The following is a 56,144-nucleotide window of genomic DNA, read 5'->3' as shown; positions in this document are numbered from 1 at the left end:
GCTTGTTGGTGCAGACCGCCATGCGCCAGCCTGCTGCGTGCAGGGCCGCCAGCGCCGCGACCGTGCCGGGAAAGGGGCGGGTGTGATCGGTTGAATGGGGGGTGTAATGGGCCATGTAGCGGGCCGTGGCCTCGGCACGGTCTATGCTTGTGGCGGCGGGACCGGCATGGTCGAGCAGGCGGCTGACGAGCATGGCCACGCCATCGCCAATCATCGGGCGCACGGCCTCGGGTGTTATGCCCGGCAGGTTGTATTGCGCCAAAAGCCAGTCGGCGCAGGCCGCAAGATCAGGCAGGCTGTCGATCAGCGTGCCATCCATATCAAAAACTGCCAGACGGGAAGGGGAGAATGTCATCATGAACGCCTTTGACTGTCTGGCGTTGAGGAAGCCCCACTGCGCACGGCCCTGCAAGTCATAAGAGATTGCCTGGGGCCAAATCATTGATAAAAAGGAAAAGTTTTTGGTAAGGCTTTTTTCAAGAAGCTTTTGGGCAACGTCGCCTTTTTAAAAAAAGGCGACACCTGAAAACTTTTATGACTTCAGGACGGCACGGGTCTGTTTTTTCAAAAAAACGCATCAAGGGCATGATCTCATAAAATGAGAGGTGCCTGATTTTTGTGTTTTTTATCAGCATGTTATTTTTGGGCAGCACTATCGTAGCACTCGGACATTCGAAGTGATGCGTCCCCGCGCCGATAAGGGTTTGACAGGGTAGTCAGGTGCGGAGTACCCGCACACTGCCATGAAGACCGACACAGAGACCGCCCTGTCCGCCTCCGCCGCACCCCTATCGACCGCCGTCATTCTGGCGGCAGGTCGCGGCACGCGCATGAAATCGGAGCGGCCCAAGGTCATGCATCCGCTCGCAGGCCAGCCCATGCTGCGCTACCTGATTGATAATGCAGCCGAAGTGTTTGACCGGATTATTGTCGTAGCCGGGCCAGGCATGGACGACGTGGCCGCCCTCGCTGCCCCGCACACAGTCGTGGTGCAGCACGACCGCCTGGGCACGGGCCATGCCGCCCGCCAGGCCGAGGCCGCGTTCGGCACGGGCGATGTGGCAGTGCTCTATGGTGATAATCCCCTGATTACGCCGGGCACCATGCGTGCCCTGCTGGCCCAGCGCCGCAGCGATGATACCGGCCTTGCCCTGCTGGCCATGGAACCGGCTGATCCCGCGCGTTACGGTCGCGTGCTCACGCGTGACGGACTGGTGCAGCGCATTGTGGAATGGGCGGATGCAACACCCGCCGAACGCGCCATCGGGCTGTGCAATGCGGGCGTGCTATGCGCTGATGCCGCCGATTTCCGCCGCTGGCTGGGCGAGATTGATAACGATAACGCGCAGGGCGAATACTATCTGGGCGATGTGGTGGCGCGCGCCGTGGCCGAAGGGCGCAGGGTGCGCGCGGTCGTGGCCCCCGAGGATGAACTGCGCGGCATCAATTCCCGTGCCGAACTCGCCCAGGCCGAAGCCTGCGTGCAGGCCCGCCTGCGCCTTGCCGCCATGGCGGGTGGCACGACCCTCGTGGCGCCCGATACCGTGTTCCTGTGCGCCGATACGGTGTTCGAGCCTGACACGGTGGTGCACCCGCATGTGGTGTTCGGGCCGGGGGTGCATGTCAGGCGCGGCACGGAAATCCATGCGTTTTCGCACATCGAGGGTGCAACGGTCGGGCCTGATGCCCAGATCGGCCCCTATGCCCGCCTGCGTCCGGGCACGGATGTGGGAACGGGCGCGCGCGTGGGCAATTTTGTTGAACTCAAGGCCACCACGCTTGGCGCGGGCGCCAAGGCCAACCACCTGACCTATCTGGGCAATACCACCGTGGGGGCGAAAGCCAATATCGGCGCGGGCACCATTACGTGCAATTATGATGGCGTGTTCAAGCACCATACGGAAATCGGGGCCGAGAGCTTCATCGGGTCGGATTCGGTGCTTGTCGCCCCCGTGCGGTTGGGCAAAGGGGTGATTACGGCGGCGGGCAGCGTGATTACGCATGACGTGCCCGATGATGCCCTGGCCATTGGCCGGGCGCGCCAGGCGGACAAGGCAGGCTATGCCCGCGTGTTCCGCCAGCGACTGAAGAACAGGAAGGAACAGGGCTGATGTGTGGCATTGTAGGCGTTGTTGGCAGCAATCAGGCCACGCCGGTCATTCTTGATGCCCTGCGGCGGCTGGAATATCGCGGTTACGATTCCGCCGGTATCGCAACACTGGAGCACGGCCATGTCGAGCGCCGCCGGGCGGCGGGCAAACTCGACCATCTGGCCAGCCTGCTGGCGCGCCTGCCGCTGCCTGGCGTAACCGGCATTGGCCACACGCGCTGGGCCACCCATGGCGCGCCCACCGAGAACAATGCCCACCCGCATGGCACGGAGCGCGTATCGGTGGTGCATAACGGCATTATCGAAAACTTCGAGGAACTGCGCCGCGAGCTTGAGGCCGCAGGTCAGGTCTTCTCGACCGATACCGATAGCGAGACCATTGCCCAGCTGGTCGACTACCACCTCCAGCGCGGCCTTTCCCCGCGTGAGGCCGCGCATGAATGCCTCAAGCGGCTGGAGGGGGCCTATGCGCTGGCCATGATCTTCGCAGGTCATGACGGCATGGTCATCGGCGCGCGGCATGGCGCGCCGCTGGTGGTGGGCTTTGGCGATAACGAGATGTTCCTCGGCTCCGACAGCCTGGCCCTGGCCCCGCTGACCCGCCGCATCGCCTATCTTGATGATGGCGACTGGGCGGTCATCACGGCCGCCGGTGCGGCATTCTTTGACATGGCGGGCAACCCGGTCGAGCGCCCGGTGCGGCTGACGGCGCTGATCGCGGCCTCGGTGGGCAAGGATGGCTACCGCCATTACATGGAGAAGGAACTGCACGAGCACCCGGTGGTGATCGGCCAGACGCTCCAGCGTCTGATCGACCCCGCCACCCGCCGCGTGGTCATGCCCGACCTGCCGTTCGACCTTGCCGCCATCCCGCGTGCCGTCATCACTGCCTGCGGCTCGGCCTTCTATGCGGGCATGATCGGGCGCTACTGGATCGAGCAGTACGCCCGCCTGCCGGTTGATATCGACGTGGCGAGCGAGATGCGCTACCGCAACCCGCCGCTGGCCCATGGCGGGCTGGGGCTGCTCATCTCGCAGTCCGGCGAGACGGCGGATACGCTGGCCGCCCTGCGTGGCATGCGGGCGGCGGGGCAGCATATCGTCTCGGTGCTCAATGTGGAGCAGAGCACCATGGCGCGCGAAAGCGATGCCGTGCTGGGCACCGTGGCGGGGCCTGAAATCTCGGTGGCCAGCACCAAGGCATTCACGGCGCAGCTTTCCGTGCTGGCGTGCCTGACCATCGCCTTTGGCCGCGCGCGCGGCACGATTGATGCCGACCAGGAAGAGCGCATGGTGACCAACCTGCTCGACCTGCCAAGCAAGGCGACCGAGGTGTTCGAGCGCCACGACGAGATCCGCCGCATGGCCGCGATCGTGGCCGAAGCGCGTGACGTGCTGTATCTGGGGCGCGGGGCGATGTTCCCCGTAGCGCTCGAAGGGGCGCTCAAGCTCAAGGAAATCACCTATATCCACGCCGAGGCCTATGCTGCGGGCGAGATGAAGCACGGCCCCATATCGCTGATCGACAGCACCGTGCCGGTCGTGGCTACCGTGCCGTCGGGGCCGTTGTTTGAAAAAACGCTGTCCAACCTGCAGGAAGCCAAGGCCCGTGGCGGCCGCCTGCTGGTATTTACCGACATGGCGGGCGCGCCGCGCCTGCGCGAGATCGCGGAATGCGTAGTGGCGATCCCGACGGTGGATGAATTCGTGGCCCCCATCCTGCAGACCATTCCGGTGCAGATCCTAGCCTATGAGGTAGCCCTGATCAAAGGCACCGATGTGGACCAGCCACGTAATCTGGCCAAATCCGTTACTGTTGAATAGACACGCGCAGGCACGCTGGCACACTCGCCGCCAGCAGGACTGAACAGGCACAGGGGCACGGCAGGCACATGACAGCACCAACGGCATTCCCCCACGGGTCGGGTCCGCGCGTTCTGGTGCGTGGTGCCGGGGTTTCGGGGCTGACGGCGGCAGTAACCCTGGCCGAGCGGGGGGCGCGGGTGGTGGTGCATGAATGTGGGCCGCGCGTGGGCTGGGGCGCATCATGGAAGGCAGGCGGCATGCTGGCGCCGTGGTGCGAGGCCGAATCCGCAACGCCGGAGGTCACTGCCCAGTCCCTTGCCTCGCTCGACTGGTGGGATGCGCACGTGCCCGGCGTGGACCGCAATGGCACGCTGGTGCTCGCACCTGCGCGTGACGTGCGCGAGATCATGCGCTTTGGTCGGCGCACCTCGCATTACGAGACCATTGGCGAGGCCGAGATCGCGCAGCTTGAGCCGGACCTGGCCGATCGCTTCTCGCGCGCGCTGTTCTTCACGGGGGAGGGCCACGTCAACCCGCGTGATGCACTGGCCGCCCTTGCCGCCCGCGTGGTCGAACTGGGTGGTGAGATCCGTTTCAACGTGCCGGTTGATGAACACCCCGCGGGCTTTGACTGGGTGGTGGACTGCACCGGCATTGCCGCCCGCGACCAGTTGAGCGACATGCGCGGCGTGCGCGGCGAGATGCTGCTGCTGCGCTGTCCCGATGTCACGCTGCGCCGCCCGGTGCGCATGCTGCATCCGCGCATACCCATTTACATTGTGCCGCGTGCGAACCATGTGTACATGGTCGGCGCCACCATGATCGAGAGCGAGAATGCAGGCCCCATGACGCTGCGCTCGATGGTGGAAATGCTGGGTGCGGTCTATGCCCTGCACCCCGCCTTTGGCGAGGCCGAGATCCTTGAAACCGGCACCGGCCTGCGCCCCTCCTATCCTGACAACATGCCTGCGGTGCATCATGAGGGGCGGCTCATCCATATCAACGGCATGTATCGCCACGGCTTCCTGCTCTCGCCCGTGCGGGCGGCGGAGGCGGCCGATATCGTGTTCGGCGCGGCGTGAGCAGCCCTTATTAGGAGCGTTCCATGCAGATACAGGTAAACGGCGAACGCCATGACGTGCAGGCCACAACCCTGAGCGCCCTGCTTGACGAGATGGGCTATGACGCCACCACCCGCATCGCCACGGCGGTGGATGGCTGCTTTGTCGCGGCCCGCCAGCGCCCGGCCCATGCGCTGCACGAGGGCGCGCAGGTGGAAATTCTGGCCCCCATGCAGGGAGGATAACCGCAATGACCCTTTTCTATGGCACCGAACTGTCATCGCGCCTGATGCTGGGCACGGCGCAGTATCCCTCGCCTGAGATCCTGGCCGATGCCGTGCGCCGGGCCGGGGCGGGGGTGGTGACCGTCTCGCTGCGGCGCGAGGCGGCAGGCGCGCGCGCGGGCCAGGCGTTCTGGGAACTGATTCGCGGGCTTGACGTGCCCGTGCTGCCCAACACGGCAGGCTGCCACACCGTGCGCGAGGCCGTGACCACGGCGCAGATGGCGCGCGAGGTGTTCGGCACCGACTGGATCAAGCTTGAAGTGATTGGCGAATCCGACACCCTCCAGCCCGACATGTTCGCCCTTGTCGAGGCCGCGCGCATCCTGACCGAGGACGGCTTCAGGGTCTTTCCCTACATGACCGAGGACCTGGTGGGCGCCGAGCGCCTGCTGCGCGCGGGCTGCGAGGTGCTGATGCCCTGGGGCGCGCCGATCGGCTCGGGCAAGGGGCTGAACAACCTGTTTGGCCTGCGCGCACTGCGCGCGCACTTCCCCGATGTGCCGATGGTGGTCGATGCGGGCATAGGCGTGCCCTCGCATGCCGCACAGGCCATGGAACTGGGCTATGACGCGGTGCTGATCAACACGGCGGTGGCCAAGGCGGGCGATCCGGCTGAAATGGCGCGCGCCTTCGCCATGGCGGTCGAGGCCGGGCGCATGGCCTATATTGCCGACCCGATGGAAGAACGCGACATGGCCGTGCCCTCCACCCCCGTTATCGGGCAGGCCGTCCTATGAGCCACGCACCGCTCCCCTCGCGCATCTATCCGGTTGTTGATGAAGCCCGCTGGGTTGGCGAGTTGGGGCAGGCGGGCGCCAGGCTGATCCAGCTGCGCCTCAAGGACCTGGCGCCAGATGCCCTGCTGCGCGAGATTCGTGCAGGCATCGCGCAGGCGCGGCAGCATGGCGTGTGCCTCGTGCTCAATGATTACTGGCGCATCGCGATCGGGGAGGGGGTGGATTACATCCATCTGGGGCAGGAAGACCTTGATACGGCGGACCTGCCCGCCATCCGTGCCGCCGGGATCAGGCTTGGCGTCAGCACCCATAGCGAGGCGGAACTCGAGCGCGCGCTTTCCGTCAGCCCCGATTACGTGGCCCTTGGCCCGGTCTGGCCCACCAGGCTGAAAAAAATGCCGTGGGGGCCGCAGGGCACTGACAAGCTGACCATGTGGAAGCAGCGCATCGGCGACCTGCCGCTGGTGGCGATTGGCGGCATCACGCTCGAGCGCGCGCCTTCGTGCATTGCGGCAGGGGCGGACTGTGTCTCGGCGGTATCGGATTTCATCCGCATGCCCGACCCGGCAGGGCAGGTAAAGGCCTGGCTTGCCGCGACCCGCGCGGAACGGCCGCTGTGAAAAAGTGGAACATAATGTGATCGGCGCTGTGTTGTTCATGCAACGCTTCTGTGGCATTATTGATACTGACGTTTCTGGTCCTTGAAGGAACATCTTTTACGGCCAGATAGTGGGTTTATAACGCCGGATTCTGTAGCGCCGATACGCAACGGACATAATCTGTTCATGGTCGGTCACTAGGGTTGGCCTATATATATTGATGTGGCCGGAAGGCGGGGATTTTGAATGGAGATAGCGGGTCTGGCAGCAATCTTGATGGCGATTGCCGTGCTGCTTGTCGTGGTCAGCGCGGTCCAGCCGCTTGCCCGCCGCCTCGAACTGTCCGAAACCGTTCTGCTGGCCATCGTGGGCATCGTGATCGGTGGTGCGGCCGATCTGGTGCTGCGCAACAGCCATCTGGAAATATTCAATGGCGCTGCGGAAACGCTGCTGGACTTCCCGCTTAACAGCGAAGCGTTCCTGCTCATCTTCCTGCCCATACTGGTGTTTCAGGGCGCGCTGGGCATTGACGTGCGCAGGCTCGCGCATGAAACCGCCACCGTGCTGCTGCTGGCCGTGGTCGCGGTTGCGGTTTCCACCGCCGCCATCGGTTTCGCGCTCTATCCGCTGGCGGGCATGCCGCTTGCTGTGTGCCTGCTGCTTGGCTCCATTGTGGCCACGACCGACCCGTCGGCGGTGGCGGGCATCTTCAAGGAAATCGGGGCCGCAAGCCGCCTGACCCGCCTGGTGGAGGGCGAGGCGCTGCTCAATGACGCAGCGGCCATTTCCATCTTCACCATCCTGCTCGGCTCGATTACCTCGCACCACAAGATCATGCTGGGCGGGGCGGTGCTGGAGTTTCTGGTCTCGTTCATTGGTGCGCTCATCATTGGCGTGCTGTTCGGGCGGCTGGTGCTCATGATGATCCCGGCCCTTGGCGCGGCACCGGCGGCCGAGGTGACGCTGACGGTGGCGCTGCCCTACCTGTCCTATATCGTGTGCGATGAATTCCTTGGTTTTTCCGGCGTGGTGGCCACGGCTGCCTCGGGGCTGACCATTTCCATCTATGGTCCGTCCACCTTTCGGCCCCAGACCTGGCGCTTCCTCAACGAGTTGTGGCAGCAGCTTGTGTTCTGGGCGGGGTCGCTGGTGTTCGTGCTGGCGTCGATGCTCGTGCCGCGCCTGCTGGTGGGCATGACGAAGTGGGACTGCGTGCTGATCCTTGTGGCTGCCGGTGCCGGACTGCTCGCGCGCGGGGCGGTGGTGTTCGGCATGCTGCCGGTGCTAGCTGCTACCAAGCTCTCGCCGCCGGTGCCCACGCCGTTCAAGGTCACGATGGTCTGGGGCGGGCTGCGCGGGGCCATTACGCTGGCACTGGCGCTGGCCGTGACGGAAAACGAGCATGTCTCGAGCAGCATCGCGCATTTCATCGGCATCATCGCCACGGGGTTCGTGCTGATCACGCTGTTCGTCAACGGGCTGTCGCTGCGCTACCTCGTGCTGTTCCTCAAGCTTGACCAGTTGCCACTGATCGATCAGGCGCTGCGCCACCAGATCCTGGCCATTGGCCTTGGCGAAGTACGTGACCAGACGCGCGACGTGGCGGGCGAACTCGGCTTTTCCCCCAACGTGACCAGCACGGTGGTCGATGTGCTCGACCGGCGCGTCCATTCGGAGGAACAGGCCAATACGTTTGACACGGCCCTTGGCGACCGCCAGCGCGTGACGCTTGCCCTGATCGTGATCGCCAATCGCGAACGCTCCATCCTGCTCGACCTGTTCCGCATCCAGGGCCTGTCGCGCCGGGTAATGGAAACGCTGCTGCGCTCGGCCGAGGCCATGGTCGATGGCGCGCGCCTTGAAGGCCGGTTTGGCTATGTGCGTGCCCTGCGGCGCAGGCTGCGGCCTTCGCTGCGTTTTCGCATAGCGCAGTTCATCCATCATCGCTTCAATTTCGACACTCCCCTCATGTACTGCATGATGGAGCGTTTCGAGATGCTGATGATCGGCTATTTCGTCTCGCTGTCGCTCACGCGCTTCATGCGCCAGCGCATGGAGCCCACGCTTGGCGTGCGCATCAGCGAGATCGTGGGCGAGGTGCTTGGCCGGCAGTGCAAGCTGCTTGATGAAGCGCTCCAGACCCTGCGGCTGCATTATCACGGCTATTCCGAGGCGCTGGAAAACCGGATGCTGCGCCAGATCGCGCTCAGGCTGGAAGAAGAAAAATACGACACCCTGATGTCGGAATCGCTGCTGAGCGAGGAACTGCACCGCGAACTGCACCGCGATGTGGAACACCGCCGCGAGCAGCTTGATTTCCGGCTGAAATTCAACATCCGCGCGGGTATTGAAAGCCGTATCCACAATTTCCCCCTCTTTGAGGGGGTGGCCGATGGCGTGTTGCATGACATCGCGATGAAGATGTCGATCCATTTTTCCACGCCTGGTGAGCGGCTGTACCGCAAGGGGCAGAAGGTGCGCACGGTCTATTTCATCAGCGCGGGCCTGGCCGAGACCCATTACCCCAAGCATGACGTGCGCTTTGGGGCAGGCGCCGTGCTTGGTGGCGAGGAAGCCCTGAAGGAGGGCCGCGTGGCGGCAACCAGCCGGTCATTGCAGTTCGGGCATTTCATGACCATGAGCGCGCGCGACTTCCGCAAGCTGGTCGAGGATTATCCCCGTATCGGTGAAAATCTTGAGCGCCTGATACAGGCCCGCGCCAAGGGCGAACTGCCCGATGCCCAGCTTCTGCCTGGCGATGATGCGGAGATGGCAGGCCGCACACCTTCCTATGATGCGATCGACCTCGCCACGGCCCCGGTGACACAGGCCATACCGGTGCGGGGCAGCGACGCAGGCAACGCCTGAAGCCATAGAAAACGGACGAAAGTTTTTGGTGAAGCTTTTCAAAAAGCTTCTGAGAACGCCGCCTTTTTGAAAAAGGCGGCGCCCGAAAACTTTCGTCATTTTTTATCGGTGAGGTGTTTTCAAACAGTTTCTCAGAACGGGCGGAGCAGGCGGTCGAGATATTCGAGTTCCTCTGGCGGGCGCGTGCGGTCGGCATCGCGGCGGCGCAGTTCCTGCTCGATCTCGCGCGCGCGTTCCCGGCTGGCATTGTCGGGCAGGTGGGTGTCGTTATCCATCCCGGCATGGGTGCCGCCGCTCTTGCGGCCAAGCGGGTCACGATCGCCCTTGTCACCGGCCTGCTGCTGTTCGTCATCCTCATCATCGGGGTCGCCGGACTGGTTGCCGCCACTGCCGTGGGCGCCCTTGCCCTTGCCATCATCAGACAGCATGGGCAGCAGCACGCTTATGGTGCCCCTGCTGCTCTGGCTGCGCATGGACTGGCGCATCTGCTGGTTGCCCTGCTGCAGGTCGGCCAGCACTTTTTTCTCCGCTGCCGCGGCCTCAGGGTCCTTGCCTGCGCCAAGGGCCGCGCGCACCGCCTTCATGTCGGTCTGGGCCTTGTCGAGGGCGGGCATGTCCTTGCCCATTGCCTGCCTGAATTCGCGCTGGAGTTCATGCAGGGCGCGGGCGAGGGCGTGCTGCACGGCACGATCGGCATGCTGCTGGGCGGTACGGGCCTCGGGCGTCAGGCTTGGTGGAGGGGGCGGGCCTGCCTGCGGCGCGGCCGGGGTGCCGCCCTGGGGCGTTATGCCAAGCTGGCGCAAAAGATCGGCGGTGGACATGGATGAGAGGTCGCCTTCATCCTCATCCATGTCGGTCTGGCGGCTGGCGGCCTCGCGTTCATGCTGGCGCTGGTCCTGATCAAGGCGCGACTGGGCGTGGTCGAGCAGCTGCGCCTGGCGGGTGACCAGGTCGCGCAGGTCACGGCGCAGTTCACGCGCCTGCTGGCGGGCCTGCATCTGCTGGGCCAGTTGCATCATGTCCTGCGGGGTGGCGTTGCGGATGCCGTCGGCCATGTCCTCCATCTGCTGGAGTTTCTGCATGGCGTCGGCATTGCGGCCCGATGCGGCATCATCCTGCAACTGCTGCATCATCTGGCCCAGATTCTGCTCGCCCTGCAGGGTCATTTCCGGCAGGGCGGGAATGGCGGAATGCTCGCGCATGGCCTGCTGGCCCAGCGCCTGCATCTTGCGCGCGATCGCATCCTTGAGCGCCTGCATGCGGTGCTGGAGTTCGGCCTGCTGCTCGGCATCCTGCCCTTTAGGCCCCATCTCGCGCATGTGCTCAAGCTGCTGGCGCACGGCATCCTGCGCGGCCTTTACGCCAAAATCTGCCTGTTCATCATCAATATCGCGGCGGTTGTGCTCCACATCGAGGGCCAGAAACCACAGCCGCGCGGTGGCCTGGGCAATGGCGGGCTCATCGCTGGCATCCTCGTTGCCCAGCAGGGCGGCGGTGCTGGTCAGGGCCAGCAGCAGGCCGACATGGTGGGTCAGCACGGTATCGGCCTGCCCCAGCCCCACGAGTTCGCGCGCGGCCTGCGCCCGGTTCTCGCGGTGCAGGGCAAGGCGCTTGCGAATGTCCAGAATGGCCTTGGCCACAGGGTTATGGAACGCGCGCGCGCCGATGCGCAGCTTTACGGGGGCGGAGGTGGCGGTGGTGCCGCTGTGGCTGGTGGCCACAAGGCGGCCGGTCACGTCCTCGCCCGCCCATGGGTTGTCTGACAGGTCGGGCGTAGCCACGCCATCAGCCGCGCGGGGCTGGCCGTTGAGCGGCAGGGGCACGCGCACGATGTCGTTCGGGCTGTCGGGCATGACCAGTTCGGCGTGCAGGCTGGCAATGCCGTAGGGCTGGGCTGCGTGGTAGGGCAGGCGGGTGCGCCATTCCCCCTCGCTGCTGCCGGGGTTGGGGCCCCAGGCCACATCCGGTGGCGGGTTGGGGGTAACATGCAGGCTCCATTGCGCCAGCGTGCGCCCCCGGCCCCGCAGCCGCAGCGTGCCGCTGGCCAGAAGGGGGGCGGTGGCACTCCAGCTATCCTTGCCCAGTGCGTGAAAGCCGTGGGGGCCAATGGCGGGCGCAGACTGGCTGGCCTGCATGCGCAGGGTGGGCGCGCCGTCCAGCCCGTTCAGCGTAACACTCAGCACGGCCCCTGCGGGAATGGTGGCAGTGGCATGCGTGGCATCAAGAAAGACCGGGGCGCCGGGCGCGTAGTCGGGCAGGGTGATCCAGGCATTGACCTGCGGGACAGGGGTGTCGGCATCATCCATGCCAGGCAGGAAAGCAGCCGTGATGCGGCTGGCGGCATGGGGGCCGGTCCAGACAAGGCCGCCAGCCAGCAGCACGGCCAGTATGGGGGTGGCGCGCACCCACCTTGAGGCGGGCAGGCCCAGATGCGGCCAGCCGCCGCGCAGGTGCTCAAGCGCCGCCATCGTGCGGTGCAGGTGCAGCTGCCACAGTTCATGCACGGCGGGGGTGCCGGTATTGGCGGGCCGGTCGTGCAGGGTGCGCAGCGGCTGTCCCGTCAGGCCGGAGGCCTGTTCCACGCGGCGGTCGGTCTCGGTTGGGGTGGGAGGGCTTACGGCCTGCCACAGCCGCCAGGTGCGCCATGATACGGCACCGGCCAGCCCGAGCAGCGCCAGCGCATGCACGCTGTCAGGCAGGCGCTGGGGGATGCGCGCCAGCCCCAGCAGGGCCACCCCCATGGCCGTGCTGGCGGCAGGCAGCATGAGCGGCCACAGGCGTTCCGCCCACAGGGCACGGCGGGCCTGCCCGCGCGCGCGCGCAAGGCGTTGCGGCAGGCCGCCGCCTGTCCGGGTAATGTCCTGCCCGGCGGTCATAGGCCTCCGCCAGCGGGGGTAAGGGCTTTGTCCACCCACTGGGGAACATGGTCGGCGGCCCAGAGTTCCTCAACGGGCTGGCGCGGGCGGATCACGGCCCAGCGATTGCCATCGACCATCACCTGTGCCGCCAGCGGGCGGTCGTTATAGGTGGAACTCATCACCATGCCATAGGCCCCGCAATCCAGCAGGGCCACGCGCGCGCCTGCCTCCATGTGGGGCAGGGTGCGGTCGTGGCCGAAGGTGTCACCACTTTCGCACACGGGGCCGACCACATGCACGGTCTCGGCCGGGGCGGTTGCATCCCTGGCCGAAAGCGGCAGGATACCGTGCCAGGCATCATACAGGCTGGGGCGCATGAGGTCGTTCATCGCCGCATCGAGCACCAGGAAGGGCGGCATGCCGTCATAGCCGCGCTTGCGCAGGATGACGGTGCTCAGCAGCACGCCCGCAGGCCCGGCCAGCCAGCGCCCCGGCTCGATGGCAAGGCGCGTGCCCAGCCCGCCAAGTTCGGCCTCGATGGCTGCGGCCAGCGCCTCGGGCGCGCCTTCGGTTTCATCGCGGTAGGAAATGCCAAGGCCGCCGCCGCAATCCAGCGCATCGACCACCAGCCCGCGCGCGCGGATGGCATGCACGAGTGCGGCCAGCCGGGCATAGGCGGTGCGGTAAGGCTGCATGCGCACGATCTGGCTGCCGATATGCATGGCCAGTCCCACCGGGCGGATGCCGGGCAGTTCGGCAGCGCGGGCATAGAGGTCAACCGCGCGGTCATAGGGAATGCCGAATTTGTTGTTGGCAAGCCCGGTGGTGATCTTGGCGTGGGTGCCGGCATCGACATCGGGGTTGATGCGCAGGGCAACCGCCGCCTCAAGCCCTTCGGCCTGCGCCGTGGCGGAGAGGAGTTCGAGTTCCTCGGCACTTTCCACGTTGATCTGCAAAATGCCCGCGCGCAGCGCCAGGCGCATCTCGTCAGCGGTCTTGCCCACGCCCGAGAACACGATTTTGCCCGCCGGGATGCCCGCCGCCATGGCGCGGCGCAGTTCGCCCCCGCTCACCACGTCCGCTCCCGCGCCTTCGGCCGCCAGCACGCGCAGCACGGCCAGATGGTCGTTGGCCTTGACCGCGAAATGGATGGAAACCGGGCGGTCCGTCGCGCCAAAGGCACTGGCCAGCCTGCGGTAGCGCGCGCGCAGCGTGCCCGCACTCATCACCCATGTGGGCGTGCCCAGCGCATCGGCTATGGCGTTGAGCGGCACGTCCTCGAGCACGAGCCCGTCCATGGCGTGCATTGACAGCGCGGGACGGACGGCCAGAAGGTCGGCGACGGAAGGGTCCTGTCCGGGACAGGGGAGGGGAGTATCAGCCATGATGCCTGCACGATACCGCCTTGCCGCATCCCTTCCAAGGTGGTTGACGCAGGAAAGAACAGGAAGGACAGGCCCATGATGGATCACGACCCCGCGGCAGGGGCGGCAATGGCCGTGCGGGCCCATGCCTATGCGCCCTATTCGCGCTTTCAGGTCGGGGCCGCGGTCGAGACCGCGGATGGCCAGGTGTTCGCAGGCTGCAATGTCGAGAACGCGGCCTACCCCGAGGGCACCTGCGCCGAGGCAGGCGCCATAGCCGCCATGGTGGCGGCAGGCGCGCGCGCGATCCGGCGCGTGGTGGTGTGCGGCGGCACGGGTGCGCCCTGCACGCCCTGCGGGGGATGCCGCCAGAAGATAAGGGAATTCGCCCCGCCCGAGGCCGAGATCACCATGATCTCGCCCCAGGGCACGGTGCTGGTGGTCCATACGCTGGCCGACCTGCTGCCCGACAGTTTCGGGCCAGACAGCCTGGCCTGACCGGCGCGGGTCCTAGCGGTCCTTGTCGGGGTAGTTGTTGTAGATCGCCTTGCTGGGGCTGTGCGGGTTGCCAATGCGCCCGCAGGCGCCCAGCGTGGCACTCAGGGCGGCCAGCATGGCCACCATGAGCATGAAGCGGGGCGCGCCCCGGCGCAGGTTGGTCAGGATGTTCATTTTCATGCTCCCAGTGTGTCAAGCCAGCGGGTGGCCTGTGCCCGTACGTTATCGGCCGCCGTGCCGCCGTGGCTGGTGCGCGAGGCGATGGAGGAATCGACGCTCAGCACCGAGAAGATGTCCTGCGTGATGCCCGCTTCCTCTTCCTGCATTTCCGCAAGGCTCAGTTCGGCCAGCCCCACGCCCTTGGCTTCCGCCTTGCCCACGAGGCGGCCCGTCACATGGTGCGCGGTGCGGAAGGGCACCTTGAGCACGCGCACCAGCCAGTCGGCCAGGTCGGTGGCGGTGGAGAAGCCGGACCCGGCATAGGCGCGCATCTGTGCCTCATTGACCGTGAGGTCGCGCACCATGCCATCCATGGCGGCAAGGCACAGGGTTGCGGCATCGGTGGCGGCGAAGACGGGTTCCTTGTCTTCCTGCATGTCCTTGGCATAGGCCAGCGGCAGGCCCTTCATGACTGTCAGCAGCCCCACCAGCGCGCCGGTAATGCGGCCGCCCTTGGCGCGCACTAGCTCGGCTGCGTCCGGGTTGCGCTTTTGCGGCATGATGGACGAGCCGGTGGTGAATGCATCCGACAGGCGGATGAACGAGAAGGGGGCCGAGCACCAGATCACGATTTCCTCCGCCAGGCGCGAGAGGTGCATCGCCATGATGGACAGGGCCGAGAGATATTCCAGCGCGAAATCGCGGTCCGACACGGCATCGAGCGAGTTGGCGGTGGGGCGGTCGAAGCCCAGCGCATGGGCCGTCATCTCCCGGTCGATGGGGAAGGACGTGCCCGCAAGTGCTGCCGAGCCGAGCGGGGATTCATTGAGCCTGCGCCGGGCGTCGTTCAGGCGGCCGCGATCGCGCGCCAGCATCTCGACATAGGCCATGAGGTGATGGCCGAAGGTCACGGGCTGGGCGGTCTGCAGGTGGGTGAAGCCGGGCATGGGCGTTGCCGCGTGCTCGCGCGCGCGGCGGGCAAGGGCGCGCATGAGGGCGGCGGCCTGCTGGTCCAGCCCGTCAATCGCATCGCGCACCCACAGGCGGAAATCGGTCGCCACCTGGTCATTGCGCGATCGCGCGGTGTGCAGGCGCTTGCCCGCCTCGCCAATGCGGTCGGACAGGCGGGCCTCGATATTCATGTGAATATCTTCAAGGGCGGTGCTGAACTCGAACGTGCCCGCCGCGATCTCGCGGCCGATCTGGTCCAGCCCCTCGGTAATGGCCCGGGCGTCCTCGTTCGAGATGATGCCGGTCTTCGCGAGCATGGTGGCATGGGCTTTCGATCCCGCGATGTCCTGCCGCCACAGCGCCTTGTCAAAGCCGATCGAGGCATTGATGTCCTGCATGATGGCCGCAGGCCCCCCGGCAAAGCGCCCGCCCCATTGTGCGTTCGCCTTGTGCGCGTCCTGATCCGTCAGCGTTTTTGCGTTCCCCGGCATCCTGTGTTCCAGCTACCCCAAGTGTGAAAAGGATTGTGGCGCGTCATCCATGGCATGATGCCATTGCGCGCAGCGCACCCTACCGGCGCGGCGCGGCAGATACAATCATGGCGCGCCGCAATCCTGCGCGAAGGCGGCGTGGCGCGGGGCGGGGTTGCGGCGTGCCGCCCCGACGGGGTCTTTCACTTGGCGGGCCGGGGCTGTAATGTCGGCACCCAACCCGCCCATGGCAGAGGACGTTACGCCACAATGCACCATGCAGCCCTTGCACAGGAGCCGCCGCGTCTGCTGACCCCGGCCGACCCGGCGCCGGTCATCCAGTTCGGCCCGTCGGCGCTTGATGGCGTGGCCACGGCAGGGGGGCTGCCCTTCGTGCTGGTCAGCGACCATGCGGGCCGCGCCATTCCCGCAGCATTGGGCGACATGGGGGTGAGTGCCCAGGACCGGGCGCGCCATATCGCCTGTGACCTGGGCATGGCTGAAACCGGCCGCCTTCTGGCCGGGCATCTGGGCTGCGTGCTGATCGAGCAGGCCTATTCCCGCCTCGTGATAGACTGCAACCGCGCGCCGGGGCACCCCACCTCCATCGTGCGCGAAAGCGACGGCACGCCGGTGCCCGCCAATGCGGGCCTCAGCGCCGATGCGGAAGGCTGGCGGGTGGAGGAAATCTTCCTGCCCTACCACCAGAAGATCGGCAGCGAGATTTCCACGCGGATCGAGGCTGGCCTGCCGGTGGTGCTGGTCTCGCTGCACAGCTTTACCGATTGCATGAACGGCCAGGCCCGCCCGTGGCATACCGGCGTGCTGCACAACCGCAACCCCGCCTTCGGCCTGCGCGTGCGTGACCTGCTGGCAGCGGAAGACGGGCTGGTGGTGGGCAGTAACGAACCCTATGCGCTGACGGATGCGAACGACTACACCGTGCCGGTGCATGCCGAAGGGCGCGGCCTGCCCTATCTGGAAATCGAGATCAGGCAGGACCTGATCGCCACCCCCGAGGGGCAGGCCAGGTGGGCCGCGCGGCTGGCGCGCATCCTGCCCCAGGCCTGGGAAGACTACCGCCACCGAGGCCACTGAGCAGGAACACGCCGTTCATGAACAACACGATGGAACGCAGCCCCCGCATTGACGGGCACACCCGGCTTGCAGGGGTGATCGGCTGGCCGGTGGCGCATTCACGCTCGCCGCTGATGCATAATTTCTGGCTGGCGCAGGGCAGCATCAATGGCGCCTACGTGCCGCTGCCCGTGCAGCCCGGCGCGTTCGACACGGCGGTGAGGGGCCTGCAGGCGGCGGGCTTCAGGGGGGTGAACGTCACCATCCCGCACAAGGAATCCGCCTATCGCATCGTGGACCGTCTTGACCGCTCGGCGCAGAGATCGGGCTCGGTCAATACGCTGGTCTTTGCCGCTGATGGCCAGATCGAGGGCTATTCCACCGATGGTGATGGCTTCGTGGCCAATGTCGAGGCGCATGGCGTGGCAGTGCGCGGCGGGCGCGCCCTTTTGCTTGGCGCGGGCGGGGCGGCGCGCGCCATCGCCGCAAGCCTGCTGGATCGTGGCGTGCAGGTGATCGTTGCCAACCGCACCCGCGCCCGTGCCGAGGCGCTGGCAGCCCTGCTTGAGGGAATCGAGGTGGTCGACTGGGCGCGCGCGGGTGCGGCGCTGGTGGGCTGCACGCTGCTGGTCAACACCACCTCGATCGGGATGGAAGGCGCGGATGATGCCGCTTTCCCGCTTGATCTGGCGCAGGCCGATGCCGGGCTTGTGGTGTGCGACATCGTTTACGTACCGCGCCAGACCGGGTTGCTGCAACTGGCCGCCCGCCACGGCCTGCGCACGGTCGACGGGTTGGGCATGCTGATCCATCAGGCCGGGCTGGGGTTTGAAAAATGGTTTGGCGCGAAGCCTGCCATCGGCCCGGAGGTCGAGGCCCTGCTCGATGCCGACCTGCGTGCGGCGCACGCGGGGGGCTGAACGCCATGCGGGTGCTCGGGCTTACGGGCGGGATCGGCATGGGCAAGTCCACCATGGCGGCCCTGCTGCGCCGCGCGGGCCTGCGCGTGTTCGATGCCGATGCCGAAGTGCGCGCGCTTCAGGCCCCGCATGGCCGCGCGCTGCCCGCCATTGAAAAGCTGGTGCCCGGCTGCGTGCGCCATGGCGTGCTGGAGCGGGCAGTGCTGCGGCGCGCGGCCCTGGGTGATCCCGCCATCATGCGCGGGCTTGAGGGCATTCTGCACCCCCTGGTGCGGGCGGCGCGCACGCGCTTCCTTGAACGGGCGCGGCGTGACGGGTGCCGGTGGGTGGTGCTTGATATTCCGCTCCTGTTCGAGACGGGGGCCGAGCGGCTCTGTAACAAGGTGGTGGTGGTCAGCGCGCCCGCCCCCGTCCAGCGCGCCCGCGTGCTGCGGCGTGGCACGATGACACCCGCGCAACTCGATGCCGTGCTGGCCCGCCAGATGCCCGATGCCGCCCGGCGGCGCAGGGCTGATATCGTGATTGAAACCGGGCTGTCGCGGCATGACACGCTGCGGCAGGTCAGGCGCCTGCTGCGCGCCATGCATGACGCCAGCCCCGCCGCATGGGCGGCCTATGGAAGAAAGCCCGTATGAAACGCTCCATCCTGTTCGATACGGAAACCACGGGTCTTGACCCGCTCAAGGGCGACCGCGTGATTGAAATCGCGGCGCTGGAACTGATGGGCGACCTGCCCACGGGCAATAATTTCCATGTGCTGATCGACCCCGAGCGCGATGTGCCCGAGGAGGCATCGCGCGTGCATGGCTTTACCTATGCCGACCTTGAGGGAAAGCCGAAATTTGCCGAGATTGCCCCCGGTTTCCTCGAGTTCGTGGGCAGCGACCCGCTGGTCGCCCATAATGCGCGGTTCGACTTCGGCTTCCTGAATGCGGAACTCGCCCGCGCCCGCCTGCCCGAACTCGACATGGGCCGCATGGTCGATACGCTGGACATGGCGCGCGAGCGTTTTCCCGGCATGCCCAACAGCCTTGATGCGCTGTGCCGCCGCTTTGGCATCGACCTCTCGGCCCGCACCACCCATAACGCCCTGCTCGACTGCAAGCTGCTGGCCGAGGTCTATCTGGAACTGACCGGTGGCCGCCAGCGCGGGCTGGGCCTGTCGGTGGCTGAAGGGGGTGGGGGCATCGCAACCTATACCTATGCGCGGCCGCCGGGCCATGTGAGCGTGCGCGTGCAGCCCGATACGGCGGAAATCGAGGCCCATCAGGCCTTTGTGGCCGCCCTGTCCGACCCCGTGTGGCTGGGTTGAATAGGGGGTATGTAACAAAGGGAGTGGCCGTTCGGGTGGCTTTGGTCTAGTCTTGCCCCTCCACTGGCCCTGATGTGTTGAACAGGAAGAGAGCATTGTCCACGGACGAGATTGTCGATCCCACGATTGCCCCTTCCGATCAGGTCAAGCGTTTCCTGCTGCATGTGGGCGTGCCCGTGGCGTGCGTGGTGGGCATCATTGCCATCATCGCAGGCTTTGGCTGGCACTCCTACCGCACGGTGCGCACCGGAGCCCTTGCCCTGACGCATGAACTGCTGGTCAGCCAGCAGGATTACATCGCCAAGGAAGTCAATTCCTTCCTTGCGCCCGCCTCGTCTGGCAGCGTGGTGGCGCGTGACATGCTCGAACATGGCGCGCCCGCGGTGGAACAGAAGATCTTCATGGGCTACAGCAGCACCATGCTGCGCAACGTGCCGCAGATCCAGTCTTTCTACATCGCTGATGGCGATGGTAATTTCAGCACGCTTGAACATGGCGAGAACGACCAGCAGGTGGCCCTGACCACCCTGGTCAGGCAGGCGGACAAGCCGCCCGTCTTCACCCATGAACTGCGCGACGCCAATGGCAAGATGCTCAGGCAGTGGCAGACCGCGGCCGGCAGCTACGACCCGCGCGGCCATGCCTGGTTTGCCGATACGGTCAAGGAAGGCCAGTTGCACTGGACCCGTCCCTATATCGTGGAAGTGACCCGCCAGCTCACGCTTACGGCGGCCATTCCCTATAAGGGGCAGGATGACAAGACCTATGTCTATGCCATCAACATGTCGCTGGCGCACCTGAACAAATTCCTCAATTCCCTGCGCATTGGTGAAAGTGGCAACGCCATCTTGATGGATCGCGACGGGCATGTGCTGGCAGGCCACGGCATGCGGGAGGCCGAGGCGGCGGCTGGCGGCGATCCTGACAAAATGAAGCTCGACCCGCAGCACTTTCCGGTCATGACCAAGGCGTTTGATGAATATCGCGTTCATGGCGATGGCGCGCGCACGGTCAAGGTCAAGGGCAAGAATTACGTCACCATTACCGCCAACCTGCCCGTTGGCAGCGATAGCTGGGTGCTGCTGCTCGTGGCGCCGGAGGATGATTTCTCGCAGTTCGCCATGGCGGATGGGCGGCAGAACCTGCTCTTCATCGTCCTGGTGGTGTTCCTGGCCTCGGGGCTGGGGCTGCTTTTGTTCCTGCAGGCGCGCCGGGCCGACCATATGCGCGCGCAGATCGCGCAGTCCCGTGCCGTGGCCAATTACGAGAGCCATGCCCTGCAGTCGGTCGCAACCTATCCGGACCTGTTCAACCCCGAAGATAACGCCCTGCTCCTGACCGAGACACTGGCCGACCAGTCCCACGCCCGGCGCGCCGCCATCTGGCGCATCCTGCATGACGGGCATACGCTGATGTGCATCGATTCCTACGACCGGCAGCAAGATGTGCATTCCGGTGGCTTCGAGATGGCCACCACCGACCTCAAGACCTTTTTCGATGCCGTCTCGCATGGTGATGTGCTGGCAACGCAGAATGCTGCGGGTGATGAGCGGGTCGGGGCGTTCTACCGCATCTACATGCGCTCGTTTGGCAGCCAGGCACTGTTCTGCAGCCCCATTCTTGGCAGCAGCGGCCCTGTGGGCGTCATCACGCTTGAGGATGCGCCGCGGGCGGAGGTGGTCTCCCACTTTGTCGAGATGATGGCGGGCGTTGCGGCGGCCCGCTTCTCGGCACAGCATTACACGGCGGTCGCCGCCGCGCGTGAGGAACTGGAATCCGAGCCCTCGCCCGATGAAGTGCCGCATGATCCCAGCCAGGGCTTCCTGCTCGCACCCGGCAGCCTGGGCATGAACGGCCAGCCCGCGGCGCAGGACCTGGCCAGTATGGAAGGGTTCTTCCCTGCCGTGGCCATCATGGTCATCAGCCTGTCGGACATGGTCATGACGGCCCAGAACGACCCGATGGCCAACCTCAAGCTCATCGATTCGATGGCGGGCATGCTGCAGGATATCGCCCGGCAGTGCGGCCTGTTCTCCATCCGCATGCTCGGTCATCGCGTGGTGTGCGTGGCGGGCTGCTCACGCACGCCGGACAAGGGGGCGGCCTTCCGCATGGCCAACGCGGCGCTGATGATGCGTGAGAGCACGCTGGCCGTGCTGGCGAAGGAGGATCTCGACCCCGTCTTCCGCATCGGCATCGATGTCGGCCCCGTCTTTGGCGGCCTGCTTGGCAAGGCGCCGCAGGCCTTCAACCTGTGGGGCGACGCCATGGGCATGGCCGAGATGATGGCGCAGGGCGCGCCTGATGTCGGCACCATCCAGGTGACGGAGGATGTCTATCATCAACTGCGCCAGAACTTCCTGTTCCGTGAGCGTGGGCGCTTCTTCATTCCCGGCGCGGGGCTGACGCGCACCTATGTGCTGGCCGGGCGGCGATGACGGATACGTCTCCCCCGCCGCCCGAGCAGCAGGCATCGAGCGTGCTGGCCCAGATGGCCCCGCCAGAGGACCGCAGGGATACGGGCCGCTTCGCCACGCTGCTCGGGCGTTTTGCGCCCTGGCTTGCCGCCATCGGGCGGCTGACGCGCCATCAGGTCCGTTTCACGCTGCTGCTGATCGGGGCCGGGTGGGGCACGCTGCGCGAGAGCCTGCGCCCCAATTCATGGCGCAGGCCGGTCATCTATGAGTTCCGCGCCACCTTGCGGCAGGTCATTGGCGGCGGTTTCCTGAGCATTGTCATTACCGCGACACTCGCGGGCCTCATGGTCGTGTCGCAGGCGGCGTACTGGCTGGGTTATGCCGGCATGGCGCAGATGACGGGCTCGATCCTGGTGTCGGTGCTGGTGCGTGAAATCGCGCCCATTCTCGTGGGCATCATCCTGATGGGCCGCAGCGGCATGCTCTCGCTGACCGAGATCGGGATGATGGTGCTCGGCGGCGAGGTGCGCGGCCTGCAGGCCCGTGGCATCGACCCCTTCCTTGCCCTGGTCATGCCGCGCACCTTCGCCTTTACGGTGGGTGGTTTTACGCTGGGCATGATCTTCGCGGTCGTGTCGCTGCTCATGGGTTTTGTGGTGGCGCATGCCAGCGGGGCCATCACCTCATCGGTCTGGACGTTCTTCTTCAACGTGCTGGCCGCCATGACCACGTGGGATTACCTCATCATCCCGCTCAAATTCGTGCTGGTCGGTTTCTTTGTCGGGCTGGGGTCATGTATTTCGGGGCTGACCGTAAGCAGTAACGATACGATGGCCACCATCATGCCACGCGGCTTTGCCCGCGGGATCATGCTGGTGCTGGTGGTCAATATCCTCTTCATGCTGGATTTTTGACCATGGCAGCAAACGCGCCCCTGCTGGAACTCCGTGATGCCGTGCCCTCGTTCGAGGAAAGTGGCCTCATGCCCGCGCCCTACAACCTGCGCATCATGCCGGGTGAATGCGCGGTGATCGACTGCCGCGACTTCGAGCGCGCCGCCATGTTCGCCGATCTGTGCACGGGCATGATCCCGCTCACGCAGGGCAGCATCAAGTTCATGGGGCTGGACTGGAGCACGCTGTATGACCGGCAGCTCAACGCGCTGCGCGGGCGTATTGGCCGCATCTCGCGCCATGGCAGTTGGCTGAGCCTGTTCGGCACGCATCTCAACATCATGCTGCCACACCTGTACCATACAACCGACCCGTTCGATCACGTGGTCCGGCGCGCGACCGAGCTTGGGCATACGTTCGGCTTTCCCGGCCTGCCCATTACCGCGCCGGACCGGCTTTCAGGCGCGGACCTGGCGCGGGCGGCCTGCGTGCGCGCCTTCATGGGGCGGCCCGACCTGCTGATACTGGAAGATATTTCCGACATGCTGCCAGAAGAGACGGTCCTGCCGTTTTTCGAGACGATGACCGCCGCGCGCGACCGTGGCTGCGGGGTGCTGTGGTTCGTCCGCTCCACTGCTGCGTGGCATGAATATCGCAAGGCGGTGAATATCCACATGCGCCTTCTCGACGAAGGTCTTTTTTCCCTGCGGGTGGTGTAATGGTGCAGAAACAACAGTCAGACGGAATCCGGCAGCTTGTGCGCGTCCGTTACGCCGATGAATGGGTAGGCATCCTTGTTCTGCTCGCCCTGGTCATCCTGTTTGGCGCGGTGATCGAGGCCGGCGTGCTGCGCGACTGGCTCACGCCCGCGGGCAGGCTGCGCATCGTGCTGCCTGAAGATGGGGTGAGCGGCCTTTCGGTTGGTGATGACCTGGAGGTGATGGGCATCCATGCGGGCACGGTGCGCCGGGTGCGCATCAACCCCTCGGGCGGCATGTACGCCGTTGCCGAGATCGACCCCGATATCGAACCCTATATCCGCCATGACAGCACGGCCATCATCCGCAAGCGCTTCGTGGTGGCGGGGGCGAGCTACATCGACATTTCGCGTGGCGTGGGCGAGAAGCTGGACTGGAGCTACGCCGTGCTCAGCGCCACCAACGCGCCCAACCCGGCCGATACCATTACCCAGACCTTCAGCGATATCCGTGACCGTGTGATTCCGGTGCTTGATAACGCCCAGCACATGATGGCAACGCTCGATGCCACCATTACCGACATGCATGCGGGCAAGGGCTCCATCGGGCGGCTCATGACCAATGATGACCTGATCCGCCAGGCCGAACAGATGATCACCAGCCTTGATGCCACGGTCAGCCAGTTGACCCCGATCGAGAAGCAGCTTGCCACCGTGATGGACAAGGCCAGTGCCTCGATGAGCAACGTGCAGAAGGCGACGGGCGACCTGAGCAACGCAACACCCGCCATCACCAGCAACCTGAAGGATGCCAGCCAGCAACTGCCGGTCCTGCTGGTGCAGGCCCAGACCACGGCCAGCAGCCTGCAGAAGCTGGTCGATCAGATGCGGGGCATGTGGCTGCTGGGCGGCAGCGGCAACAAGGTGAAGAAAAGCCATGCCCGTCTTCCCGCGCAGAAGGTGCAGCCATGAAAATGAAAAAGGACTACGCGGCACTGGGCCTGGCACTGGCCCTTGCCGCCTGCGGCGGGGCACAGAAGCCCGCGCCCCCGACCGACAGCACCCTGTCGCAGGACATGGATACCGGACGCGATGCCGTGGGGCTTGACCGCCTTGCGGTGGCCGAGCAGCAGTACCGCGCGGCAGGCCAGCGTGCCGTGGCGCGTGATGATGTCACGGCCATTGGCGATGCGGGCTATAACCTGGCCACCGTGCAGCTTGATGAAAACAGGCCACAGGATGCGCTGGCCACCATTACCTCGACCCGCGCGGCAGTGGCGCTGCGCGGGCAGGCGGCGGATGATACGGGGCTGGACCTGGTGGAGGCCGGTGCGCTGCATCGGCTGGGTCGCGAGGCGGAAGCCGCAAAACAGGCCGCCCTTGCCGCCGGCGCGCAGGACCCTGATATTGCCGAAAAAGGCCAGTTCATCCGTGGGTTGATTGCCGATGAAAGCGGGGATAGCGCAACCCTGGCCTCGGTCGCGGCCTATTTCGAGACGCTGACCGGCAAACTCCCCGATAGCTGGAGCGCGGATGCCAGGGAAATGGCGGCCCGCAACCTGCTCGCCACCGGCGGCAGCGCCCAGACCGCGTGGCAGGATGCGTTGCAGGCCGCGACCATCCGCCAGACACAGGTGCATTACCGTGACATGGCCCGCGCCCTTGGCGTGGCCGCCCGTGCGGCAACCAGGGCAGGCAATGCGCAGGCCGCGGCCCAGCTTTATGCCCGCGCCAGCCAGAGCGCACGGCAGGCGGGCGATACGACGGCGGCCGACCAGTGGGCCAAGCTTGCGGGCACGGCTACAGTGGCTGATCCTTTTGCCGTGCCTGCCGCGACTTCGGCCACGGGCAAGGCAAAAAGCACGAAATAACCACTTGATGGCAACTAGGGCGCATGCCCTCTACGCACGAGGGCAGGCGGATGACCCATACCCGCGCGGATATGGACCGTGAACTGAAGGCCAGCGTTGTACCATGGTTGCGCCAACAGGGGTTCAGGGGATCACTGACCCACTTCCGGCGTCCCGGTCCCGATGCAATTGACCTGCTGACCTTCCAGTTCGACCTGCGTGGCGGCGGATATGTGCTGGAGGTGGCCCGATGCGCGCCACAGGGCTATACGATGGATGGCCTGGGGGGAGTTCATATCGCCGCGCAAGGTGACGGCGTGGCACATTACGCGCGAAAGGGAGCGTATTAACCCGGAGGATACGTATCTCAAGGCGAAGTGGTTCAGGTTTGACCAGCATACGCCGCAGGAACTTGCGGCAGTCACGATCGAAAAACTGTCCGATCCAGCCCTGTGGCCATCGCTGCCTGTTGCGCAGCCCCCAGCGAAGCCTTAGGGCCGGAATGAACCGCGCATCCCGCAGCGCGGCATGAGGCGGCAGGGCGGTAAATCCCTGGATCAGGCTGGACCCGATCGGACCAGCAGGGCTCCGGATGGCGATAACATGCGATATCCGGATCATGGCCCATGCAGGTATGGGTCTCTCATTTCCTGCCGTGACCGGTGGCCGCAGGCGGCCATCATGCCGCCTGCATGACACAGGCCAGGCGGGTCTGACTCTGGCGTGGCAGGAGGGTCATGCCCTCCTGCCAGCTCTCTTTCAGGTCAGGCTTTCCAGCCCTGTGTGCCGCTCGATCAGCGTGGCGCTGGCCGTGTTCAGGCCGGTCAGGCGCACCTGCATGCCCTGCGCCTTCATCCGGCCCACCAGTTCTTCCACCGCGCCAGCGGCGGTCATGTCCCACAGATGGGCGTGGGTCAGGTCGATGGTAATGTCGCGAACAGTGTCATGCAGGTCGAAAGCATCGGTAAACCCGTCGGATGATGCAAAGAACACCTGTCCGTTCACGATATAGGTGCGTGTCTGGCCATCGGGGGAAAGCGTATTGGTGACCGACAGCATGTTCGACACCTGAAAGGCGAAGAACAGCCCATTGAGCAGCACGCCTACGGCAACACCTGCGGCGAGGTCATGCGTGCCCACCACAACCGCCACGGTGGCCAGCATGATGATGCTTGTCGTGCGCGGGTGGTGCGCCAAGTCACGCAGCGACCCCCACGAGAACGTGCTGGCCGAGACCATGATCATGATCGCAACCAGCGCCGCCACCGGCACCTGCGCCACCCACGGACGCAATGCCACCATCAGCAGCAGCAGGAACGCACCCGCCACGAAGGTGGAAAGCCGCCCCCGCCCGCCATAGCGCAGGTTGCCAACTGTCTGGCCAATCATGCCGCAGCCCGCGATGCCGCCAAACATCCCCACCGCAATGTTGGCCACGCCAAGGCCCATGCATTCACGCTGCTTGCTGCTATGGGTATCGGTCATGTCATCGACCACGCGGGCGGTCATCATGGATTCGAGCACGCCCACGCTGGCCATGGCCAGGGCGTAGGGGGCGATGATGCGCAGCGTATCGAGCGAGAAGGGCACATCAGGCCAGACCAGATGCGGCAGGCTGTCGGGCAGGCGGCCCAGATCGGCCACCGTGTGCAGCGGCATGGGGTAGGCCACCGCCACCACCGTCAGTACCACGATGCAGATGAGCGGCGAGGGGATGGCGGTAAAAAAGCGCGGCACGGTGTAGATGATGGCAAGCCCCAGCGCGATCATGGCATAGGTGTGCCATGTCACATGCAGCATGTGCGGCAACTGGGCGGAAAAGATCAGGATGGCCAGCGCGTTGACAAAACCGGTGCGCACCGGGCGCGAGACATAGCGCATGAGCACGTCGAGCTTGAGGATGCCGAACACGACCTGCAGCAGGCCGCACAGAAGGGTGGCTGCCAGCAGGTACTGCACGCCGTGGCCGCGCACCAGCGCTGCCGCCACCAGCGCCACCGAGCCCGCTGCCCCCGAGATCATGCCCGGCCTGCCGCCCGTGAACGCAATGACCACGCTGATGACAAAGGAAGCGTAGAGCCCGACGGCCGGGTCCACCCCCGCCACGAAGGAAAACGCGATGACCTCGGGGATCAGCGCAAAAGTGCCGACCATGCCGGCCAGGGTGTCGCGCGTGATGTTGCCGAACCATTCCTGGCGGTAGCGGGCGAGTGCTGACATATAAAAAACGGGGCCTTTCAGGGTAAGGGGATCAGGTATCGGCTATGGTCGTATCCGCGCGCCGCCACCAGCACCGTGCGGCAGGGCGGGGTTGTGGCAGGACCGCAAGCGGGTCGCCAGTGTAGCGGACCGTGTTTGTTGGCGTTTCCTCTATTTCGATGGCGGCACAGGTCAGCGCCCCGCCATCGGCGGCAAGGAAGGCGTTCAGCTTGGCCATGAGCAGGCAGGCCAGCAGTTCGGTCGTGGGGTCGCCCGGCGTGACCAGGATGCGGGCGGCGCGCCGGGGCTCATGCTGACGGAACCATGGCAGCAGCGGATCATCCTCGCCCAGTTGCAGCGCGTGATCGACATGCCCGTCTATGAAGGCATGCCACACTCCCTTGGCGCGCTGGAAGGGCAGGACCATGTTGGCCTGGCCATCAAGCGCTGCGGGGGCTGTGGCGCGCAGGTGCACGCGCACATATTCATTATGCCCATGCGGCAGGGCGCAGCGCTCGCTACTGCCTGCCAGCAGCCGGTGCGCCATGGAAAAGCGGCGGCTGAAGACCAGTTCAAACATGGTGCTTGTGTGCCATGAACCGCTCCCACCCCGCCTTGCGCAGCAGGCAGGCCGGGCATGTGCCACACCCATGGCCCCATTCATGCATCACGCCGCGCGTGCCGAGGTAGCAGCTATGGCTCTCGCGGTTGATCAGCCGCACCAGCGCCTCGCCGCCAAGCTGCGCGGCGAGGTCCCATGTCTGGGCCTTGTCGATCCACATGAGCGGGGTGTGGAGGATGTAATGGCTGGCCATACCCAGGTTGAGGGTCACCTGCAGGGACTTGATCGTGTCATCGCGGCAGTCGGGATAGCCGGAATAATCCGTCTCGCACACGCCGGTCACGATGTGGCGGATATCGCGGCGCGCGGCCAGGGCGGCAGCAAAGGTGAGGAAAATGATGTTGCGGCCGGGCACGAAGGTGTTGGGCAGCCCGCCTTCGGTCAGCGCAATTTCCGCCTCGCGCGTCAGCGCCGTGTCCGACACGGTGCCAAGGGCTGCGAGGTCGAGCGTGTGGTCTGCGCCGAGGCGCTGCGCCCAGGTGGGGTTGAGCCGCGCCATGCCATCGCGCAGCGTGGCGCGGCATTCCAGTTCCACCGCGTGCCGTTGCCCGTAATCGAAGCCCAGCGTTTCCACCCGGCCAAACCGCGCCAGCGCCCAGGCGAGGCACGTGGCTGAATCCTGCCCGCCGGAAAACAGGACAAGGGCGGCTTCGTTCTCGGGCCTGGAGGGTGGGGGAGGGGAAACGCTCATGGTCAGGGGATCCCGATCAGCTTGTGGGTCTGGAGCGACAGCCGCCATTGCGGGTGGTGCATGCAGTAGTCAACCGCTGCCGCCGTGTTGTGGTTGCGGTGCGCGCCATCCATGGGCTGAAGCCAGAACTGCCCGAAATCCAGCCCCGCCACCTGTTCAGGCAGCAGGTCGGGCTGGGGATAGACTAGCTTGAGTTCATGCCCCGCTTTCTGCACCAGCGCGGCACCCGCCTTGGGGCTGACGCACAGCCAGTCTATACCGGCGGGGGCGGGCAGGGTGCCGTTTGTTTCCACCGCCACTTCAAAACCGCGCGCATGGATGGCTGCAATCAGCGCCGCATCAAGCTGGAGCAGGGGCTCGCCGCCGGTAAAGACCACAAAGGCCCGCGCGCTATCCGGGCCGGGCCACTGCGCGGCAATGGCGTCCGCCAGGGCATCGGCATCGGCAAAGCGGCCACCGCCTGCGCCATCCGTACCGATGAAATCCGTATCACAGAACTGGCAGATGGCTTTTGCGCGGTCGCGCTCCAGCCCGCTCCACAGGTTGCAGCCTGCAAAGCGGCAGAACACGGCCGTGCGGCCAGCCTGTGCGCCCTCACCCTGCAGGGTGGGGAAGATTTCCTTTACGGTATAGGACATGTTCCAGATTTCGTGATGCACGTGGCCGGATTGCAAGAGCCAGCATGGGAAATGCCCCGGCCGGTCCCCGCCCGGCCGCGTCGGGTTCAGCCCTGTTTGTGGGATGTATGCATGCCCAGCCGGTCAAGCAACTGCCGGTCGCGCATTGCTGCGGGGTTGGGGGTGGTCAGCAGGCGCTCGCCATAGAAAATGGAGTTGGCACCGGCCAGGAAGCACAGGGTCTGGGCTTCATCGGTCATGTCCTCGCGGCCTGCGGCAAGGCGCACGCGGCTGGCGGGCATGGTGATGCGGGCAGCGGCGATGGTGCGCACGAACTCGATCGGGTCAACCGCCTCGGCCCTGTCGGCCAGGGGCGTGCCTTCCACGCGCACGAGCATGTTGATCGGCACGCTCTCGGGGTGGCGGGGCAGGCTGGCCAGGGTTGCGATCATGCCCGCGCGGTCGGTGCTGTCCTCGCCCATGCCCACGATCCCGCCGCAGCAGACATTGATGCCCGCGTCGCGCACGTTCTCCAGCGTATCGAGCCGGTCCTGGAAGGTGCGGGTCGAGATGATGTCGCCATAATATTCGGGCGAGGTGTCGATGTTGTGGTTGTAGTAATCCAGCCCGGCATCCTTGAGACGGTGCGCCTGGCTGTTGTCGAGCATGCCCAGCGTCACGCAGCTTTCCAGCCCCAGCGCCTTAACACCCTCGACCATGGCGCACACGGTCTCGAGGTCATGCTCCTTGGGGCTGCGCCACGCCGCCCCCATGCAGAAGCGCGCCGCCCCCGCAGCCTTGGCGGCGCGGGCTTCCTTCAGCACTTCCTCCACGGCCATCAGGCGGCTGGCCTTGACGCCGCCATCTTCATGCACGGCGCTCTGCGGGCAGTAGGCGCAGTCCTCGGGGCAGCCGCCGGTCTTGATCGACAGCAGGGTGGAGATCTGCATTTCCGTAGGGTCAAAACGCGCGCGGTGCACGGTCTGCGCCCGGTAGATCAGGTCGGGGAAGGGCAGGGCCATGAGGGCCGCGACTTCATCGCGCGTCCAGTCCGTGCGGACGGGGGGCATGGGGGTGCCATGCATGGGCAGGGTATCCGGGCTGCTCCCATCGGGCATCGGGCTTGGGTCCTCTGGCAGGTGGTGGAAAAAACGCTTCCGGCTGTGCCATACAAAACCGGCGATGACCACACTTTTATTCCTATGGGGCCATCGCCGGAAAGGGGGATCAGCCCAGCACGCGGGCCAGCGTCGTGCCCAGTTCGGCGGGGCTGGGGGCGACATGGATGCCCGCCTCGCGCAGGGCCTCGATCTTGGCACTCGCGGTCTCGTGGCCGCCGGTAATCACGGCGCCCGCATGGCCCATGCGGCGGCCGGGCGGGGCGGTGGCGCCGGCAATGAAGCCCACCACCGGCTTGTGCGTGCCGCTGGCACGGATCAGTTCCGCCCCGTCGATTTCCGACGTGCCGCCGATCTCGCCGATCATGACGATGGAATGGGTGTCGGGGTCCTCGATCATGCGGGCGAGCACATCGGTGAAGTCCATGCCCTTGACCGGGTCGCCGCCAATGCCAACGCAGGTGCTCTGGCCCTGGCCGATGGCGGTGGTCTGGGCCACGGCCTCATAGGTCAGCGTGCCCGAGCGCGAGACGATGCCCACATGCCCGCGGCGGTGGATGGGGCCGGGCATGATGCCGATCTTGCACTCGCCGGGCGTGATGATGCCGGGGCAGTTGGGGCCGATGAGCAGGCTGCCCGACTGCTCCAGCGCCGCGCGCACGTGCACCATGTCCTGCACGGGAATGCCCTCGGTAATGCACACGATCAGCCCGATGCCGGCGGCAATGGCCTCAAGGATGGCATCGGCAGCACCTGCGGGCGGCACGTAGATGACCGAGGCATCGGCCCCGGTAGCAGCCCGCGCCTGCGCCACGGTGTCGAACACCGGCAGGCCCAGATGCACGCTGCCGCCCTTGCCGGGCGTGACACCGCCCACCACGTGGGTGCCGTAGGCCAGCGCCTGCTCGGTATGGAAGGTGCCCTGCGCGCCGGTAAAGCCCTGCGTGATCACCTTGGTGGATTTGTTGACGAGAATGGACATGGGCTTCAGGCTCCCGCGTTACGGACGGCGGCTACGATCTTGCGGGCGGCATCGCCCAGGTCATCGGCAGGGATGATGGTCAGGCCGGATTCAGCCAGCAGCGCCTTGCCGCGATCGACATTGGTGCCCGCCAGGCGCACCACCAGCGGCACGTTCAGCCCGGTCTCGTGCGAGGCGGCGATGATGGCCTCGGCAATTACGTCGCAGCGCATGATGCCGCCAAAGATGTTGACCAGGATGCCGCGCACCTTGGGGTCGCCGATGAGGATGCGGAAAGCCGCCGCCACGCGTTCCTTTGACGCACCGCCCCCGACATCGAGGAAGTTGGCAGGCTCCTCGCCTTCCATCTTGATGATGTCCATCGTGGCCATGGCCAGGCCCGCGCCGTTGACCATGCAGCCGATATTGCCGTCCAGCCCCACATAGGCCAGGCCGTATTCGGCGGCCTCGCGCTCACGGGGGTCTTCCTCGTGCTCGTCGCGCAGCTTCGCAATCTCGGGGTGGCGGTAGAGCGCGTTCTCGTCAAATGACATCTTGGCGTCGAGTGCCAGCAGGTCGCCAGTACCGGTCACGACCAGCGGGTTGACCTCGACAATGGCGGCGTCAAGGCTGGTGAATGCGTTATAGGCCGCGCGCACCACGTTCTGGAACGCGCGGATCTCGCGCCCCTTCAGGCCCAGGCGCACGGCCAGTTCGCGTGATTGGTAGTCGCACAGGCCCTTCGCGGGGTCGATATATTCCTTGAAGATGCGCTCGGGCGTGCGGGCGGCGACTTCCTCGATCTCCATGCCGCCATCAGGGGATGCGACAATGACCACGCGCCCGGTCACCCGGTCGACCAGCATGGAAAAATACAGCTCGCGCGCGATGTCGCAGCCGGATTCGACATACAGCGTGCGCACGAGGCGGCCCGCAGGCCCGGTCTGCTTTGTCACGAGTACCTGACCGAGCATGGCGTGGGCGGCCTCGGCCACCTCGGCGGGGGTGCGGGCGAGGCGCACGCCGCCCCTGCCTTCGGGCTTGCCCGCAAAATGCCCGGCTCCGCGCCCACCGGCGTGGATCTGCGCCTTGACCACGGTGACCGGCGCGCCAAGCGTCCTGGCGGCGGCTGTGGCTTCATCGGCGGTGGTGGCGGCATGTCCTTCGGGCACGGGCATGCCGTAGGAGCGCAGGAGCGCCTTGGCCTGGTATTCATGAATATTCATGTGGCGACCCAATCTGTCGTTCTTATTGGCGGTGTCGGGCTAGGCCCCTAGCATGATTTGGCCGCACAATGACAGGGGCGCGATGGTGTCAGGATTGGCGTAAACATGAAACATGTGTCATGTCCTCCGCATCAATGGCACGCGGCGCGCGCCTTCATGGAGAAAAAGTACAAGAGCAGGTTGCGATGAAACACTGGCGCATTGAACAGATGAACTGGAACAGTTTCGACCCGCAACGGGTGGACCCTGACATGATACCCGTCATCAAGGCGGCCTCGGTCGTGGAGCGGAACGGCCTCGATTACGCCCGCTACCTGAAGAATGTCTTTGCCGATGATCCCGCTTTTGCCCGCGCGGCGGATAACTGGGCGGAAGAAGAAGTGCAGCATGGCGATGCGCTGGGACGCTGGGCCATGCTGGCCGACCCGGACTGGGACTACATGGCCGCCTTCGCCCGCTACCGGCAGGCCTACAGCCTCGACCTTGAGGTGGATGCCTCCATCCGCGGCTCGCGCACGGGGGAACTGATCGCGCGCTGCATGGTCGAGACGGGCACGTCCTCCTTCTACACCGCGCTGGCCGATGCCACCGACGAGCCCCTGCTCAGGGCCATATGCAAGCAGATTGCCGCCGATGAATACCGCCATTTCAAGCTGTTCTATGACCATATGCGCCGCTACCTGGAGCGCGAGCGCCTTGGCGCATGGCAGCGCACCCGCATCGCCCTGGGCCGGGTGACGGAAAGCGAGGATGACGAACTGGCCTCCGCCTTCCACACCACCAACGAGCCCGCTTCCGTGCCCTACGACCACCGCCGCTGCATCGCGGCCTACATGTCGCGCGCGCTGCGGCTGTACAAGCCGCGCCATGCCGTGCGGGTTACAGGCATGATTCTCAAGACCATTGGCTGGACGCCCCGCGGGCGGCTGAGCGGGCTGATCAGCAGAGCGGTGTACCGCCTGCTCATGATGCGCCAGCGCAAATTCGCGCGGATGACCGCCGCAGCCTGACCTCCAATGGCTGCCGCATGAAAGGAATGAAGACTGAATGAAGGTGCGTGACATCAGGGCGGGACAGGCTGCCATCATCGCGGCGGGCTGGCTGTTCATGGCAGGACCCGCCCGGGCGGATGACGCGCCCGCAACGCCCGCCCCGGATGCCGCCGTGGCCCCGGTTCAGGCGCCACTCCCGGCTGCGCCTGTTCCGGCCCCGACAGCAGCCCCGGCCACGCCTGTGGCGCCGGTTCAGGCTCCGCCGCCTGCGGTCCCGGCAACCGCCGGGGCGCCCGCTTCGGCTCCGGCCAGCACGGCGCAGGCGCCTGCCGAGCCGCCGGTCAGCGATGCCACGCGCGCCGAGCGGCTCATGGCCTCCCAGACGGGGCTGCTGCGCTTTACCGCGCCGGGTTTCCATCGCGGCCTTGTGCGCCATATCGTGCTGTTCCGCTTCCTGCCGACCATCACCGATGCGCAGCGCGCCGAGGTGGTCAGCCGCTTCATGGCGCTGGCCCGTACATCGCGCCGCGAGGACGGCTCGCCCGTGGTGGTCTCGATCGAGACCGGCGCCCAGATCAGCGGCGAGGGCGTGGATGAGGGGCTGCAGCAGGCCTTCGTGGTCACCTTCCGCTCGGAGGGGGATCGCAATTATTACGTGGGCCGCCCGGTCGTGACCGACCCGGCCTATTTCGATCCGGCGCATGAAGCCTTCAAGAAATTCGCGGCACCCTATATCGTCACTACTGTCGTATTTGACTATGCCGTTGCATCCGCCCATCCCCCGCGCAAGGCGCCGGTCCGGACCGGGCAGGCGGCGCAGATTCCCCAGCAGCAGGGCTGACAGGCCGGGCACGGCCCCACCAAGGAGTGAAACTACATGACCACCGTGACCCTCGGGCACCTCGATGAATCCGTGCAGCAGGCCACCGCCGCCGCCGTTGCCCGCGTGCTTGAAGCCTACGAGCTGGAAATCGAATACGTCATTGCCCCGCGCGCGGAGATGATCGAGCACATGCGCCGTGGCGATGTGGACCTGTTTGTCTCGGCCTGGCTGCCTGATGTCGATGCTGCCTTCGTAGCCCCCGAACTGGGCATGGAAGCCTTCGGCCAGCTTTATCGCCCCGCCTTCGGCTGGGGCGTGCCCGAGGCCGCTGCCACGGGCGTGACCTCGGTGGCCGGGCTTGCCGCGGCGGACTGCCCCGTCAGCCGCGAGATCGTGACCCCCGCCTCTGTGCTCGACCGGGTGCGTCAGGTCGTGGCCGCCTATAACCTGACCGAGGCAGGCTACACCATCGCCGCCCGCCCCGACGCGGAGGCCCATGACCACGCGGCACAGGTGCTTGAGGGCAGCCTGCCCGAGATCATTCCCGCCTGGCAGCCTTCCTTCGTGCATTACGGCCAGAAGCTGCTCGCACTCGATGACCCCAAGGCCAGCTATGGCGCGGAGCAGGAAGCCCGCATCCTGCTGCGTTCCGCCATTCGTGGCGACATGGACAGCGACCTGCTCGACGAGCTTGATGAACTGACGCTGGGCAACAAGGTGGTCAGCGCGCTCGACCATGCCATGCGCTTCGAGGACATGAGTGCCGAAGAGGCCGCCGAGGCCTGGCAGCGCGGCAAGCTGCTGCCGCGCTGAGACCCGTCATGACCCGCGATGAAAGTGCTCCCCCCGCCCCGCATGACGGGCGTGATGCCGGGCTGCTTGCCCAGTACGAGCAGTACCCCTATCCCGCCCGCGACCCGCGTGAGGAAAAGGGCAGGCTGCTGATCGGCAGCCCCAGCCACCTGCGTGAGATCGATTACTGGGTGTTTGGCGCCACCCGTCCCCGCTCGCAGCCCCTGCGGGTGCTGGTGGCGGGGTGCGGCACGGGCGATGGCGCGATCATGCTGGCCACCCACATGGCGCGGGCCGGCCGAGCGGGGGAGGTGCTGTGCCTCGACCGTTCGCCCGCGGCACTCGACATTGTCAGCCAGCGTGCCGCGGTGCGCGGGCTGGAGAACATGCGCTTCGTGCGCGGTGACCTGACCGATATCGCGCAGGTGGCCCCCGGCCCGTTCGACTACATCGACTGCTGTGGCGTGCTGCACCACCTGCCCGACCCCGATGCCGGGCTTGCGGCCCTTGAGCGCGTGCTTGCGCCCGGTGGCGGCATGGGGCTGATGGTCTATGCGCCTTATGGCCGCACGGGCGTGTACATGCTGCAGGATGCGCTCGAGCGTCTCGCCCCGGTGGATGAAGCCCCAAAGGGGCGGCTGGACGTGGCCCGTCGCGTCATGCGGCATCTGCCCGCCACCGCCTGGCTGCGGCAGAACACCAATTTTGGCGATCACCTGACCGGGGGCGACGCGGGGCTGTATGACCTGCTGCTCAACCCGCGTGACCGGGCCTATGACATCACCGCCTTCCACGCCCTGCTGGACCGCGCGGGGCTGGCGGCGGCCTGCCTGATGGAACCCGCCCGCTACGACCCCGCCCTGCTGCTGCCCGACCCGCGCCTGCGCGAGCGGATTGCGGCCCTGCCTGAACGCGCCCGCCAGGCCGTGGCGGAGGACGTGGCGGGCAACATGGCCACCCATGTGGCCTATGTGCGCCGTAACAGCGAGCCGGTTGTGCGGGCCGACCCGTCTGCCCCGGGCGCCGTGCCCGTCATGCGCGAGATTCCCGGCCTTGAACTCGCCCGCATGATGGGGGGCGATGACCGGCTGCCCTTTGCGTTCGGCACGCTTCAGGTCGCCATTGCCCTGCCGCCGCAGGCGCGTGGCATCCTGCCGCTGATCGATGGCGAGCGCACGGTGGCCGATCTGGCCGCCATCATGGAGACGCGGGGCGTCTCGGCCAGCCGCTTTGCCAGGATATGGGCGCAGATGTTCACCACGCTGGAATCGCTCAACCGGGTGCTGCTGCGCGCGCCTGCCTGAGCCATGCTGCATACCGATAGGCAGGCTGGCCAAGTATTGCCCGTGGTTATATTCGGGGCAAGGCTGCGACCCGATGGCGCACCGGGGGTCACGTTGTGGCTGCGGCTGGCCGCGGCCCATGCCTTTGGCGAGACCCATGCCCCGGTGCTGTATGTTCCAACCGGTGGTCCCGCCCACCCTTCCGGCTTGCGGGAGGGAAGGGTCATGGCCACGCTGCTCGGCGCGGCGGGCGTGCCTCCTGATGCACTGCTGGTGGAGGATACGGCCCCCGACACGCTGGCCTCCGTCATTGCCTGCACGCGGCTCTTGCGCCAGCGCGGGCATGTGGGGCCGGTGGCGGTGGCCAGCAGCGCCTACCACCTGCCGCGCTGCCTTGTGCTCATGCGCATGATGGGCTGGCCGGTGGTGCGCGTGCCGCCGCCGCCCGTGCCCGCCGCGCGGCGCTGGAGCAAGCGGTGGTTGTGGCGCCTGCGTGAGGTCGCGGCCCTGCCGTGGGATGTGCTGCTGCTGGCAGGCCACCTGCTCCGCGCCGGGCGTGATGGTGATTGACACTGTCCGCCCCAGCCCGCATCACGCGGGTGAACCCAAGAACCATAGTCAGTGTGGATGGAAGTCATGCCTGTGCAAGCCTTTGTTTTCCCCGGTCAGGGAAGTCAGTCAGTTGGAATGGGGCGCGACCTCGCCGAGGCCTTCGCCCCGGCGCGCGAAGTGTTTCAGGAAGTTGATGAGGCGCTGGGCCAGCATCTCTCCAAGCTCATGTTCGAAGGCCCGATGGAGGACCTGACCCGCACCGACAACGCCCAGCCCGCGCTCATGGCCGTCTCCCTGGCCGTGCTGCGGGTGCTCGAGCGCGAAGGTGGCGTGGATATCAGGCGCGACGTGGCGCTGGTGGCCGGCCACTCGCTGGGCGAATATTCCGCCCTTGCTGCCGCCGGTGCGCTGGGCATTGCCCAGACGGCCCGCTTGCTGCGCCTGCGCGGCAATGCCATGCAGGCCGCAGTGCCGCCGGGCAGGGGCGGCATGGCGGCCCTGATCGGCGTGGGCATGGACATGGCGCGCGCCGCCAGCCTGTGCGCCGAGGCCGCGACCTATACCGATGAGGCGGGAAAGGCCCACAAACAGATCATCGAAGTGGCCAACGACAATGGCGGCGGCCAGGTGGTCGTGGCGGGCGAGATGGCGGCGATCGACCGCGTGATCGACCTGGCCAAGGCGCAGGGCGTCAAGCGCGCGCTCAAGCTGCCGGTTTCCGCTCCCTTCCACTGCTCGATGATGGAACCCGCCGCCGAGGCCATGCGCCAGGCGCTGGACGCGACCGGGATCAACGCCCCCGTCGTGCCCGTGGTGGCCAACGTGACGGCGGCCAAGGTCACCGACCCGGCCACGATCCGCGACCTGCTGGTGCGCCAGATTACCGGCACCGTGCGCTGGCGCGAAAGCGTGGATGCGATGGTGGCCATGGGCGTGGACAGCTTTGTCGAGATCGGCGCGGGCAAGGTGCTGGCAGGGCTGGTCAGGCGCATCAATGGCGATGTGGCCACCCGCTCGGTCGGCACGCCCGCCGATATCGAAGCCTATCTGGCCACGCGCTGAAACGACGCCCCGGCCTGCTAGCCGGGGCATTCTGATTGATCGATACCGAAGGGAACGGACAGCTCATGTTCAGGCTGGATGGAAAAGTAGCGCTGGTGACCGGCGCATCGGGGGGAATCGGGCGCGAGATCGTGCGCGCGCTGCATGCCCAGGGGGCCACGGTGGTGCTGTCGGGCACGCGCCAGGCGGTGCTGGAGGAGGTCGCGGCCAGCATCGGGGCCGAAGGCGGTGCTGACCGCCTGCATGTCTGCCCCGCTGACCTGTCGGATGCCACGGCGGCTGACGCGCTGGTTGCCGCCGCCGAGGAAAAGGCAGGCGCCCCCCTGGCCATTCTGGTCAACAATGCGGGGCTGACGCGCGACACGCTTGCGATTCGGATGAAGGACGAGGACTGGAGCCGCGTGCTCGACGTGGACCTTGCCGCCCCCTTCCGCCTGTGCCGCGCGGCACTCAAGGGCATGCTGCGCCGCAGGGCGGGGCGCATCATCAACATCGCCTCCGTGGTGGGGGTGACGGGCAATGCAGGCCAGGCCAACTACGCCGCCGCCAAGGCAGGCATGATCGGCATGGGCAAGTCACTGGCGCAGGAGGCCGGCAGCCGGGGCGTGACCGTGAACACGCTGGCGCCGGGCTTCATCCAGACCGCCATGACCGACGTGCTGCCTGAAGCGCAGAAGGAAAAGCTGGTCGGCTCCATCCCGCTCGGCCGCATGGGCCAGCCGGGTGACATAGCGCCCGCGGTGGTCTATCTGGCATCGGACGAGGCCGGATGGGTCACGGGGGCGACATTGCATGTCAATGGTGGCATGGCGATGGTCTGAGCAATGTGATATTTTGCTGGACAGCGGGCCTGAAGTGACAAAAAAGATAGTCCTGACAGCCCAGCTGTCCCCTTCATTGCGGGGCGTGCGGACAGGAAATGCAAACGCCGCCTTGGCGATTGCATCAAAACCGTGCTAATCGCCCGCAGCTTCGTCCGAAGCGGGCCGGTGCCGGTCATCGGTTTGCAGGGACGTTACAGGACGAACACGTTTCGAACCGCCCGTTTCTTCAGGGGCAGACAGGAAGCAGAGACAGATGAGCGAAATCGCCGATAAGGTTAAGAAGATCGTAGTCGAGCACCTTGGTGTTGACGAAAGCAAGGTCACCCCGGATGCCTCTTTCATCGACGATCTGGGCGCCGACAGCCTCGACACGGTCGAGCTGGTCATGGCTTTCGAGGAAGCGTTCAGCGTCGAGATCCCCGAGGATGCCGCTGAAAAGATCACGACCGTGAAGGACGCGATCGACTACATCGAGAAGCAGAAAGCTGCCTGATCGACCCGTTTGTCGATCATAATGTACTACGAATTCAGTCAGGTATCGTTACTTTCAGGAAGCAGGGCGGGTTGATGCAGTCTACCGGATCAATGTCTGGACAGCGGCGCGTTGTCGTAACCGGTATGGGCATGGTCAGCCCACTCGGACTGGGTGTTGAGCGCAACTGGTCACGGATCGTGGCCGGGGAGAACGGCTTTGGCCGTATCTCATCGTTCGATGCCTCTGACCTGCCCGCGCAGGTTGCGGGCGAAGTGCCCGCAGGCCCAACGGAAAGTGGCGGCCTGACCCTTTCGGACTGGGTGCCCGTCAAGGACCAGAAAAAGATGGACCGCTTCATCCATCTCGGTCTTGTCGCGGCCACCGAGGCGGTCGAGGATTCGGGCTGGAAGCCTGAATCGGAAGAGGATCGCTGCCGCACCGGCGTCATGATCGGCGCAGGCATCGGCGGTCTCCAGACTATCTACGAGGCATCCGTGACGGTAAAGGAAGGCCGGGCCCGCAGGCTCTCGCCGTTCTTTATTCCGTCCGCCCTGATCAATCTGGTCTCGGGGCATGTCTCGATCAAATACGGATTCAAGGGGCCGAACCATTCGGTCGTGACCGCCTGCGCCACCGGCGTGCATGCCATTGGCGATGCCGCGCGCATGATCATGCTCGGCGATGCCGACGTGATGGTGGCCGGTGGGGCCGAGGCCGCCGTGTGCCCGCTGGGCATTGCGGGGTTCTGCTCCGCCAAGGCGCTGTCCACCCACTTCAATGATACCCCCGAGAAGGCCTCCCGCCCGTGGGACCGTGACCGCGATGGTTTCGTGATGGGTGAGGGTGCGGGTATCGTGGTGCTGGAAGAATACGAGCACGCCAAGGCACGTGGCGCGAAGATCTATGCCGAGGTGATCGGCTACGGCATGTCGGGTGACGCGCACCACATCACGGCGCCTGCCGCAGGGCATGAGGGCGCATTCCGCGCCATGCAGAACGCCGTGCGCAGCGCGGGCCTGACCACGGCTGACATTCAGTACGTCAACGCCCATGGTACCTCCACCATGGCCGATGACCTTGAGCTTGATGCCGTCGAGCGCCTGTTTGGCGATGATGCGCGCAAGCTGGCCATGTCGTCCACCAAGTCGGCCACGGGCCACCTGCTTGGTGCCGCGGGCGCGGTCGAGGCGATCTATTCCATCCTCGCCATTCGCGACAATGTCGCGCCGCCCACGCTCAACCTCGACAATCCCTCACGCGAGAGCGTGATCGACCGGGTGGCGCATACGGCGCAGGAGCGCAAGATCGACACCATCCTGTCCAACAGCTTCGGCTTTGGCGGCACCAACGCCAGCATCATCCTGCGCGGCGTATAAGACCGGGGCGCCCAAGGGCGCCCCTTTTTGTTTCTGGCATCGGGCGAAGGAGCGGGTGTGCGCAGGGTTCTGGCGGTATGCGGGCTGGCATTTCTCGTGCTGGTGCTGTCAGGTCTTGGCATCCTGTTCATGGGGGTGCGGCAGTACGACGCCCCTGGTCCGCTGGCCGAACAGCGCACGCTGGTCATACCGCATGGCGGCACCGCGCAGGTCCTGAGCAGCCTGCAGGCTGCGGGCATTGTCGATCAGGGCTGGGTTGCGCAAAAGGTGTTCGAGGCCGCGACCGTGCTGACACGGGTGGATGGCGCGTTCCACGCGGCGGAACTGGTGTTTCCCGCCCATGCCTCCATCCATCAGGTGCTGCTGGTGTTGCGACATGGCAGGCCGGTCGTGCACAGGCTGACCGTGCCGGAGGGGCTTTCCGCCATCCAGATCGCCAACCTGCTGGAACATGCCCCCTACATGGAGGGCGGCTTTCCCTTCCCCGATGAGGGGTCGGTCATGCCGCTGACCTATGATTACGAATGGGGCATGCCGCGCGCGCAGATGCTGGCGCGCATGCAGCATGCCATGGACCGCGCCATCGATCAGGCATGGGAAAGCCGCGTGGTGGACCCGGCCATCGTCAACCGCCATGACCTGCTGGTGCTGGCCTCCATGATCGAGCGCGAAACGGCCATCGCCTCAGAGCGCCCCATGGTGGCGCGTGTGTTCCTCAACCGCCTGCACCAGGGCATGCGGCTCCAGTCCGACCCGACCGTGGTTTATGGGCTGAACAAGGGGGCAGGGCCGCTGGGGCATGCGCTTACGCATGCCGATCTACAGCAGCCTACGGCGTATAATACCTACGTGATTGTCGGCCTGCCGCCGGGGCCGATCTGCTCGCCCGGCATGGCGGCGCTTTATGCCGCCGCCCATCCGGCTCAGGGGGACCAGCTTTATTTTGTGGCCAATGGTCTGGGCGGGCATGACTTTACCAGCACGCTGGATGACCATAACCGCCATGTGGCGGCCTTCCGGGCCAGCAGGCACGCAGCGCAGGCCACCCCGCGCGCCAATGACTGAAAGTGTTTGGTGAGGCTTTTGTCAGAACGCTTCAAAAAGAAATGCCGCCTTTTTCGAAAAAAGGCGGCACCCGAAATTTTAATGTGTTTCTTTACTGGGCAGGCAGGCTCTGGCTGCTGACCGAGCCAGAAGGTGCGGTTTCCATCGGCTGCTGGGTCTGCGTGGCGGGGGTGCTGGTCTGGCCGTTCTTGTCCGGACGGCTCTGGGCGGTGGCCAGCACTTCGGTCAGGGCGGAGCGCAGCGGGTCGGCACCCGAGTTGTTCACCCGCATGGACACCACGATATCCTCAGGTCCGACGATCTGGTTGTAATAGGCGCGGTTGGCGGCGCTGTTGACGCGCATCTTGGAGCCACCAAGGGCCGCACCGGCAAACAGGCCCTTGGATTTCTGCACGCCCTTGATGGAGGTGTTGTGCTCGCCCGCCGTGCCCGCTTCCAGCCCGGAACCCGATGAGGCGAAAGAAGTGCCGACATCGGCGCTGAGTTTCATCTGGCTGTCGAGCAGCGACTGCACGCCCTGATCCGTCATGACGAACAGCATGACCTCCACATCCTGCATGCCCAGTTGCAGGCCAAAATTGGCCGATGACATGCGGTAGAAGGCCGGGTCGGACCATGAGCCATGGGCATCACGCGTCAGGAACACGCAGCCGCCACCGCCGCCACCAAAGGCGATCGACATGCGGAAGACCGAGGGGCAGACAATCACGCCACGCGATTCGGCCAGGTAACGGGTCACCTTGCTGCCGGCCGTGGCGCCTGAGAACATGTCGCGCACGGTCAGCGTGGCACGGTCCACCAGGCTCTGTTCTTCTTCCATGCTGGCGGCCATCGCGGCGTGCAGCGGCATCATCAGGGCCAGCGTGGCGAGTGACGTCCTGATGAGATGAAACTTGTGCAAACCCATGCTCCCTTTCCGATTCGTCACGGCAGATCCACCAAAACGGTCCGTGCACTGGAGTGGTCTGTGTTCATGGCTGAATCATGGCTCCCAAGGCAAGCCTGCGTGGCATGATCCAGCCCCATATTGCCGTTATTTAAGGGAGACGCCCACCGCCTGCGACAGGGCATCGGCAATGCCGGGGGCAGCGGCAAGGATATGGATGCCATCCTCAAGCCCGCCATCGCGCAGGAAGGGGGAAACCTTCGCGCCCGCTTCCTCCAGCAGCACGAGGGCGGCGGCCACGTCCCACAGGTTGATGCGGATTTCAAGGTAGCCGTCCTGCCGCCCGCAGGCGACCTCGGCCAGGGCGATGGCGCCTGAGCCGCCCGAGCGTGGCATGGCGCCCAGTCCCAGGATGGCATCGATCTTTGCCTGGAACACGCCCGGCGGCACGCGGTTGCTCCATCCCATCTCGATCAGGGATGAGGCGGGGTCGGTCACGGGGGAGGCATGGATGCGCTCCCCGTTAAGGAACGCGCCATGCCCCTTTACCGCCGTATAGGTCTCGCCCAGCATCGGGGCCTCGATGATACCCGCGACGGGCGTGTCGCCATCCATCAGGCCGAGCGAGATGCACCAGCGATTGCGCCCGCGCGCGTAGTTGGAGGTGCCATCGATCGGGTCCACCACCCAGCGCAGGCTGCCGGTGCGGGTGCGGCCTTCTTCCTCGCCCTGAAAGCCATCCTCGGGGAACAGCGTGCCGATTCGCTCTGAAATGAAGGCTTCAACCGCGCCATCGGTCTCGGTCAGCCAGTCCTGCGCGCTTTTCTGGGTGCCCTTGGGGCCGCCGGGGGCGGGGCGCATCTTCATGGCAAGGGCTGCGGCATCGCGCACGACGGAGCGGGCGGCTTCAAAACGGGTCAGGATGGCCTGTGACATGGGTAACCTTTCTTGTGGAACACTCTATTCTACACGTAACGCCGTTTTCACCGCATGTTCCACCTGCGGCATGTCTACCCGGCCCAGCCGTTCGGCGGCCTGCATGGCAAACTGCAGGGTGAGCTTGCGCCTGCGCGCGGCGGCAAGCGGGGTGGGCTGCGGGTGGCGGATGATGGCGCAGTCCATGCAGCTAGCCGCCTGCATGGCCGCAGGCCGGGTGGCGGCGATGACCAGCCCGGCTGCTTGTGGCAGGACATGGCGGGGAAAGTCCTGGTTGACCGCGAAATAGAGCTGGTCGCACCATTGCAGGTAATCGGGCCATTTATGGTCGGCGCGAAAATCCGGCAGTCCGGACTTGATCTCGATGCACAGCAGGTCGCCCTGTGGCGTAAGCGCCATGATATCGGCCCGCCTGCGGTCGGGCAGTACGAATTCATGCAGGACCGCCCACCCATGCATCCGGCACATCTGGCTGACGCCCGTGCGGATGGCGGACTGGACCTGTGGCGCGGATGGGCGGTGCATGGTGTAGGGGCAGGGGCCTCAGGTCGCGGGCAGGGGATGTGATGCGAGCAGGTGCGTGACAAGCTCGAGGTCGGCGGGCTTGTCCACATCCACGGCGGCGCGCCCGTTGGGCAGTTCGATCATGGCCACCCGCGCGTGTGAAAGCTGGCCGATACGGCGGCAGACATCAGCACGGGTCAGGCGGCGCAGCACAAAGCGCAGCAGGATGCCCAGGCCAAGCGTACGCGCCATCCTGAGCGGGTTCTTGCGGTCGGCCTCGAGCTTCTGCCACAGCCGGATCACGCCTGCTGCCGCAGGTGTGCGGAACAGGAACATGTTGCACCCCGAGAAAGCGCCATCAGCCAGCCGGATCATGGTGCGCCGGGTGCCCGGCACATCGCGCAGGATGTCGCGTTCCATCGCGATGCCTGCGGCCACGTCGGCCCCGCTCTCCTGTGCCTGCTGCACGAAACTGCGCACCCAGGCGGGCTCGAGCAGGGCGTGGTCGGCCGTGGTGACCAGCAGCGGCGTGCCCAGCGTGTCGAGCGCCTTCATCACGCTGGCGCTCGGCCCGGAAGCGGGGGCAATGAAGGTCACGTTGTCAGGCACGATGCCGGCCAGCACCTCGGGGCGCTCGATGCAGATGGCAATTTTGCCAATAGCCTCGACCGACTGGAGGGCCGAGATGACCCGGCTGATCATGGGGCTGCCGCCAACCGGCAGCAGGGCCTTGTGCGAAATGCCCGCCGCCTGCGCCATGGGGTCGGGCCGTCCCGGCCGGCTGCCCGCCAGGATGAGAACATTCAGCGCCATGCCCGCGCTCACGCCGCATTCCGGGTGGTGTTGGCGCCATCGGGGCGGTCGCGCGGGGGGGAGCCGGTCTCTTCCATCACCCAGGGGTAGCGACGGGCTTCCTCCAGGTCATAGCCAAGGTTGAACACGGTGGCGCTGCGCGGGCAGCCACGGGCATCGGGGTAGTAGCTGTGGAAGATGCGGTCGGCCACGAAGCTGGTGATGCCGTAATTGCCGTTCTCGTTATGGAAGTGATGCAGCACGTGGCGCTGCTTCATCAACTGGATCCAGCGCATGCGCGGCTTGTAGTTCAGGTGCTGGATGCAGTGGAAGAACTCATAGATGCACGTAATGGTCAGCCCCGCGCCGAAGGCAGCACCCGAACCCGCCAGCCCGCCAATGGCGTAGCCGATGGGAATGGTGACGATGGCAATGGTGGGAATGGTGTTGAGCGGCGAGCCGAACAGCACGTCAAGCAGGTGGGGGTCCTGGTGGTGATCGAAGTGGATGCGCTTCCACAGGGTGGCGCTCCATTTCATGCGGTAGAGGAACCGGCCATGGAGGATGAAGCGATGGATGCCATACCATACCAGCGGATAGACCAGCACCACCGCCGCGATGCTGATGGCAACCGGCACGAACGACGTGTAGGCGTACACCATGACCGCGTAGCTGGCGATGGCCAGCACGAAATACAGGAGGATGGTGGGGTAGGTGAGGTAGGCAATCCAGAGCTGTGACAGGTTCATCTTGCCCAGGTCGAAGCTGCGGCCTGTGCGGATGGAACTGTTCTTCAGGGTATTTGTAATCATCGCTCTTCGATCCTCAGTAGCACGGTGATGACGCCAAGGATGAAAATCAGGATCCCGACGAATATCGCCATAAGCGAGGGCAACGTTCCCGCATTGCCAAGCGCGCGGAGCAGCCCCTGGAACACGACAAACAGCAGGCCAGCGCCGAGGCACCATATGGGCAACCAGCTGCGCGTGCCAGCCCGGGGGGGGATATAGACCACCGGCACGGCGAGTAACAGCATTACCGCGAACGTGACCGGTAACATGATGCGTCCCAGTATTTCGGTTATGAAAAACGAGGGCGACTGGCTGGAGGGCAGGGTGTCGTTCTGCTCGGCCAGCATGGTGCCGATGGACTGGGTGAAACTGACGGTAATCTGCATCAGGTAGCCCGGCGTGAGCGTATCGGGCCAGTCAAGGCGCACGGACTGCTCCGGCGTGTCAAGCAGGTCGATGCGGGTCGGGCTGATCACGCTCAGCACCCGCGTGGGCGTGCCGTACCAGTGGCCATGCATGTAATGCACGTCGCGCAGGGTCGTGACCTTTTCCAGCAGGCTCTGGTGGTCGCGGTGGTATATCGTGACCCCGTCAAGCGCCTGCCCCCCACGGGAAAGGTAGTTGATGTTGATCAGGTCATCGCGCGCGCGCAACCAGTAGTTGTGCCATGTCGTCGCGGCATCGGGCGTCGTGGCGTTCCACCACTGGGCAAGGTGCTGTTCCGAGCGCGGTGTGATCTGGTCATTGACCACCCCGCACAGCACGCCAAGGCCGATGATGGTGGGCAGGAACAGCTTGATCAGCCCCGGCGTGGACAGGCCCGCCGCCCGCATGATCGAGATTTCGTTCGATGTGGTCAGTTGCAGCAGGGTCAGCAGCGCGCCGATCAGCACGGCGATGGGCATGGCATTGCCGAACAGGAGCGGCAGGTGCATGACCGCGTAGTACAACACCCCGGACAGGCCAAGGTGGCGGTGCATGATTTCGGTCACCTGTTCCAGCAGGGCCAGGATTTCCATCAGGGCGACGACGATGATGACCGTGGTGAACACCTTGGCCAGCAGCTCGCGCGAGAGATATCCGAGCAGAACCGTGCCGCTGGCCAGGCGCAGGCGAAGCTTCATGCTTCTTTTTCCATCATGCGCCGCGGCAGGCCATCTGCCGAGAGCTGGCGGGGCGGCAGGCTTGGCCCCGGCGAGAGCAGGATGCGCAGGCCCCCCGCCTGGCGGATCAGCATGCCCACGCACACCACGGCAAAGATGACCGTGGGCAGCCAGATGACCAGCAGCGGGGACATGTGCATATTGGCGACGAAGCTCATGCCCATCTGCAGCGTATGATCAAAGCTGACCAGCGTGATGGCGGCAATGGCCAGGCCGGGATTGCCCTTCTGGCGCTTGCGCACGCCCGCCAGCGCGCAGGCCAGGATGGGAATGAACGGAATGGCCGCCGTGCGCGCCAGGCGGAAGTGCAGTTCGGCCAGCATGTAGGACGGGCTGATGCCGGGATAGCCGTGGCGGATGCCGTAATACAGCTCGGGTACGGTCAGTTCGCGTTCCGTCTCGCCGCGTTTGCGATAGGCTTCATCATCAAGCTTGGCCTCGCCGGAAATGAGGCGGGTGGTGCGGGTAAAGCCGGTGATGGAGGGGGGCTTGTCGTGCGTGTCGGTCACGATGGTGCCGTTAACGAGGTCAAGGCGCATGCGCGAGCCATCGGCGGGGTTGTACAGATAGCCCTTCTGCGCGGTGATGTAGCGCACGCGCGTCTTGTCCGAATTGTCACGGATGAAGACATGGAACAGCCGCGAGCCCGCATGGTCGACGCTCTCGGCCGTGAGCATGATGTCATCGGAGATGGCGAACATCTTGGATTGCAGGTGCGGCGTCCAGCCTGCGTGGCTGGCGAAATAGAAGGCCGAGCGGTAGTCATAGCGCGCGTAAGGCTGGATGAAGCCATAAAGCGAGAAGGCCAGCACGCCAAACACCGCCCCCGTCAGCACGAAAGGCTGGCAGATGCGGAAGATCGAGACCCCGCTGGCCGTCAGGGCATCGATTTCATGGTTGGCGCTCATGCGCCGGATGATGGAGAACACGCTGACGCACATGGCCGCCGGAAGCGCCAGCCCCAGGTAATGGGGGATCAGGTCGCTGAGCAGACCGAAGAACGTCTTCATGGAACTGCCATTGGCAGCCAGCATGTTGAACAGCACCAGAAGCCGCTCCAGCAGCAGGGCGGACATGACTACGCCCAGTGCGATGGAAAACGGCGGCACGACCTGCCGCAGCAGGTAGCGGTCCATGGTATTGGGACGCAGCTTGGCCAGAATCCCGTGCTGTAAAGACATGCGGTTCATCTAGGCGTGCTTATATCCGAAAAACGATACGGGTGAGGACTCATTCAAAAATAGTTTCCTGCGTTGTACCCGCTGCGCCGTCTGCCGGAAAGAAACGCCTTGTAACACCAAGTGCATATCCACCGTCGCGTGGCGTGATGGCGATCCGGTTCCACGCCGCCGCGCGCAGCGGATCATCCGACCGCGCCGATGCCGATGCAACACCCAGGACCGGCACGGCGCCAGCAGGGCCGGGCAGGGAAGACAGGGTGGAGGTATGGATATGGCCATGGAGTACCATCTCCGCCCCCTCGCGTGCAATGCTCTGGGCGAAAAGCTGGGGGTCCCTGAGCGCCTTGCGGGCAATGGCCAGGCCCGGCACGGGCGGATGATGAATCATGACGATACGGCATAGCCCCTGCCGGCCTGTTTCATGCAATATGCCCGCAAGGCGCGCAGTCTGGCGCGCGCCCATGCGGCCCGTTGCCCTGAACAGGGGGGTCGGCACCGCCGAACTCACCCCGATCAGCGCAACCGGTCCCACCCGGCGCACGAACGGGAAGGGGAGCGCCCCCATCCATGGCTGCCACAGGCCGATGGTCTGTTGCCAGTTATCATGCACAAGGGTGTCATGATTTCCCGGTATGACTGTGCACGGCGCGGGCATCTGTTCCAGCCAGCGCAGGGCGTGGCGGCATTCGCCCGGCAGGCCCATATTGGTCAGGTCGCCGGTCAGCGCGATCATGTCCACCCCGGCGCTGGCGATATCGGCCATCACGCGGGCCAGAATTTCCGGGCGATGCAGGAAACGGCGGCGCCGCTTCCATGAAAGATCACTGAACAGGCGCTTGTTCAGTTTCTCGCGCAGGCGCGGGGGCGACATCTCCGTTGGCAGGTGCGGATCAGAAAGATGGGCTATGGTGATGGTGTTCAAGCTGGTGTCTTTCCCTGCATCCGGCCGGTCAGCAACGCGGCCGGGCCGTGTTATGCCTGCCCGCGCGGCGATGCGTTCCATCGTTTCGTGCCTTGCAATAGAAGGCAGATGGTTGCTTATGGCCTGTAAGTCAAATTTCAGACAGGGATGGAATCATCAGTGACCGGACGTTTTGCGCTTGTTTATAACCCGCGCAGCCGGCGGAACATGGGCGACAAGAGTTCGTATGCCCCGATGGCCCGTAGCCTTCTGGGAGAGAATTTCATTGATCCGGCCGACCGTTCCCTTCTCGATGCCGCAATCGCGCAACTGGCCGCGCGCGACATGGGCTGTATCGTGGTCGATGGCGGGGATGGCACGGTCAGCGATGTACTGACCGCCATCCATCGCCATTACGCCCCCGAGCGTTTTCCCGCCCTTGCCATCCTGCCTTCGGGCAATACCAACCTGATCGCGGGTGACGTGGGCTTTGGCCTGCGCGGGCAAAAAGCCCTTGACCTGCTGGTCAGCCTTGCCGATGCGGGCACGCTGCGCCACAAGGCGCGCAGGCGGTGCGGGCTGGTTGTCGAATGGCCCGAGGCGGAGGGCAGGCCTGCGGTCGTGGGCATGTTCCATGGTGCCGCCGCCTTTACGCGCGGCATCGAACTGGCCCACCAGCCTGCCATCCTGAACCATTATTCCCATGAAATGGCGGTGGTGGTTTCGTTCCTGTCTTCGGTCGCCCATCTGTTTACGCGCCGCTCGCGCCGGGAATGGATGCAGGGCAACCCGATTACGCTCAAGGCGGGGCAGCGCTCGGTGCGGCATGGCAACTGCTTCCTGTTCCTGTCCAGCACGCTCCAGCGCCTGCCGCATGGCATATGGCCGTTCTGGAATGCGGCGGGCGGTCGCTCTGATGTGATCAATTACCTGCATGTGGCAGGCCAGCCCTCGCGTCTTGCCGCTGCCGCCTGGGCGTTGCTGCGCGGGCGGCACCCGGCCTGGCTGCGGCACAACCCGGATTACTGCAGCGGGTGTGAAGAGCGGATCGAAATGGCGCTTGAATCCGATTTTGTGCTGGATGGGGAAGTTTTTTCCCCCGGCCCGTCCGGCCGGATCGTGCTGTCCGCCACGGCCCCCATCGACTTCATCCACGCCTGAGGAATGCTGAGCATGGCTGATCCATCCAGCCGCCTTGCCGCGGCAGGGCGCATTGCCCATACACTGGCCAGTGAACTGGTCCAGCCCGTTCCTGCCTTTGTCACGCAGTTCGTCAGTGAACTGCTGGGCGCGGCACAGCCCCTGGGCGTGCTCTTTTACGGCTCCGTGCTGCGAGAACCCGACCCTGATGGCGTGCTGGACTTCTATGTCATCGTGGAACGGCTGGAAGACTGGAAATCAGGCTACTTCGCGCGTGAGGCCAATCGCCTGCTGCCGCCCAATGTCGAATATCACGAGATTGCCATAGCCGGGCGCATCATCCGCGCCAAGGTCGCCATCCTGTCGATCGCCCAGTTCCGGCGCATGACGGGGCGGGCAACACTCGATACCACCATCTGGGCGCGGTTCTGCCAGCCGGTCAGGCTGGTCTGGGTGCGTGGGCCGGAGGCGGCTGACGCCATACTGGGCTGCCTGGTGCGCGCCATGGGGCAGGCCGGGCGCTGGGCGGCGGCTCTTGGCCCGGAGCAGGGCACGGCGGATGAATTCTGGCTGGCGCTGTTCGCGCATACCTACGGCGCGGAACTGCGGGTGGAGAACGGGCGCAGGCCATCGGCCCTGCTTGAGGGGCGCGAGGCGCGCTATCGCGCGCTGCTGCCTGACATATGGCTGGCTGATGGCCTGCCGTTTGCGCGTGAGGGGGATCGTCTTGCCCCGCGCCTGACCCCGCAACTGCGGCGCAGCATGCAAGAAGGCTGGTGGCTGCGCGGGCGGCTGGGGCGGGTGCTCAATGTCAGCCGGCTGTTCAAGGGTGCTTTCACCTTTGAAGGGGGCGCGCGCTATATCGCATGGAAGATCAGGCGGCATTCCGGCATCGACCTGCCGCTCGGGCCGTTTTCCGAGCGGCATCCGCTGATCTGCCTGCCGTACCTGTTATGGAAGCTCCGGCAGGCAGGCTTCTTCAGGCGGCGCGGTTGAGCCCCATCTCGCGCGCGATCGTGGCAAACACGCCCACGGCCTTGTCAATTTCCGCGGGCGTGTGTGTTGCCATGACGGAGGTGCGCAGCAGCGGGTGCTGGTCCGGCGTTGCGGGCGGCAGGCTGAGGTTGACGTAAACCCCAAGGTCAAGCAGCCGGTTCCAGAATGCCACGGCCACCGCCACGTCATCCAGAATGACCGATACGACCGGGCTCGCCTGCGGCCCGGTGCGCAGGCCCGCCGCCTGCAGGCCCGCATGCAGCCTGCGGGCGTTGTCCATCAGGCGCGTGCGCAGTTCGGGGCGGTTTTCCAGTTCCGTCAGGGCCGCCATGGTTGCCGCAATGACTTCCGGCGGCAGCGAGGCCGTGAACATGTAAGGCCGTGAACACAGGCGGATCAGGTCCAGCCCTGCATGGTTGGAGACACAGTAGCCCCCCACCGTGCCCAGGCTTTTGGAGAAGGTGCCGACCACGAAGTCCACGTCATCTTCCACGCCATCGGCTTCGGCCACGCCGCGCCCGTGCTCGCCCATCACGCCCACGGAATGGGCTTCATCAGCCAGCAGCCACGCCCCGGTCTCGCGCTTGACGGCGGCGAACTCGGCCATGGGCACCACATCGCCCATCATGGAATAGATGCCTTCAACCACGACCAGCTTCGCGCCCGGCGTGCCCTCAAGGCGGCGCAGGCGCTTGTGCAGGTCATCGGCATCGTTATGGCGGAAGCGGATGACCTGCGCATGGCCAAGGCGGCTGCCATCATAGATGCTGGCATGGCTGTCGGCATCGAGCAGCAGGTAGTCATCCTTGCCCGCAAGGGCGGAAATGGTGCCAAGATTGGCCTGGTAGCCGGTGGAGAACACCATGCAGTGCCTGCGCCGGAAGAAGGCGCACAGCCGCTCCTCCAGCTGGCGGTGCAGCCCCTGCGTGCCGTTGGCAATGCGCGAGCCGGTCGTGCCCACGCCATAGGCTTCCGCCGCCGCGACCGCAGCCTTGATTGCAGCGGGGGACTGGCTCAGCCCAAGGTAGTTATTGGTGCCAAACAGCAGCGTCTCGCGCCCTTCGATCAGCCCTACCGTTGAGGAAATGGGCTTTTCGATCACGACATCGAAGGGGTTGCGACCACCGCCAGCGGTTACGGATGCGAGGGCGGAGGCCAGGCCTTCATATTTGGAAAAAATCGACATGACGTGTCAGGAAGCCTGCTTGAGGGAGACGATGCAGGCCGCCAGGTCATCGATGGTGCGGATATCGGCCAGCCGGTCAAGCGGCACGGAAACATCAAGGGTATCCTCGATTTCCATGACAAAATTCATGACGGCCAGTGAATCAAAGGCCAGATCTTCAACGATCTTGCTGCTGCCATTGATATCACGGGGAACCTTGGGGTTCGCCAGCAGCGTCTTCACGATCAGCGCGGAGACACTCGCTACCGTTTCACTCATTCCTACATCCTTATGGCATGTCCGGGCTGCCAGGGGCAGCGGATCAGCATGAATGGTCGCCCCGCGTGGGCGGGGACGGGGACTGCAATCCATCCCCTTATTGCAAAGCCTTATGCGCGAAAAACAGGTTTTTGGCCAGTCCTGCTTTCCACCCTCAACTGACGTGCCAACGGCGATGGAGGGCCTGCCGGACCTGTCAGACCACGGAGACGGAAGATGATGTTTCCAGCGGCTGGAACGCCCCAGACAGCAGCATGGCCCGCGCCCGCGCCCGCGTCAGCTTGCCTGATGAGGTTTGCGGCAGGGTATGGGGCGGCACCAGGATGATGGAGACATCCACCCCATGCTGCCGGCGGAACAGGCTGGCCGTTTCGGTTTTCAGCGTTTCACGGGCTTCAGGCGAGGTGGCGCGGCACTGCACCAGGGCCACGATCTTCTCGCCTTCGTCCTCATCCACCGAGAACACGGCCACATCACGGCTGCGCAGGGTGCTGATTTCGGTCTCGGCCGACCATTCCAGATCCTGCGGCCAGATGTTGCGGCCGTTGATGATGATCAGGTCCTTGGCGCGACCGGTTATGACAACCTGCCCGTTGAGCATGTAGCCAAGATCGCCGGTATTGAGCCAGCCTTCGGCATCGACCACGCGGGCAGTTTCCTGCGGGCGGCGGAAATAGCCCTGCATCAGGCTCGGGCCGCGCACATAGACGGTGCCGATCTCGCGGTCGCCCAGCACATGGCCCTGTGCATCACGCACTTCAAGCTCGTGCTGCGGCAACACTTCACCACACAGCACGAAGGTGCGCAGCGCGCGGGCCGGATCGTTGGAGGGCACGGCCTTGCCCTGTGTCTCAAGGGCACGCAGGTCGATCGTATCGGTGCAGATGCCCGCGCCCAGCGGGGCGAAGCTGATGGCCAGCGTCGCCTCCGCCATGCCGTAGCTGGCGGTAAAGGCGCCGCTGTCAAACCCGGCGGAGGCAAAGCGCTGGGCGAAATCCTCAAGGATATGATAGCGGATCATGTCACCGCCAATGCCCGCCACGCGCCACGATGAGAGATCAAGCTCGATCGAGGTGGCGCGGCGCGCGCACAGTTCATAGCCAAAGGAGGGGCTGTAGGAAATCGTGCCGCGATTGCGGCTGATCAGGTCCAGCCACACATGGGGGCGGCGGGCGAACTCGCGCGTGGGCAGCATGTCAACGCTGAGCTGGCAGGTCATGGGCGTTAAGAAAAAACCAACGAGTCCCATGTCATGATAGAGCGGCAGCCACGACACGCAGCGATCGCCGGTTTCGCGCACCTTGAGCCCATTGAGCGCAATGGCGTGCGCATTGGCCATGCCCGAACGCTGGGTGACGGCAATGCCCATGGGGAAACGCGTGCTGCCCGAGGAAAACTGCAGGTAGGACAGGTCATCCGGCCCGACGGGGGGCAGGGTTTCAACCGTAATGGGTGTCTGCAGCAGTTCGGCTGGCGTGCCGGAGAATTTCAGGTCCAGCCCGGTGGTGATCTCGTCCGTCCAGGATGCGATGATCGAGGCAATGACCACGGCTGAGGCGGCAGCCCCCTCGATCATGCCGCGCAGGGTCGCGACATAGCCTTCACGCCCGCCAAAGGCGACGGGCAGCGGCAGGGGGGCTGGCACAAGCCCGGCATACTGGCAGCCAAAGAAGATGCGGGCGAAGTCACCATCGCTTTCCGCCACGATGGCCACCCGGTCGCCCGGTTTCAGCCCGAGTGACAGCAGGCGCCTGCCGGTCTCGATCGCCTGTTCGCGCAACGTGCTGTAAGGCAGCGTTTCGAGCAGGACGCCCTTGCCGGAATAGATGTTGAAGCCGCTCTTGCCCTGGGCGGCATAGTCCAGCGCAGCCGGAAACGACGAAAAATCGCCGTAACGACGGGGCAGACCAGAATCGGAGGGGGTCGGGAGGCTTATCATTTCCGGTAATTTGACTTCCACAGACGTATCTTGAAACGGCGAATGGGCGGTGTTCAACCAATTACCCTCAAAAAGTCAATAATCGATTTCGCGCCTCTGGCCGCCGTATCTGCTGGCGGCTCAAACCCGAATGTGTCGCGTATATACTCTTTTTGCCGATCAAGGAAATTTGCATGTGACAGGAAAGCATTGTCAAGGTCATTGCCTGCCGTCTCCACGCTTTCCACGACGGGGCCAAGGGTCCAGCTCTCGTAACTGGGGTCTCCGCGCCATGGGGTGTGGTGCGCGTCAAGGAACAGGCAGGGCCGCGGTTTGATAAGGAATTCACTGACCTGGCTACTGACATCGCCTACATAGAGGTCAGCAGCCATGGTATAGGTCATATCCACGCTTTTGTCGCTGCCAAGGTCAATGATCATATGGGGCAATCTGGTAAAGGGCGCGAGCATTTCCATGCTTTTCTCACGGTGTGTATCGAAAAGCCGGTAATGCGGGGCAAAGATGAGATTGTATTTTTCCTGCCGCGCGAAATATTCCAGCAATTTCATACCAAATCGTGGCCACGAAGACAGGCTGCGACTGAAATGCGGATTATAGAGAACCGTGGGGCGCCCATTGTCAAAAAGCGGGCGCGCCTGAACATGGAGCCGACGCACCATGTCAAATTTAGCATAGATTCCAGTAGTATAGTGGCCTTTGCGCAATGTGCCCGCGTGGAGCAGCCGCTCTTCAACCTTATGGCCTGCCATCAGGATATAATCGAATTTCCGCACGTCATTGGTAAAGCCGATCGCCCGGTCTCCGGCGCCATGGCGGGTCCAGATCAGGCGGGGATGATGGACCCCCATCTTGCGTAAGTAGAGCGATGTGCGCTCCGGAATCACGATAGCCTGAAACTTGTTGAAATAATTTCTGTTCAGAAAAAGCACGGCCAGTTTGCTCAGGGGCGTCGGTCCGTGCTGCTTTATATGATCACGGATCCAGTGCGGCATGGCCAGCGTATCGAAGGTGACGGAAGACTCCGGATAAAGATGCGCCAGCTGGCGGAGGCGTGCCGCACGTTCCTCTGACAGGCTGGCGATGTGAACCCGGACATTCTCGTACAGGCGCGCCATTTCCAGTGCGATCGGGAGTGAATGAAATTCCTGATGCGGCTGGGCAATATACGGGAAAAGGATATGATGCACTTAAAGTAAGCCTGTCAGCGCGCTTAAAAACAAGATGACATAGTTCTATCCCTATTTGCCTGTCCCGCAAGGAAGGTTTTGTAGAGATAACACATCTGATCACCCATAAGGGTGTGACATTTAATGAAATCTGCCTTGCGATAAAACAATTTGAAGCGGAATTAAACGACGGACGCTTTTGGGCATATATATTAAGCAGGTTTCGCCATTCATGATCACGCGATGACAGGGCAGTCTGATCGACTTGAATGAATAGAAGGCGCTGTCTCCGGTGTTGCGTGGTGGGATATTAAGGTGTCGGTCTGGTTGGGTCGGCGCGATAGGGGACTGATACCCACGCACCGCAGTGGCTTTGAGGAAAGGAGGGGCTTGCCCCTCCTTTTTTCATATAAATTTCATTCTGGTGCACTTTTTTTGGTGCGGTTTGTGAATGTTATGGGTGTTTTATGGCGGGATTCCGTGTGTTTTCGGGGTTTTTGGCGTGGCGTTGACAGGGGGGGGCTAATATCCGTAAAAGCCCCTTCACCGGACGGCGATGCTGCTCCGGCGGTTCTTTGACAAGAGAATAGAGAGAGTATCTGGAAGGGATATGCTGGCGGCGCGATTGTTGTCCTTTAGGGGATGATGATTGGCGGTCTGGACTGGGTGAGACTGGTCTGGGTAGCTTGGCGTATC

At 65.0% G+C, this 56,144-nt stretch carries 54 protein-coding genes (1 of these 54 running past the window's edge); 30 read left to right on the top strand and 24 right to left on the bottom strand.

Translation table 11 applies throughout. From position 1 onward, the window contains the following. Positions 1-358, bottom strand: the 5' portion of a protein-coding gene (gene gph / locus HNW77_RS09105; RefSeq protein ID WP_172157099.1) for a phosphoglycolate phosphatase. 323 nt of this gene lie to the left of the window's left edge; the window shows 358 of its 681 coding nt (coding positions 1-358); it begins with the start codon at positions 356-358; its stop codon lies beyond the left edge, outside the window. Between the two features lie 385 nt (positions 359-743). On the opposite strand from gph, the gene glmU reads away from it, so the two are divergent. The 7 genes from glmU (at position 744) to HNW77_RS09070 (ending at position 9,465) form a co-directional block, all read left to right on the top strand. Next, a complete protein-coding gene (gene glmU, locus HNW77_RS09100) occupies positions 744-2,111 on the top strand; it encodes a bifunctional UDP-N-acetylglucosamine diphosphorylase/glucosamine-1-phosphate N-acetyltransferase GlmU (protein ID WP_172157097.1) in 1,368 nt (455 codons plus the stop codon). After that, the gene (glmS, locus tag HNW77_RS09095) at positions 2,111-3,934 is read left to right on the top strand and encodes a glutamine--fructose-6-phosphate transaminase (isomerizing) (RefSeq protein WP_172157095.1); all 1,824 of its coding nucleotides are present in this window, start codon (positions 2,111-2,113) and stop codon (positions 3,932-3,934) included. The genes glmU and glmS overlap by 1 nt, the downstream gene beginning before the upstream one ends. Before the next feature lie 68 nt (positions 3,935-4,002). After that, positions 4,003-4,998 carry a glycine oxidase ThiO gene (gene thiO, locus HNW77_RS09090; protein WP_172157093.1) on the top strand — a complete coding sequence of 332 codons (996 nt, stop codon included), beginning with the start codon at positions 4,003-4,005 and terminating at the stop codon, positions 4,996-4,998. 23 nt (positions 4,999-5,021) lie between these two features. Then, positions 5,022-5,222: a sulfur carrier protein ThiS gene (gene thiS, locus HNW77_RS09085; protein WP_172157071.1), complete on the top strand. Its 201-nt coding sequence runs from the start codon at positions 5,022-5,024 to the stop codon at positions 5,220-5,222. Between the two features lie 5 nt (positions 5,223-5,227). Further along, entirely contained in the window at positions 5,228-5,998 is a 771-nt protein-coding gene (locus HNW77_RS09080) for a thiazole synthase (RefSeq protein WP_172157069.1), read from the top strand. Further along, positions 5,995-6,618 (top strand): thiamine phosphate synthase, encoded by a 624-nt coding sequence (locus tag HNW77_RS09075; RefSeq protein ID WP_172157067.1) that lies wholly within the window; start codon positions 5,995-5,997, stop codon positions 6,616-6,618. The genes HNW77_RS09080 and HNW77_RS09075 overlap by 4 nt, the downstream gene beginning before the upstream one ends. A 225-nt stretch (positions 6,619-6,843) precedes the next feature. Then, entirely contained in the window at positions 6,844-9,465 is a 2,622-nt protein-coding gene (locus tag HNW77_RS09070; protein WP_172157066.1) for a cation:proton antiporter, read from the top strand. A gap of 131 nt (positions 9,466-9,596) precedes the next feature. On the opposite strand, the gene HNW77_RS09065 is transcribed toward HNW77_RS09070, so the two are convergent. Both HNW77_RS09065 and lysA read right to left on the bottom strand, forming a co-directional pair. Then, a complete protein-coding gene (locus tag HNW77_RS09065; RefSeq protein WP_172157064.1) occupies positions 9,597-12,341 on the bottom strand; it encodes a DUF4175 domain-containing protein in 2,745 nt (914 codons plus the stop codon). Continuing rightward, entirely contained in the window at positions 12,338-13,708 is a 1,371-nt protein-coding gene (gene lysA / locus HNW77_RS09060) for a diaminopimelate decarboxylase (protein ID WP_172157062.1), read from the bottom strand. Before lysA ends, HNW77_RS09065 begins: the two co-directional genes overlap by 4 nt. A gap of 78 nt (positions 13,709-13,786) precedes the next feature. On the opposite strand from lysA, the gene cdd reads away from it, so the two are divergent. Next, positions 13,787-14,185, top strand: coding sequence for a cytidine deaminase (gene cdd / locus HNW77_RS09055; RefSeq protein ID WP_172157115.1), 399 nt, complete (start codon positions 13,787-13,789; stop codon positions 14,183-14,185). 12 nt (positions 14,186-14,197) lie between these two features. Here cdd and HNW77_RS09050 read toward each other — a convergent pair whose 3' ends face one another. Both HNW77_RS09050 and argH read right to left on the bottom strand, forming a co-directional pair. Continuing rightward, a complete protein-coding gene (locus HNW77_RS09050; RefSeq protein WP_172157007.1) occupies positions 14,198-14,365 on the bottom strand; it encodes a hypothetical protein in 168 nt (55 codons plus the stop codon). Continuing rightward, entirely contained in the window at positions 14,362-15,786 is a 1,425-nt protein-coding gene (argH, locus tag HNW77_RS09045) for an argininosuccinate lyase (protein ID WP_172157060.1), read from the bottom strand. Before argH ends, HNW77_RS09050 begins: the two co-directional genes overlap by 4 nt. A 249-nt stretch (positions 15,787-16,035) precedes the next feature. On the opposite strand from argH, the gene HNW77_RS09040 reads away from it, so the two are divergent. The 10 genes from HNW77_RS09040 (at position 16,036) to HNW77_RS08995 (ending at position 25,281) form a co-directional block, all read left to right on the top strand. Then, on the top strand, positions 16,036-16,863 hold the full coding sequence (locus HNW77_RS09040) for an N-formylglutamate amidohydrolase (RefSeq protein WP_172157113.1): 828 nt from the start codon (positions 16,036-16,038) through the stop codon (positions 16,861-16,863). 29 nt (positions 16,864-16,892) lie between these two features. After that, entirely contained in the window at positions 16,893-17,762 is an 870-nt protein-coding gene (locus HNW77_RS09035) for a shikimate dehydrogenase (protein ID WP_172157111.1), read from the top strand. 5 nt (positions 17,763-17,767) lie between these two features. Further along, positions 17,768-18,397, top strand: a complete 630-nt coding sequence (gene coaE, locus HNW77_RS09030) for a dephospho-CoA kinase (RefSeq protein ID WP_172157058.1) — start codon at positions 17,768-17,770, stop codon at positions 18,395-18,397. After that, a complete protein-coding gene (gene dnaQ / locus HNW77_RS09025) occupies positions 18,394-19,074 on the top strand; it encodes a DNA polymerase III subunit epsilon (protein ID WP_172157056.1) in 681 nt (226 codons plus the stop codon). The genes coaE and dnaQ overlap by 4 nt, the downstream gene beginning before the upstream one ends. A 95-nt stretch (positions 19,075-19,169) precedes the next feature. After that, positions 19,170-21,512 (top strand): adenylate/guanylate cyclase domain-containing protein, encoded by a 2,343-nt coding sequence (locus tag HNW77_RS09020; protein WP_172157054.1) that lies wholly within the window; start codon positions 19,170-19,172, stop codon positions 21,510-21,512. Then, positions 21,509-22,405 (top strand): MlaE family ABC transporter permease, encoded by an 897-nt coding sequence (locus tag HNW77_RS09015; RefSeq protein ID WP_172157052.1) that lies wholly within the window; start codon positions 21,509-21,511, stop codon positions 22,403-22,405. The genes HNW77_RS09020 and HNW77_RS09015 overlap by 4 nt, the downstream gene beginning before the upstream one ends. Before the next feature lie 2 nt (positions 22,406-22,407). After that, entirely contained in the window at positions 22,408-23,103 is a 696-nt protein-coding gene (locus HNW77_RS09010) for a P-loop NTPase family protein (protein WP_172157050.1), read from the top strand. Then, positions 23,103-24,053: an MlaD family protein gene (locus HNW77_RS09005; RefSeq protein ID WP_172157048.1), complete on the top strand. Its 951-nt coding sequence runs from the start codon at positions 23,103-23,105 to the stop codon at positions 24,051-24,053. The genes HNW77_RS09010 and HNW77_RS09005 overlap by 1 nt, the downstream gene beginning before the upstream one ends. Beyond that, positions 24,050-24,952: a hypothetical protein gene (locus HNW77_RS09000; RefSeq protein WP_172157046.1), complete on the top strand. Its 903-nt coding sequence runs from the start codon at positions 24,050-24,052 to the stop codon at positions 24,950-24,952. Before HNW77_RS09005 ends, HNW77_RS09000 begins: the two co-directional genes overlap by 4 nt. A gap of 23 nt (positions 24,953-24,975) precedes the next feature. Continuing rightward, entirely contained in the window at positions 24,976-25,281 is a 306-nt protein-coding gene (locus tag HNW77_RS08995) for a DUF4304 domain-containing protein (protein ID WP_172157044.1), read from the top strand. A gap of 409 nt (positions 25,282-25,690) precedes the next feature. On the opposite strand, the gene HNW77_RS08990 is transcribed toward HNW77_RS08995, so the two are convergent. The 7 genes from HNW77_RS08990 to sucC form a co-directional block, all read right to left on the bottom strand. Next, positions 25,691-27,151: a SulP family inorganic anion transporter gene (locus tag HNW77_RS08990; RefSeq protein ID WP_172157042.1), complete on the bottom strand. Its 1,461-nt coding sequence runs from the start codon at positions 27,149-27,151 to the stop codon at positions 25,691-25,693. A 31-nt stretch (positions 27,152-27,182) separates the two neighbouring features. Then, positions 27,183-27,710 (bottom strand): 6-pyruvoyl trahydropterin synthase family protein, encoded by a 528-nt coding sequence (locus HNW77_RS08985; protein WP_172157040.1) that lies wholly within the window; start codon positions 27,708-27,710, stop codon positions 27,183-27,185. Beyond that, on the bottom strand, positions 27,703-28,443 hold the full coding sequence (queC, locus tag HNW77_RS08980; RefSeq protein WP_172157038.1) for a 7-cyano-7-deazaguanine synthase QueC: 741 nt from the start codon (positions 28,441-28,443) through the stop codon (positions 27,703-27,705). Before queC ends, HNW77_RS08985 begins: the two co-directional genes overlap by 8 nt. A gap of 2 nt (positions 28,444-28,445) precedes the next feature. Continuing rightward, the gene (queE, locus tag HNW77_RS08975; protein ID WP_172157036.1) at positions 28,446-29,081 is read right to left on the bottom strand and encodes a 7-carboxy-7-deazaguanine synthase; all 636 of its coding nucleotides are present in this window, start codon (positions 29,079-29,081) and stop codon (positions 28,446-28,448) included. 86 nt (positions 29,082-29,167) lie between these two features. After that, the gene (gene bioB / locus HNW77_RS08970; protein WP_172157034.1) at positions 29,168-30,178 is read right to left on the bottom strand and encodes a biotin synthase BioB; all 1,011 of its coding nucleotides are present in this window, start codon (positions 30,176-30,178) and stop codon (positions 29,168-29,170) included. A gap of 109 nt (positions 30,179-30,287) precedes the next feature. Further along, a complete protein-coding gene (gene sucD, locus HNW77_RS08965) occupies positions 30,288-31,160 on the bottom strand; it encodes a succinate--CoA ligase subunit alpha (RefSeq protein ID WP_172157032.1) in 873 nt (290 codons plus the stop codon). 5 nt (positions 31,161-31,165) lie between these two features. Next, on the bottom strand, positions 31,166-32,365 hold the full coding sequence (sucC, locus tag HNW77_RS08960) for an ADP-forming succinate--CoA ligase subunit beta (RefSeq protein ID WP_172157030.1): 1,200 nt from the start codon (positions 32,363-32,365) through the stop codon (positions 31,166-31,168). A gap of 185 nt (positions 32,366-32,550) precedes the next feature. On the opposite strand from sucC, the gene HNW77_RS08955 reads away from it, so the two are divergent. The 10 genes from HNW77_RS08955 (at position 32,551) to mltG (ending at position 41,609) form a co-directional block, all read left to right on the top strand. Beyond that, positions 32,551-33,375 carry an acyl-ACP desaturase gene (locus HNW77_RS08955; protein WP_172157028.1) on the top strand — a complete coding sequence of 275 codons (825 nt, stop codon included), beginning with the start codon at positions 32,551-32,553 and terminating at the stop codon, positions 33,373-33,375. 37 nt (positions 33,376-33,412) lie between these two features. Then, positions 33,413-34,198 (top strand): Dabb family protein, encoded by a 786-nt coding sequence (locus HNW77_RS08950; RefSeq protein WP_241694372.1) that lies wholly within the window; start codon positions 33,413-33,415, stop codon positions 34,196-34,198. A gap of 36 nt (positions 34,199-34,234) precedes the next feature. Continuing rightward, the gene (locus tag HNW77_RS08945) at positions 34,235-34,993 is read left to right on the top strand and encodes a glycine betaine ABC transporter substrate-binding protein (RefSeq protein WP_172157026.1); all 759 of its coding nucleotides are present in this window, start codon (positions 34,235-34,237) and stop codon (positions 34,991-34,993) included. Positions 34,994-35,001: 8 nt separating this feature from the next. After that, entirely contained in the window at positions 35,002-36,276 is a 1,275-nt protein-coding gene (locus HNW77_RS08940; RefSeq protein ID WP_172157024.1) for a class I SAM-dependent methyltransferase, read from the top strand. Positions 36,277-36,279: 3 nt separating this feature from the next. Next, positions 36,280-36,825 (top strand): YdcF family protein, encoded by a 546-nt coding sequence (locus HNW77_RS08935; RefSeq protein ID WP_172157023.1) that lies wholly within the window; start codon positions 36,280-36,282, stop codon positions 36,823-36,825. Between the two features lie 57 nt (positions 36,826-36,882). Continuing rightward, positions 36,883-37,869, top strand: coding sequence for an ACP S-malonyltransferase (gene fabD / locus HNW77_RS08930; RefSeq protein ID WP_172157022.1), 987 nt, complete (start codon positions 36,883-36,885; stop codon positions 37,867-37,869). 65 nt (positions 37,870-37,934) lie between these two features. Beyond that, positions 37,935-38,690: a 3-oxoacyl-[acyl-carrier-protein] reductase gene (gene fabG / locus HNW77_RS08925; protein WP_172157107.1), complete on the top strand. Its 756-nt coding sequence runs from the start codon at positions 37,935-37,937 to the stop codon at positions 38,688-38,690. 256 nt (positions 38,691-38,946) lie between these two features. Then, a complete protein-coding gene (locus HNW77_RS08920) occupies positions 38,947-39,186 on the top strand; it encodes an acyl carrier protein (RefSeq protein WP_003618476.1) in 240 nt (79 codons plus the stop codon). A 92-nt stretch (positions 39,187-39,278) separates the two neighbouring features. Beyond that, on the top strand, positions 39,279-40,544 hold the full coding sequence (fabF, locus tag HNW77_RS08915; RefSeq protein ID WP_240906424.1) for a beta-ketoacyl-ACP synthase II: 1,266 nt from the start codon (positions 39,279-39,281) through the stop codon (positions 40,542-40,544). Between the two features lie 57 nt (positions 40,545-40,601). Next, complete coding sequence (mltG, locus tag HNW77_RS08910) at positions 40,602-41,609, top strand: endolytic transglycosylase MltG (RefSeq protein ID WP_172157021.1); 1,008 nt, start codon at positions 40,602-40,604, stop codon at positions 41,607-41,609. A gap of 91 nt (positions 41,610-41,700) precedes the next feature. Here the strand turns inward: mltG and HNW77_RS08905 are convergent, their stop codons facing one another. The 8 genes from HNW77_RS08905 to HNW77_RS08870 all read right to left on the bottom strand — a co-directional run bounded on the left by HNW77_RS08905 (position 41,701) and on the right by HNW77_RS08870 (position 48,784). Continuing rightward, positions 41,701-42,516, bottom strand: a complete 816-nt coding sequence (locus HNW77_RS08905) for a lipid-binding SYLF domain-containing protein (RefSeq protein ID WP_172157020.1) — start codon at positions 42,514-42,516, stop codon at positions 41,701-41,703. 126 nt (positions 42,517-42,642) lie between these two features. Further along, positions 42,643-43,431 (bottom strand): inositol monophosphatase family protein, encoded by a 789-nt coding sequence (locus HNW77_RS08900; RefSeq protein ID WP_172157019.1) that lies wholly within the window; start codon positions 43,429-43,431, stop codon positions 42,643-42,645. Positions 43,432-43,455: 24 nt separating this feature from the next. Continuing rightward, entirely contained in the window at positions 43,456-43,956 is a 501-nt protein-coding gene (locus HNW77_RS08895) for an MmcB family DNA repair protein (RefSeq protein ID WP_172157018.1), read from the bottom strand. A gap of 18 nt (positions 43,957-43,974) precedes the next feature. Then, positions 43,975-44,748 (bottom strand): nucleotidyltransferase family protein, encoded by a 774-nt coding sequence (locus tag HNW77_RS08890; protein WP_172157017.1) that lies wholly within the window; start codon positions 44,746-44,748, stop codon positions 43,975-43,977. Between the two features lie 8 nt (positions 44,749-44,756). Continuing rightward, positions 44,757-45,539, bottom strand: coding sequence for a sterol desaturase family protein (locus HNW77_RS08885; protein ID WP_172157016.1), 783 nt, complete (start codon positions 45,537-45,539; stop codon positions 44,757-44,759). Further along, positions 45,536-46,642: an LptF/LptG family permease gene (locus HNW77_RS08880; RefSeq protein WP_172157015.1), complete on the bottom strand. Its 1,107-nt coding sequence runs from the start codon at positions 46,640-46,642 to the stop codon at positions 45,536-45,538. The genes HNW77_RS08885 and HNW77_RS08880 overlap by 4 nt, the downstream gene beginning before the upstream one ends. Then, positions 46,639-47,871, bottom strand: a complete 1,233-nt coding sequence (locus tag HNW77_RS08875) for an LptF/LptG family permease (protein ID WP_408886788.1) — start codon at positions 47,869-47,871, stop codon at positions 46,639-46,641. The genes HNW77_RS08880 and HNW77_RS08875 overlap by 4 nt, the downstream gene beginning before the upstream one ends. A 40-nt stretch (positions 47,872-47,911) precedes the next feature. Beyond that, the gene (locus tag HNW77_RS08870; protein ID WP_172157014.1) at positions 47,912-48,784 is read right to left on the bottom strand and encodes a metallophosphoesterase family protein; all 873 of its coding nucleotides are present in this window, start codon (positions 48,782-48,784) and stop codon (positions 47,912-47,914) included. A gap of 147 nt (positions 48,785-48,931) precedes the next feature. Here HNW77_RS08870 and HNW77_RS08865 point away from each other — a divergent pair, with 147 nt between their 5' ends. Both HNW77_RS08865 and HNW77_RS08860 read left to right on the top strand, forming a co-directional pair. After that, positions 48,932-49,924: a diacylglycerol/lipid kinase family protein gene (locus tag HNW77_RS08865; protein ID WP_187353217.1), complete on the top strand. Its 993-nt coding sequence runs from the start codon at positions 48,932-48,934 to the stop codon at positions 49,922-49,924. A gap of 12 nt (positions 49,925-49,936) precedes the next feature. Further along, the gene (locus HNW77_RS08860) at positions 49,937-50,899 is read left to right on the top strand and encodes a hypothetical protein (protein ID WP_241694369.1); all 963 of its coding nucleotides are present in this window, start codon (positions 49,937-49,939) and stop codon (positions 50,897-50,899) included. Here HNW77_RS08860 and spt read toward each other — a convergent pair. The 4 genes from spt to HNW77_RS08840 form a co-directional block, all read right to left on the bottom strand. Then, the gene (gene spt, locus HNW77_RS08855) at positions 50,883-52,085 is read right to left on the bottom strand and encodes a serine palmitoyltransferase (RefSeq protein ID WP_172157010.1); all 1,203 of its coding nucleotides are present in this window, start codon (positions 52,083-52,085) and stop codon (positions 50,883-50,885) included. The two genes, HNW77_RS08860 and spt, sit on opposite strands and share 17 nt — an antisense overlap. A 6-nt stretch (positions 52,086-52,091) precedes the next feature. Continuing rightward, positions 52,092-52,343 (bottom strand): acyl carrier protein, encoded by a 252-nt coding sequence (locus HNW77_RS08850; RefSeq protein WP_007400085.1) that lies wholly within the window; start codon positions 52,341-52,343, stop codon positions 52,092-52,094. 196 nt (positions 52,344-52,539) lie between these two features. Continuing rightward, entirely contained in the window at positions 52,540-54,282 is a 1,743-nt protein-coding gene (locus tag HNW77_RS08845) for a fatty acyl-AMP ligase (RefSeq protein ID WP_172157009.1), read from the bottom strand. Positions 54,283-54,335: 53 nt separating this feature from the next. Continuing rightward, on the bottom strand, positions 54,336-55,469 hold the full coding sequence (locus HNW77_RS08840) for a sensor domain-containing protein (protein WP_172157008.1): 1,134 nt from the start codon (positions 55,467-55,469) through the stop codon (positions 54,336-54,338). Positions 55,470-56,144 lie beyond the last annotated feature (675 nt).

Source organism: Komagataeibacter melomenusus, assembly GCF_013155395.1.
In the GTDB taxonomy this organism is placed as follows: Bacteria; Pseudomonadota; Alphaproteobacteria; order Acetobacterales; family Acetobacteraceae; genus Komagataeibacter; species Komagataeibacter melomenusus.
Note: the sequence above shows the minus strand (reverse complement) of the source record. Positions and strands in the feature narration are given on the sequence as shown.

Excerpts from the sequence above, each read along its gene's own strand:
- glmU (WP_172157097.1), top strand. The coding sequence starts at position 744 with ATGAAGACCGACACAGAGACCGCCCTGTCCGCCTCCGCCGCACCCCTA.
- glmS (WP_172157095.1), top strand. The coding sequence starts at position 2,111 with ATGTGTGGCATTGTAGGCGTTGTTGGCAGCAATCAGGCCACGCCGGTC.
- thiO (WP_172157093.1), top strand. The coding sequence starts at position 4,003 with ATGACAGCACCAACGGCATTCCCCCACGGGTCGGGTCCGCGCGTTCTG.
- thiS (WP_172157071.1), top strand. The coding sequence starts at position 5,022 with ATGCAGATACAGGTAAACGGCGAACGCCATGACGTGCAGGCCACAACC.
- HNW77_RS09080 (WP_172157069.1), top strand. The coding sequence starts at position 5,228 with ATGACCCTTTTCTATGGCACCGAACTGTCATCGCGCCTGATGCTGGGC.
- HNW77_RS09075 (WP_172157067.1), top strand. The coding sequence starts at position 5,995 with ATGAGCCACGCACCGCTCCCCTCGCGCATCTATCCGGTTGTTGATGAA.
- HNW77_RS09070 (WP_172157066.1), top strand. The coding sequence starts at position 6,844 with ATGGAGATAGCGGGTCTGGCAGCAATCTTGATGGCGATTGCCGTGCTG.
- HNW77_RS09065 (WP_172157064.1), bottom strand. The coding sequence starts at position 12,341 with ATGACCGCCGGGCAGGACATTACCCGGACAGGCGGCGGCCTGCCGCAA.
- lysA (WP_172157062.1), bottom strand. The coding sequence starts at position 13,708 with ATGGCTGATACTCCCCTCCCCTGTCCCGGACAGGACCCTTCCGTCGCC.
- cdd (WP_172157115.1), top strand. The coding sequence starts at position 13,787 with ATGGATCACGACCCCGCGGCAGGGGCGGCAATGGCCGTGCGGGCCCAT.
- HNW77_RS09050 (WP_172157007.1), bottom strand. The coding sequence starts at position 14,365 with ATGAAAATGAACATCCTGACCAACCTGCGCCGGGGCGCGCCCCGCTTC.
- argH (WP_172157060.1), bottom strand. The coding sequence starts at position 15,786 with ATGCCGGGGAACGCAAAAACGCTGACGGATCAGGACGCGCACAAGGCG.
- HNW77_RS09040 (WP_172157113.1), top strand. The coding sequence starts at position 16,036 with ATGCACCATGCAGCCCTTGCACAGGAGCCGCCGCGTCTGCTGACCCCG.
- HNW77_RS09035 (WP_172157111.1), top strand. The coding sequence starts at position 16,893 with ATGGAACGCAGCCCCCGCATTGACGGGCACACCCGGCTTGCAGGGGTG.
- coaE (WP_172157058.1), top strand. The coding sequence starts at position 17,768 with ATGCGGGTGCTCGGGCTTACGGGCGGGATCGGCATGGGCAAGTCCACC.
- dnaQ (WP_172157056.1), top strand. The coding sequence starts at position 18,394 with ATGAAACGCTCCATCCTGTTCGATACGGAAACCACGGGTCTTGACCCG.
- HNW77_RS09015 (WP_172157052.1), top strand. The coding sequence starts at position 21,509 with ATGACGGATACGTCTCCCCCGCCGCCCGAGCAGCAGGCATCGAGCGTG.
- HNW77_RS09010 (WP_172157050.1), top strand. The coding sequence starts at position 22,408 with ATGGCAGCAAACGCGCCCCTGCTGGAACTCCGTGATGCCGTGCCCTCG.
- HNW77_RS09005 (WP_172157048.1), top strand. The coding sequence starts at position 23,103 with ATGGTGCAGAAACAACAGTCAGACGGAATCCGGCAGCTTGTGCGCGTC.
- HNW77_RS09000 (WP_172157046.1), top strand. The coding sequence starts at position 24,050 with ATGAAAATGAAAAAGGACTACGCGGCACTGGGCCTGGCACTGGCCCTT.
- HNW77_RS08995 (WP_172157044.1), top strand. The coding sequence starts at position 24,976 with ATGCCCTCTACGCACGAGGGCAGGCGGATGACCCATACCCGCGCGGAT.
- HNW77_RS08990 (WP_172157042.1), bottom strand. The coding sequence starts at position 27,151 with ATGTCAGCACTCGCCCGCTACCGCCAGGAATGGTTCGGCAACATCACG.
- HNW77_RS08985 (WP_172157040.1), bottom strand. The coding sequence starts at position 27,710 with ATGTTTGAACTGGTCTTCAGCCGCCGCTTTTCCATGGCGCACCGGCTG.
- queC (WP_172157038.1), bottom strand. The coding sequence starts at position 28,443 with ATGAGCGTTTCCCCTCCCCCACCCTCCAGGCCCGAGAACGAAGCCGCC.
- queE (WP_172157036.1), bottom strand. The coding sequence starts at position 29,081 with ATGTCCTATACCGTAAAGGAAATCTTCCCCACCCTGCAGGGTGAGGGC.
- bioB (WP_172157034.1), bottom strand. The coding sequence starts at position 30,178 with ATGCCCGATGGGAGCAGCCCGGATACCCTGCCCATGCATGGCACCCCC.
- sucD (WP_172157032.1), bottom strand. The coding sequence starts at position 31,160 with ATGTCCATTCTCGTCAACAAATCCACCAAGGTGATCACGCAGGGCTTT.
- sucC (WP_172157030.1), bottom strand. The coding sequence starts at position 32,365 with ATGAATATTCATGAATACCAGGCCAAGGCGCTCCTGCGCTCCTACGGC.
- HNW77_RS08955 (WP_172157028.1), top strand. The coding sequence starts at position 32,551 with ATGAAACACTGGCGCATTGAACAGATGAACTGGAACAGTTTCGACCCG.
- HNW77_RS08950 (WP_241694372.1), top strand. The coding sequence starts at position 33,413 with ATGAAGGTGCGTGACATCAGGGCGGGACAGGCTGCCATCATCGCGGCG.
- HNW77_RS08945 (WP_172157026.1), top strand. The coding sequence starts at position 34,235 with ATGACCACCGTGACCCTCGGGCACCTCGATGAATCCGTGCAGCAGGCC.
- HNW77_RS08940 (WP_172157024.1), top strand. The coding sequence starts at position 35,002 with ATGACCCGCGATGAAAGTGCTCCCCCCGCCCCGCATGACGGGCGTGAT.
- HNW77_RS08935 (WP_172157023.1), top strand. The coding sequence starts at position 36,280 with ATGCTGCATACCGATAGGCAGGCTGGCCAAGTATTGCCCGTGGTTATA.
- fabD (WP_172157022.1), top strand. The coding sequence starts at position 36,883 with ATGGAAGTCATGCCTGTGCAAGCCTTTGTTTTCCCCGGTCAGGGAAGT.
- fabG (WP_172157107.1), top strand. The coding sequence starts at position 37,935 with ATGTTCAGGCTGGATGGAAAAGTAGCGCTGGTGACCGGCGCATCGGGG.
- HNW77_RS08920 (WP_003618476.1), top strand. The coding sequence starts at position 38,947 with ATGAGCGAAATCGCCGATAAGGTTAAGAAGATCGTAGTCGAGCACCTT.
- fabF (WP_240906424.1), top strand. The coding sequence starts at position 39,279 with ATGTCTGGACAGCGGCGCGTTGTCGTAACCGGTATGGGCATGGTCAGC.
- HNW77_RS08905 (WP_172157020.1), bottom strand. The coding sequence starts at position 42,516 with ATGGGTTTGCACAAGTTTCATCTCATCAGGACGTCACTCGCCACGCTG.
- HNW77_RS08900 (WP_172157019.1), bottom strand. The coding sequence starts at position 43,431 with ATGTCACAGGCCATCCTGACCCGTTTTGAAGCCGCCCGCTCCGTCGTG.
- HNW77_RS08895 (WP_172157018.1), bottom strand. The coding sequence starts at position 43,956 with ATGCACCGCCCATCCGCGCCACAGGTCCAGTCCGCCATCCGCACGGGC.
- HNW77_RS08890 (WP_172157017.1), bottom strand. The coding sequence starts at position 44,748 with ATGGCGCTGAATGTTCTCATCCTGGCGGGCAGCCGGCCGGGACGGCCC.
- HNW77_RS08885 (WP_172157016.1), bottom strand. The coding sequence starts at position 45,539 with ATGATTACAAATACCCTGAAGAACAGTTCCATCCGCACAGGCCGCAGC.
- HNW77_RS08880 (WP_172157015.1), bottom strand. The coding sequence starts at position 46,642 with ATGAAGCTTCGCCTGCGCCTGGCCAGCGGCACGGTTCTGCTCGGATAT.
- HNW77_RS08875 (WP_408886788.1), bottom strand. The coding sequence starts at position 47,871 with ATGAACCGCATGTCTTTACAGCACGGGATTCTGGCCAAGCTGCGTCCC.
- HNW77_RS08865 (WP_187353217.1), top strand. The coding sequence starts at position 48,932 with ATGGAATCATCAGTGACCGGACGTTTTGCGCTTGTTTATAACCCGCGC.
- HNW77_RS08860 (WP_241694369.1), top strand. The coding sequence starts at position 49,937 with ATGGCTGATCCATCCAGCCGCCTTGCCGCGGCAGGGCGCATTGCCCAT.
- spt (WP_172157010.1), bottom strand. The coding sequence starts at position 52,085 with ATGTCGATTTTTTCCAAATATGAAGGCCTGGCCTCCGCCCTCGCATCC.
- HNW77_RS08850 (WP_007400085.1), bottom strand. The coding sequence starts at position 52,343 with ATGAGTGAAACGGTAGCGAGTGTCTCCGCGCTGATCGTGAAGACGCTG.
- HNW77_RS08845 (WP_172157009.1), bottom strand. The coding sequence starts at position 54,282 with ATGATAAGCCTCCCGACCCCCTCCGATTCTGGTCTGCCCCGTCGTTAC.